We start from the raw sequence: 57,671 nt of genomic DNA on the forward strand, positions 1-57,671 counted from the left end.
CCTAGCCAATTCACTGTCATCAACAATTAGGACCCGAAATATTGACATGCACTAACTCTCCTTTACAATGGCGATCCTTGTCTCCCTATTTTTCCTATCGATTTGCAGCTTCCAAGACATATTATTAGCCCGATCTTTCATCATTTTAAGTCCATAGCGGTTGCCGCCAACTGCTTTTTCTGGATCAAACCCCTTGCCATTATCCGTAATCTGACACATCCATCCTCGCTTTGTTGTCAGCGCTTTTACACATACATTTGTAGCTTCCGCATGTTTATAACTATTGATTAACGACTCCCGAACAATCGCTAACAATTCGATTTTATCTTTAGATGAGAGCTGTGAATCTTCTATCTCCCATTTCGTTTCAATTTGCATATCCGTTTCACGGCTCAATTCGTCAATTAAACTCCCCATCCCCTTCAGCCAAGGATTTTCGTCTGCGTCCGCAGCATGCCGCAAGCTAGCAATGGCTTGTCTTACATAATCGTTAGTACGATACACGCTTTCCATCAATTGTCCAAAAGGAAGTCCCTCCGCTTGCCTCATTTGTTCCATACGTGTTACCTGAGCATTTAAGAAAAATAGGGATTGCGCAATGCCGTCATGCAATTCCCGGGCAATCTTTTCCCGTTCCTCTAACACGACCTGCACCGCCTTCACACGATTCAATTCTTCTTGATAATGCTCAATCATTTTGAACAATTTCGTTAAAAACAACAGCGTTACTGCTAATACGAATACAGGTGAGAGCCAGTTACCCAATTCCATAGAAATATAGGGAAGAAGAAATTCGTGCCTTACATACTCCCATAGGCCAATCGTCAAAGTCGGAATAATTAGAATCAGCCATTTGATTTGTTTATAGCTCATCTCGACTTCCCCTCTCCATATGCTTGCAGTCGCACAAAACGATTTCTATCATGATGCTTCATTGAGCCTTTGTCGCCTTCTTTTATCTTATCGTATTGCGTTTGATCAATCGACCGAAATGATGAAAAAAAGTCCGTACAAAGAGACGTTCTGCCTCATTGTACGGACTGCTTTCATATGGTATATCGAGTTATTGCAAATACTGAACGGTATAGCCTTTTTCTTTCAACAGGTCGACAACCATGCCTTTCGTTACGTAATGAGCCGCGCCCACAACGACGAAGGATGTGTTCTCTCCTTCTTTCTCCAGCAATCCAGCAAGCTTGCTGGCCATATTTTTGTCCCGCTCCCCTATTAAACGTTTACTCGCTTCGTCCTCGAATCCAACTTCCAGCAATTTTGCCAAGCCTTCTGCATCGCCCTCTACCCAATCAAGCTGCATCTTTTTCAAGTTCTCTTCGCTTTCCTTGAAGCCGTTTCCAGTCAGGATGGATTCTAGCATAGCATTCAATTCTTTTTCCTGCTGTGCAGGTGGAACATCCGCAAATACATGAGCTTGCACTTTAACACCTTCTAGCTCATGAATCGGTTTACCTGTCAGCATAGCCTTTGTAATAAAGTAATTGTCAATACCAGTTAGCATCGCCATTTGGTACGCTTCTGGATTTTGGGCATACCCTAAAGTCGACAGACTCGTGGAAATGGCAAAAGGTTTGAATCCGTCAAAAGCATTCCCCGGCAAGTCTAGCTTCGTCAGAACTTTTTGCAGCTTTTCATACGTTTCTTTAGACACATGATCTTTTATAGTAGTTCCATCGCTGTATTGCATCTTCTCATTAAAATAACTCATGTCTCCGTTTACCAAATCCAATTCGACCCATAAATCGTCCGAAGCATCGAATGCTTCACGGATGCTCTTCTGCATCGGATACATATCTGTAGTACCTAGGTGAACGGAGCCTAGTAAATACAACGTATTTTTATCATTTGTTACTTTCCACATTAGACCTTCTGCACCAGCTCCAGCAGCGTCATAAGCAAACTCCACCAAGCGGCTTGCCATCACAGCAGCATGTTCAACGGTACTAGGCTTATCCAACTCTAAGCCAGCTTTCGTGCCCTTAACGATCCCTTTTTTCTGCATATAGTCAGTCGGTGCCATATCTGCCTTCATATCGAATGCTTGTGGCAGCTCATAGTTTGCTAACAGCTTATGTAAGGAAGTAATCACCGTTTCTCTCGTAATCCCTTTATCCGTTGGGAAAGACAAGGAGGTCACTTTTTTCTTGACACCAAGCTTATCTAGTTTCGCCGTTGTTCCTTCCATAAGTGTTTTGAATTTATCCGGTGTAATCGCTTTTTGGAACGATCCATCGTAATACCAATTAATCGGATAAATACCGTACTTCTCACCTTCATGCAGCGTCTTTACTGACCATTGGCTAATTTGTGGAGCTGCAGGATCAGCAGTTTCTGCATGAACGGGGAATACATTTCCTAACAAGATTGAAAAGCTCAGTATCCCCGCTGCAGTCCAACGCGTAAGCTTGGACAAGCGTTTTTGTTCTAGCATCATTCGATCTCCTCTCAAATCTAAGATGTGGTAAATGTTGCATATAATTATACCTTATCTATTGAATTTACATATGTCAAAAATATAATATTTTTATTTAAATTCAATTCATTTCATAGATAATAAACCCATATGTGTCTTGAAGTTGTGAGAAAGGAGCACCTGCTTCGTTTTCGCGAAATATTCCAATTACGTGCATAAACCATGATGATATGGACAAAAGTGCAGCTATTTTAAATAGAAAACGCCATTTTTCAATAAATAAGGACAAATATGCAGTTGTTTTTCTCGATTAGGCTGCTTAAAAGGGAAAAGCAACTAAAATAAATGTATTTTTGTCGATAATGCCTCATAAATTCACATTTTCACATAAAATAACTGCATAATTGTCTTTAATCTAAATCAGGGCTTCCCATTCATGCAGATCTGTCTGCTTTCACCTATAAAGCACGCCCTTTTATAAGCCGTTCTATGTTGAACTGTATTCATAGCAGAAAAAAGACACGCTATATTCAGCGTGCCTTTACGTACTATCTTAGTTAGCCCTTCTTTCAACTCATCTATTAATTTTATATTCTTATATTCCTACAATAGGCAACACGACTATCACTTCACTTTTTTCATATAGAAGTAGATCGTTAGCGGTACAAATAAGACAAGCAGCAACAAGCATACACCAACACCAGCTGCAATATCGCTTGTCGATGCCGTTCCATGCATCAATCCTCTTGCTGTCGTCGCAGCAATACTAATCGGATTGAGCCCTACTATAACACCCATCCAATCTGGCATCGTATCGGGATCTACTAAAATATTGCTAGCAAACAGCAGCGGATACATCAGCATCATGCTCGTACCAGATACCGTTTCAGGCTTCTTAACCAGCACACCCATCATAGAAAAGATCCAGCTTACACTAAATGCAAAGCAAACGATAAATAGCAAAGCCATTATCGCGCCTAAGGCGCCTCCCTCGGGTCTGAACCCCAACAACATGCCTACACAAAAGGAAACAAGTGCAGCACTCGTATATCTTAATCCGTCCATGAGGACAGAACCTATCATCGTCGCTGGCTGCCAGAAAGGCATCGTTCGGAATCGATTATATACCCCTTTTACAATGTCCTGACATAGTGTCGTTCCGCTATACACGGTCATGGGAAGAATCGTTAGCAGAAGGAAGCCAGGTAAAAAGTATTGCAAATAGGCTGTCGTAGAACCTGCAATCGCTCCACCAAACAAATAAGTAAAGATGAGCAGCGTGAGAATAGGAGATAGTGCAACGTCCATGCCATAGACAAACAAATTGTTGCTCGTGTGCTTCCACGTTCTCCACACAAATATACGAATGGCTGTAAATGCCTTAGGACTTACTGGCTTCGAGTTCCCCGAAAATAAGGAGCTGTCTTGAGCGATTCGCGGCATCGCTTTATTGGTCGTATTCATGATACTGCCTCCTTGTTCGGAGGATGAAGCAGAGCTAGAAACACCTCATCCATGCTTGGATCACTAAGTGTAAAATGAGCAATCGGCATATCATTGTCTAATAGAAGTTGAATAATTTGATTCGCACGTCTAGCTTCTGTTACTGGTATTTTTAACAACAAAGGATCTGTATCTTGCAGCAAAGTAAGATGGTGGCTAACAAGTAATCGTTCGATATCGATAGCATTCACCTGATACAGCAGCTGAATAGACAACGTCTTCCCCCCGGTCGAGGCCTTCAACTGAATCGGTGTACCTTCGGCTACTACCGTTCCTTTGTCGATAATAACGATCCGATCTGCCAACTGATCCGCTTCTTCTAAATACTGCGTTGTTAACAACACGGTCGTTCCCCGCTTCAGCAGCGTTCGCACTACCTCCCACACTTGCATACGACTTTGCAGATCAAGCCCCGTTGTAGGTTCATCTAGAAAAATAACTTCCGGTTGATTGATAACACTCGCTAAAATATCCAACCGTCTCCGCATACCACCTGAGTAAGTTTGTACGATTCTATCTTTCGCATCCGACAGTCCGAATGATTCTATCAGTTCATCTGCCAATATACGTGCTTCCTTCGCAGAATAGCCATACAATCGCGCGATCATAACAATGTTCTGATGCCCTGTCAGCCCTTCATCAAGTGCCGCAAATTGCCCCGTCAAGCTGATATTCTGTCGTACGTCATTCGCTTGCATCGCTGCATCGTATCCTGCTACGACGGCTACGCCTCCATCGGGCTTGATGAGCGTGCTAAGCATATTTACGATCGTCGTTTTCCCTGCTCCATTTGGACCAAGCAAAGCCAATAACTCGCCTTTTTTCACTTGCAAATCTACGCCTTTAACGACTTCGATACCGTTATACGACTTTCTTAATCCGCTCGCTTCTATCGCATATGGCATATCCCACCGTCTCCCCCTCTGTATTAGAACCATTAAGTCTTCACTATCTATAAAACTACCGACTACCTTAAAAGTCCGGGTGCTTTTCCAGCACGATCTCGACTGCCCCGCCAACTCCATCACCAGACTTTTAAAAGCCCGATCATTTCGTATCGGCTGCGCTATCGAGATTCTTCTACTCACCACTCACTGTTGTCATCAAAATTCAGATTCCAGCCTTATTTTTCTTATATAAAACGATCTTTATGTTCAGATGCCCACTCTGCAAACGTCTTAGCGCGTCTTCCTACTACAAGCTCTACGGTAGGCAATACCGTGTATCCGACTTCAGGTGGATTTTTGCCCATCTCGACAAAGAAATCGATATCAGTCTCTTCATAGCCTTGTTCGCTCCAACGTTCACGAGCTTGCTCTTCTGTTAGCTCAATAAATTGAATCTCCTTGCCAATTGCATCACTAATGACCTGCACAGCTTCGATACGAGTAAGCACTTCTGGGCCCGTAATAAAATAGCTTTGCTTATGATGCCCGCCATCTACTAATGCCGCTACCGCCACACTTGCAATGTCTGCTTCATGCACTCTTGAGCTCGGCACACTGCCAAAAGGCTCACGCACAACGCCTTCTGTACGAATAGAGTCTGTCCAATCGATTAACGTATTCGCCATCACTTCCACTGGCTTAAAGAATGTCCACTCCATGCCGCTGCGTTGCACTGCTGCTTCCACCTCACCTTCATAGCCTACCAATACCGTCACGCGGCGAACACCAGCTTTTTCCGCCATTTCGATAAGAGTAGGATTCGTTTGCAAATAGCCATCTGCACTTAAGCTCGAAGTAATCACGTGTAGTCCAGTTACGCCTTCCAATGCAGCTTGCAGCGTCTCAGGTGCGTTCAGATCACCCGCTACCACTTCTACACTGGCAGGTAAATTTGCTTTTTCCGGGTTGCGCGATAAGGCGCGCACACGCTCTCCTTTTTCCACTAACTGATTCACGATATGTCTTCCCACTGTACCTGTTGCGCCTGTCACTAAAATTGTCATTATAAATTCCTCCTAATTAGATATGATGGGTATTACTAGTAAAAAACGATTTCATGTTTCCAAGCGAACCGATTGTGATCTACTTTACATAGCGCTCTTGAACTCGCTTGATTTCTTCCATCAGCTCATCTTTTAAATCTTCAGGTGATAGGATTTCAACTTTGGAGCCGTAGCTTAAAATAACGGAGATCGCATATTCTCTTAAATAGAATTCCTTATGGACATCGATGTGCGTACCGAGGTGAATGCATTCATCTCGAAACTGTTCCGTTACTCGGGGCTGAGCAGACAAATCAAATCGCAAATGAGCCACTGTCCCGCGAACTTCTTCTACGTCAGGTGAATCAACCAATTCCCTAGGCTGGAACGTCACTTCCGTGACTTCGACTTGCCCCATCCGCGACACGCGGAACAATCGCTTGGCCTTTTTGCCTAAGCAGTAGCCATCCAAATACCAGAACCCGCGCTCCCAATACAGATGAATCGGTTCCAATTGTCTATTGGTACTATCACCTGTTGCATTGGTATATGAAAAATGAATGATTCTACGGTCATTGACCGCTTGGTGTAACGTTTGGATAATCGCTTTCTCACTTTCAGAGGCGTTCAGTGCAAAGATTAGCTTTTCATGGTCACCATGACTGAGCAGTGCAGGCTGCAAACTGCCAAGCTTATTCACTAAAGAAGTGATTTGCTCTCCGAATGCGCCCTCCATGCCCTTTAACAAGTTGTAAATGACCGTAAAGTCCTGCATTGAAAAATGCTGCTTCGTTAAAAAGAAACCTTCCATCAATTCGAAGCCGCCATCTGTACCCGCAAATGAAACAACAGGTATGCCTGATTGGTTGATAAGCTCAATATCCCGATATATCGTTCGAATCGATACCTCAAACCGTGAAGAAAGCTCGGTTGCTGTCACTCTTTTCTTGGACATCAATTCCATCGTAATGCCAAGCAGTCTATCTAATCGCATGTACCTCTCTCCTCATCACCGCCATCCTCACATATGATAATGGCATCATAATATACGAACCCTGACATCTTATATGTCAGGATTAAATCATGACTTTTAAAAATGGACAATAAAAATTTCAAAATGGGTTATACACACACATTCACGGCTCGGCTCATTGTATCGATACAAATCGTTTTTCCATGTATTGTTTGATTTAACAGTTAGATCTATGATGGTAAGTAGAAGCGATAACAACACGAATTCGTCAGCAGACCTAATTTATGGGAGGAACGATGGATGAGTACCCTTAGTGCGTTATTTCTAAAACGAATTGGCTACACCACCAGTGAGCAAGATCCGCATGAAAAGATCACATTTGACCAGTTGCCCCAGATCCTCGAATTAGCATCGACTACAATCCCTTTCGAGAATTTGCGCGTATTGACTCATCGTACAAGAGATATTACAAGAGAGCATTTGGTCGAAGATATCCTCATTCATAACGAAGGCGGCATATGTTATGAGCTGAATGCGCTTTTTTATTTATTTTTGGTCGATAACGGCTTTGATGCCGCATTTACAAGAGCCATTATTTACGATAATGAAGCAAAAGAATATATTGCATGGGGTCGAACGCATGTGACGATTCTGCTCAAGCATGAGGAACAAACGTATCTGGTTGATGCAGGTGTTGGCGGAAATTTGCCATTGAAGCCTGTCCCACTAACTGGTGAAACAGTTACGTCTAGTAATGGTGAGTTTCGGGTGACAACAGTCGATCATGAACTCGGCAACTATGTATATGAGATCAAGTTAAAACATAAAGATACCGATTGGCACATCAATTATATTTTTGATTCCAATATGCTGTTATCTGACTTAGCAGAATGTACGGAAGTGCAGCAAATTGTCGTCGAGCATCCAGATTCGCATTTTAACAAAGGTCCACTCATTACGAAGTTAACGAGTACAGGTAACGTAACCTTAACAGGCAGCTCCTTTACGAAATGGGAAGATGGAGTTGTTACGAAGGAAAAGATCGATGATGAGACATTCTCGAAATTACTACAAGATCATTTTGGATTGAAACAATGAATAATAGTGGAACCAACATACCAAGCTATACACGCGCTAGATTCAGGTTCTAGCGTCCTTCTATTGACTCTGTCTGCTACACGCTACAACTCCTCACGGAATCATACACGGTCACCTTGGATATGCCAGTTGGACGCATTTAAAGGGTTGGAAAATTATCAACATACGATCACCATTCATGCGAATGAATACGCAAAAAACGCTTGGAAATCTCCAAGCGTTTTTTATCTATTTTCCATCTATTATGCTGCGAAAAAGGTGGAGAAATTTTCGCTTCGCTACCTATATCCCGTTAACGGTTGCCATTGAGGCTATCCAGCTTATATTTGCTTATTTTGAAATGTAAAGGGTGTCACAGCGCTTATTTACTAGATCGAACCTTAAACTGAACTATTTTTGCCCAAATAAGCTCTCTGGCGACCATTAAAATCTTAAAGGAGCCACTTTCGCGAAAATAACGTCTATGACGCCCGTTAGAGAAAGCACTCCACGTAAGATAGTACTAGCATCGTAAAACATCGTAAATGGTACCATAAGTACGCTTCTTTCGGCTACGAGATACGTGTCAACTTATCAGGATTTCGAACAATATAAATGTTCTGCAATTTTCCTTTCCTCATATCCAAGAAGAACACTGATTGTACAACACCATTGCTCCGAATGACAATTCCCGTTTGACCGCTAATTGGTACCAACTCCACTGCAAAGTCGCCTGCTTCGTTCTGAGGCCAATTTCGACGAATGCCCAACAAGAAGCGAGCGACGCGCTTACTCGTCACAATTGGTTTAACCGCAGCGGTTACTTTACCGCCTCCATCAGACAAGAGCACCGCATCCTCAGCAAGCATGGAAAGTACTTTGTCGACTTTGCCAAGTGATAACGCTGCAAGAAACTGCTGAACCCATTCTTCTCCGATGCAGCCTTTGCCGATTAGCTCCTCTTCGGACACACCCATTTTCCCTCTTGCTCGGCTCATAAGCTTACGGCAGTTTAATTCACTCTTGTCAATTAACTCAGCAATGGTGGGATAATCAAAGCCCATCGCTTCCCTAAGGACAAATACAGCACGTTCGGCTGGAGTCAATCGTTCAAGAAGCGCAAGAATCGCATAGGATAGCAGGTCATTGCGGACGACTGCCTCGAAGCTATCATCATTCATCGTTGGGATCGGCTCTGGCAGCCATGGGCCGACGTACTGCTCGCGGCGCTTTCTCGCTGAGCGGAGCAGGTCTAGACAACGATTCGTAATCATTTTGCACAAATAGGCTTTCGGTTCCTTTAATCGTTCTGGATTGACGCTTTGTACTTTTACGAACACATCTTGAACAGCATCTTCCGCATCAGCGGCAGAACCGGTTAATTGGTAGGCAAGACGGAACAGTAGGCCACGATATTTTTCGTAAAGTTCAATCATAGACTGCCTCCTTAATGAGAACTACACCTCGATGTGTCATGTGCTGTTCTCACACCATACTGACATGATCCCATAATATTTTCTTCGTTTTATACGCCAATTTACCTGTGAGGATTATATCAAGTCCCCATTTATGCGTCCATAATAAGCCTCGGTCTGGTCCAAGTCCAATCGAGAAAGATTCAAGAACTCCTTTGTGCTGCGGAGCTTGGCGTCCCGTCAAGTCTGCAAAGATGATTTTCCCTAGCCGCTGGGCTTGCGGAATGGCCTCTTTGCACGTCATTTGATCCGCCTTGCCGCTCTCCATATCAACCACATGCGCACAATCACCAACCGCATAAATGCCTTGTGCTGACGCTACGCGATAGCATTCATCTACGATAATTTTGCCATCGTCGGTAAGAGGCAGCGTCATCTGACGCAAAGCTGGATTTGCTATAAGACCAAGCGCCCAAATCGTTAAGCCAACAGGCAGCTTAGCACCACTGGACAACATAAGATGGCCATCTTCTTCGCGTAACACCTTCGTACCATGATGAACAATGACGCCTCCTTCAGCCAATGTGCTTTCCAGTTTGCGCGAAGCCTTAGCAGGCCCTTCCGTAAATAATCGCTCCTGAGCATTCAATAGATGTACCTTCACCTTGGCAGGATCGATCCCCATATGAACAGCTTCCGCCCGCATCGCGTATGCCAGTTCAGCCGCCGTCTCGATCCCAGTTATACCCGCTCCCGCAACTGCTACCGTTAATAATTGCTCCCTTTCCTGTTCTCCTTTCACAGCGGCAAGCTTCATATTGTTATACCACTGCTCGCGCATACGTGCTGCTGTATGAATATCGCTTAACGAAATGCCCCCTTGGCTCGGCTCCGGCTGACGCGCGACACTGCCAATCGCTACTACAAGTAGATCATAATCGATACGATGGTCCTGCCCTTCTGTGTCTTTGTACAGCAGCCACTTCTTATCGCTCTCCACATGCTGCAGCGCACCTTGAACGAACTTCGCATCCTCCTGTAGGATGCGCTCCCAAGGAATCGTAATTGGTTCATTGGATACTGCCGGGCGGAATAACAGCACTTTCCGCACATGGTAAGGATGTTTATCCAATAAAATGAGACGAAGCTTCCGATTCACTTCTTTTTCTTGAAAGGCTTTGCGTATCGCCTTTATAGCGTGAATCCCAGCGAAACCTCCACCAACTACAACACAAGTCAATTCTTTCATTCCAATCCTCTCCTTTTTCGTGTTTCACAATAGAACGAGGAAGGGTTCGTTTTTGTGACATATCGTAATCCAATGAAATAAAAACACCTTACAGCGATGATTAGATTGAATGATTAAATAAGTAAAAAAATGAAAAACCACCTGCCCTGGATTTTTATCCATCGAAGGTGGTTTCGTCAATGTTAGGCTTTAACATCTCACATTCCGCACGCTTGGCATCTGGTGGCAAGTGGATTTTTTAGGTGCAAACAAGCGGTTAAACGGATGTAGCGATGGTTCAAGGAGCAAAAACCATCGCCGCTTGCCCCGGTCTGGCAGTGGTGCGCAATGTGAGATTTTAGAGAGAAAATAACAGAAGGGGCTGCTAAAAGTAGTCCCTTCTGTTATTTTCCGCTTCAAAAATCAACTTCTAATAGTTATGCACCAACTCTCATTCAGAGGGGCTTCAAAATCTGAGAGAACAAGAGTGGAGCGTGAAAAATGTTTTCTACTAATGACTTCATCTTCATAATCATAGCCGTTCCAGAGATGCCAGATTTCCAAGTTTATTTCTTCATCAAGAGTCATAACATAATTATATAAATAATTTGCTCGATTCATATCAGAAACACTGACTGTATAAATATGATTGAAATCAGAATAATTGCTCATGATTGTTAATGCATATGAAGCATCTTGTATTAGAAAAGGATTAGAGGCTGCTGGATCAACATAAAGAACTTTTTAATCTTCATCCATTTCTTTCCAAGGCACTGGGCCATCCGGAACATTCATACGAATCATATCACCTACAGTTAAAATCTCTTGTCCTCTAGGTTTAATCTCGGGAATCGGACGATCTGCTGCTATATAGAATTCGAAACTCATCTTAAACTTCACCCTACCTTCATACGTTCTTTCAATAATAAATGCAGTGCTAGTTACTCCGCATCAATCTCGATTCGCATCATCGTAGACTCGTACCCACCACCATCCGGGTATACCCATCTGCCCGAATTGACATTCCCATCGGCACTGAACTCACCTTTGAAGTAAGCAGGAGATCCCTTTTCACCGCCCCAAATTATCAGCGTATCGCCATCTATTTTATTTCGTACACATAGTCCAACGTATTGCCCATGCTGTCATAGTAACGCGACTTAATATCCTTGCTCGGCGCCTCGCCAAAGGGCTGCACATGACCGATAATCTCGATCCCTTTCACATCTTGACCATATTGCTTCAACTGGATGTCTTGGAGAAGAAAGAATCCGCCTTCCATCCATCTGTAAGTGACGATCCCTTCCACACCTCCGCTTACCTTCCAACTTCCAACTAGACGATTCAAAGCTTGCATATCAGGATTTGGTGTTGGTGCTGTATAAGCGCCTGTTTCCATAAGATTATCTGTCATAAGATGATTCCTCCTTATATTTACATGTACGAGTATCATTTCGGTGTATCTGTTCCCGTCCCGTATCTATGTCTGAACCGTCATGTGATTGTGAATCTTATTGATGCAGCTGCAAATGCTCTTCTAATCGTTCCAACGTATCTGTATAGCCTTCAACCATACCCATTACCTCAGCTTCTTCAAGCTGCTTCACACTTGCAAAATGGGTTATAATCGAAACTTTCGTGCCCTGTTCCGTATCTCCAAACGTAACCGTCGTCAACATGGTACTGTCTTCAACATCAATCCAGTTCTCATCCGTCATCTCGTCCACATAGACAAGCTTGGAAAGCTCATCGACCTCACGATAAACAGCTTGGCATAAAACCATACCCGTTCATCGCATACCTCCACATGGATCTGGTTTCCGTTCTGTCACTGCTCCTCCTTCCTGTAAATGTCGAGCATATAGTCCTCGAACTGATCAAGCCGTTCTTCCCATAGTAAGCTAAAGGAATCGAACCAAGCATCCAGCTCCTGAAACGGTTTCGCTTCCAGACTATATATCCGCTGCTGACCCTTATTCTGGACAACTACCAGTCCAGCCTCGCTCAATATGCGCAAATGACGCGACACTTGCGGTTGACCGATATGTAGCTCCTCTACAATTTCCCCAACCGAACGCGGCCTGTTCTTTAACAACTCTACGATGTTAAAGCGGTTGGGCTCTGCGATTGCAAACAACATCATCTGCATTGGTAAAGTTTTCATAATTAATATATATACCAAGATGTATATACACGTCAACGTATATTTAGATCCTTTTATTCGTTTTCTTTCACCGTCTGCGGTTAGGAACTTTTTTGCAAATTATTCCCGATGACTATTGACATAAAATACGCCAAGGATATAATTAACAATTAAGCACGAGACATATTTTATGTCATGGAGGAGGAATAGAGTTGGAGCCAGCACATTCGATAACCGCATTGCAGTATGTAGCCCTCATTCACGAAATATCGTACACAAAGGTATGCAAAGAAATCGGAATAACCCCACAGCAGTTTTCCGACTGGGTCAGAAAGAGACGCCCTATTCCACGGGAGCGGCTTCAATCCATCACTAAGTATTTTGACATTGAGCCTACTCTGCTCATTGATGAACATCATTATCTTCAAGACCTAACTGCTGATTTGAAAATTGAACTGCAAATTATGTTTCTTAACAAGCTTCTACAACAAGCCGAAGAAGGCAGCGATATGGACGCTTATGAAGAGAAACTGCTCCGGCTACGGCGCGAAAAAGAACAACAACACCTCATTAATCGATTTACGGCTGTCATCCAACAAAACGATGCACAAACGACCCATCTATGTGTAGCTTTTTTAGACCATATTCAAAGTGGCAATCTACCTACGCTACAGCAGGCAATTAACCCAAGCGAAGAATGATACTGTCACTTGTGCACAGTCCTTCAATTGAATCATAACGGCGCAGACCTTCAGATGCTTCACACTGCCAAAGTCCGAGAGCAATTGCTCCCCTGCTGCTACAATCATCCTCAACTAAATGTAAAAAAGAGCAGCTCGCTCATCTAAAATGAGTAACTGCTCTTATCACTTATATCTATTAATAACATGCAACACTTAACTCCGTAGATAACTATTTGCTCACATACAACCACTTCAACGCCTCAGGTAAATATTGAACACCTTTCTCGAAGCTGTGCGAATCGCTTTCGTAAACGATCTGCTTCGCCGTTTGTTCCGTGAAACCTTTGCTTAGCAATATTTCATGAATTGCCAAGTTATTAGGCACCATCCACTGCTGCCCATTCGTTCGCCCTGCGCCTTCGCCATGTCCGACATTCATAAAGATCCGTTGTTCATGATTGCGAGCAGGCTGCTGATCAACCCAATCTACAATGCCTGGAAACCAGAACGAACCAGAGAAGCTGCCTATTTTTCCAAATACATCAGGATAGAGCAATGCCGTATACACGGAAATAAGTCCACCAAACGAAAAGCCCATAATACCCGTATGCTCACTATCTGGCAGTGTCCGATAACAGCTGTCGATGTATGGCTTTAGCTCATTAGCCAAATAAGCAGCGTATTGGGCTGCCTGACCGCCAAACTTTTTTTCACCAGACTCAAATACATTCGTAGAAACAAACGGAGTATATTCATCATTCCGATCGAATGGCTTAATGCCGACAAACAGGAATGCAGGCAGTTCTCCCTTAGCAGTAAGGGTACGGATGATCGATAGAGAGTCACTACCCTCAGGATCAATCAAATCCGCATTGTCCTGCATATAAATAACCGGATACCTGTCTGTACTTTCCTCATAACCTTCTGGTAAATAAATCGTTAAGTGACGCTCACCGAAGTTCTCTTGTATAGTCATCGTCATCGTATTACCACCAACTCTCTTTATTCGTTTACTTGCTCATAAAATGAAGTACTTGCTCGGTCGCATGCTGAATCGCAAGCGGCCCGCCCGTATCAATTGAGACATCTAGCGGAAATACATTCTCGCCTTGAACAGCCTTCAACGATTTCCATACGTTGCTCTTCTGTAACTCTGCCAGCTGCGTATCGATATCATCCAAATAATCCACGATAAAAATAACATCTGGATTGAGCGTCACAATCCCTTCCAAGGACACAATCTCCTCTTCCAGCCTGTATTCACCTGGCGCCGTTAACCCAAGACCATTTTGTGCATCATACATATACGAAACAGAGTTATCATCCAGCACATAGAAGGTGTTCCCATTTCCAGTCGGCCTCAAGAAGGTTGCCGTTTTGTCCTTATGTACTTGCAGCTTGTCTCTTGCTTCTTTCATTAATCCATCCAGCTTCGTAATGTAAGTTTCAGCTACCTCTTCTTTTCCTAATAAAAATGCGTATTCACGCAGCGTTTTCTTCCAATCCCATTCGGTGTTATCCATCATTACTACCGTTGAAATTTTATTTATATCCTCAAATACATCATTATGCGTACCAGCAAAAGCTACAATGAGATCCGGATCAAGCTCAATCATCAACTCCAAATTCGGTGTTCTTACTTGACCGATATCCGCTACCTTGGCCTGTCCGACATATGGCTTTAATGTTGCGAACTTTGCAAGGATGCTCTCTGATAAAGGGGATGCTATCGGCGGCGTACCCAACGCAAAGAAATATTCCATCATGGCAAAATGCCCTGTAACCACACGCTCAGGCTGCTTCTCAATAACAACCTCTTTCCCCGTCCCATCTTTATAGGTTCTTGGCCACTTAGCGGATTGCTCAGTCGTACCTGATTCCCCATTAGTTGGCTTGTTCACAGCCTCCGACGTGCCTGCTGGCTGAGACCCATTCGTTCCACTGCTCGCTCCTGAACAGGCTCCAAGTATGAAAGTCAACCCCAGCATCACCATTGCCAATTTACTTTTCGCAGCCAACCTCAACATTTCTTCATTCTCTCCTTCAATTCTATCTAAATGATAATCATTTTCATTGTTATTTAGATTGTAGTTGCTCCTGTCTCTCTCAACAATGGGAGATGCTATCGGATTTTTGTGACGATCTAATCTTTTATCTATGTTTTTAACATACGCTTTGAATTGACCAGGCGTTAGTCCAGTATGTTTCTTAAACGACTTTGTAAAATAAGAAATGTCCGTATACCCTACTGCTGCTGCAACTTCTTGCAGTGTCGCGTCTGACTTGGTCAACCATTCCTGCGCCTTATCAATTCTTACACCAATTAAATATTCAATCGGACTTCGCCCGACACGCTGCTTAAATTGCTTCGACAAGTGTGGAACACTGTAATTTAATGCCTCCGCTATTTCCTCCAATGTAATCGATCTTGCAAAATGTTGATGAATATATACCTTTGCCCCTTCAACGATGTCGGGTTTCGCAAGACGTTCCTGCCAATCCTGAAGCTGCCGCAGTACCTCGACTGTCCACGCATAGTACTGTGCTCGGACGCTCAGAAGGTGAGCCGCTTCCTCTCCTTTCGTTTGCCATACACGCAAGAACTGCTCCATCCTATCGAGAAGTACTAGTGGATTACGCGGTTCAAAAGCAAACGCCAAATCAGCCCCATTCCCTTCAAGACTTGCTTTTACACTTGGCTTATAGTAGATCAAATAGCATTCAATTTCTTGCTGGACGTTATCTATCTGAAGAACATGGCCTTTATTCCCATGCATAAGAAGAAATCCGTTCAATGTCGAATGTGTCCCGTTCAAATGCAAGTGTGCAGAACCTCGTATGTTAAGGAAAAACATCATAGAAGGCAGCTTATATGATCGTATACACTCCCCAGGAGCCAATTTAAGATGACGTACATCCACTACGTTTGGTGTGCAACGACTCCATAGTGCTGCATACTCGTTTACCATCATCACTCATGCCTCCTGATTTATAAAATGGAAGTTCTCTACAGTGAAAAAACTAGGCTGTCTTCATCACGTGCTCAACACGCGGGTAAGACAGCCACTTGTAGCTACCGTGCAGACTTACTACTGCATAGGTTCGTGCTATACCTTAGAACGTGTCATTAAATAGAGAAAATAAGGCGCTCCGATCACAGCTGTTATAATACCCGTTGGAATTTCCACAGGCTGCAGCAGCGATCTCCCCAGCGTATCTGCCACGACAATAAGCAGCCCGCCAGTCAGTGCCGAGACAGGCAGCAGAAATTGATGTCTAGGACCAACTAAACGACGTGCAAGATGCGGCCCAATAAGTCCTACAAAGCCTATTCCACCGCTAACTGCTACACAGGAAGCAGCTAATGCAACAGCTGCCGCAAGCAGCTTAAGCTGCTCTCGTGACATATCAATGCCTAACCCCAATGAAGGTTCATATCCCAAGTTCAAAATATTCATCGTTTGTGCCTTCAAGAAAACATAAGGAAGCAGTATGAGAAGCCAAGGAAGCAAGGCCCATACATGTTTCCAATCGGTCCCCCAAATACTACCTGCCATCCACGTCGCTAGAAATTGAAATTTATCTGGATCAAGCCGTACCGTCAACACGATCATCGCTGCGCTTATTCCCGCTGCAACAGCGATACCTGTCAGCAGCAGACGAGTAGGCGATATTCCATTATAACGCTTATAGGCTAACACATAGATAAGAGCAGCCGTTAATCCCGCACCGATAAAGGCAAGCAAAGGCAGCATAAAGACGGGAGCCGCAGCGGTTGTTGGAAAAAACGTAAGAAATAGCATAATGGCTAACCCTGCACCAGCGTTGATACCCAAAATACCAGGATCGGCTAACGCATTACGAGAAACTCCTTGCATGATACAGCCGGAAACAGCGAGGCCTGCACCTATCCATACCGAGATAACAATTCGCGGCAAACGAAATTCAAATAAAATAAGCTCCTGCTTGTCCGATCCGTAGCCAAACAAAGTGGATAGAACCTCAAGCGGCGATAAACGCGAGTAACCGGTATTCATGCTAGCTATTAACACAATAAAAATGAGCATCGCTAACATGCTCATAATCATCCTACTGCGCTTCACCCTCTGTCGTTCTAAACTTTCCATCGTCACTTTCACATGTTCCATCTACAGCTCCCTCCATTCTTTACGAGCTAAATAGAGGAAGAACGGCACACCGATGAACGCGATAATCGACCCTACTGGCGTCTCGGCCGGAGGATTGACCATTCTCGCAGCGAGATCAGCAATTACAACAAGCAGACTCCCCAGCACAGCAGAACAAGGAATAATCCAGCGGTAGTCAACCCCGACCAGCTTGCGGGTCAAGTGTGGAATAATAAGCCCTACAAAGCCAACTGCGCCAACAATGGAGACAGCCGCACCCGCAAGGATAAGCACAACGATCACACACATCCCTTTTACAAATCCAATCCTCAGTCCTAGCCCCCGTGCAACTTCATCTCCCATACTGAGCATAGTAATCGAGCGAGACAACGCTATGGACATAACTAGCGCTACTGCTACCCACGGAAACATCACTTCCAGCTGAGCCCATGTTGTTCCAGCAAGTGCGCCGGCATACCAAAAGGCCAACTCTTGTCCGATATCAAAATACAAGGCAATCCCTTCACTCCATGCACCCAATAAGGCAGTTAGCGCAGCTCCAGCAAGCACCAATCGAAGTGGAGTAAGTCCTCCTCTTGCCATGGCACCAATTCCGTACACGAGCCCCGCCCCTAATCCAGCACCAAGAAAGGAATATAGAATGAAATACATGAACGGCAGCTGAGGAAAAAAGGCAAAACAGAGCGCCAAGGCAAACCCCGCTCCAGCATTAATGCCCAACAAGCCGGAATCTGCTAACGGATTGCGTGTCATTCCCTGCATAATAGCTCCAGCCACAGCAAAAGAGGCACCTACCATCGCACCGCCCAGCACACGCGGCAATCTAAGCTCCTGAATGATATGATGATTCGCCACATTCGGATCAAAGTGAAAGATTGCATCCCATATAACAGAAAAATGGATATCTCTAGCACCAAATGATACTGCCACTACAAGTGCTATTACTAATAATACTGGTCCTCCTACAAGAATAGCAGCAGCGATCCAAGGACGACTCCTATGTATTGACTTGATTGGCAGTTCACGTAATTCACTTTGAACGCTTGTTTGATCGACTGACGCCATGATGCCTCCCTCAATCATATAGAGATTTCATTTATAGATTATTACTCATTTATAGTTGATAATAATTATCATTATCATATATGACTTCCATAAAGTCCAGTTAGATCGAAGTTAATGCTTACTCGAATAGTCGGTATACATCTATCATGTACCACGATAATGAGGATCTCAGCACGAAACAATGGACATATCTATTGTTTTTCTTGTATTTTTCTATGATCGTTAGAAGGATCACGTTATTCCCCACCTTATTCATAGCCAAAACCTATTAGATAAATAGATTCTATATATTTAACGAATAAAAAAACTTAAACTATGATGAGAGCAGAAACTTGGAGGTGGACGTATGAATGACCATGGTCAACATGAAGTGAAGTCCCAATTCGATGAAGCTGCGCATCAGTATGATCAGCAAAGAAGAATGCTTATCCCCTGCTTTGACGACTTTTATAAGGTGTCCGTATCGCTTGCCAATTCTGCTACAAGTTCCCCGAACATATTAGACCTAGGTGCTGGAACTGGCTTGTTCTCGTCGTTTTTACTGCAAAAGTATCCTGAAGCCAACCTGACGCTCATCGACTTATCTGAAAAGATGCTAGAAATCGCAAAGTTAAGATTCAAAGGGTATACGAGCGTCAATTACATCGCAGATGATTATACGAATTATATGTCTGACGTGAAGTTTGACATTATCATTTCTGGACTATCAATACACCATCTTACCGATACCGATAAACAGACGCTGTACAAAAATATCTATATGAATTTGAAGCCCAATGGTGTATTTATAAATGCTGATCAAGTACTTGGCGATACTTCGTTTATTGATTCCCTCTACAAGAACGATTGGAAGCAAAGAGTAGAAATAAGCGGGTTATCCCGACCTGAACTTGACTCTGCGTATGAGAGAATGAAACTAGATAAAATGTCACCGTTGCAAACTCAACTTGATTGGATGAATAAGAGCGGCTTCTCTGAAGTGGACTGCGTGTATAAGTATTTCAACTTTGTTGTGCTATTTGGTAGAAAATAAATACCTCGAAAATTGAGATTATGTTTCACCAAAAGCACTCCATGTAGAGCATAAATAATAAAAAAAGCAGCCTGCAAAATTAGGCTGCTTTAAATGAATGTTATAAGCTGCTCTTCTTTCCAAGCATCTAACGGTAAGGAAACACGGAAAGAGAAATCCTCAGCCACTGAAGATAGAAAATCAGATGTACAAAATGAGATTATGACCGCGTCTATGTCTCTAGCGATAGCTCAGTCCAAAATCTCTCGGGTACTCTTTACTTAATGTAACAGGTAGTTTCCCCTTTGGATTTGTACCAAATATAACTTCAACTGTCGCATTCCATGAAATCGGAACAGGTGTCATCCAATACCAAGTATCTGCTGCATAGGCTGTAATATAGGCCTTTACATCTGGGTAACTTGCGATATCGCTAGGGTTGCCGAGAGCGACAGCCACAACAGGCTTGCCAGTAGCGACTAATTGGTTCACAAGATCGATTTGTCCTTTTGGAATTTTGTGTTCTGATTGTGTGAATACAATAATGCGGTCCGCTTGCTCCGCTTTTGCAAGAGCCCCTTGAATGGCATCTGTTGTTGCATCCAATGGCTCTCCCGCTGCTGGTGCTGCCTGATAAGCAAATACTTCGCCCTTAGCAACTGCCCTAACCATCTTTGCGATTCGTTCCGCGTAAGCCATACTTACGACAAGTGTTTTCTCATTTGACTGAGGATCGAACGGAAGCACGTTGTCATTTTTAAGCAAAGTTACTGAGTCCAAAGCCATCTGATAGGAACGATTCCAATGATCTTCGTTGCCAACTATTTTTACAGCTTGATCAACGTCAACATAACGGTTGTCAAACGTTTTCATTTTTAGTTTATAAGTGATAATCCGTGCCACTGCATCATCAACACGGCTCTTCGCTATTTTCCCAGCTTGAAGTGCATGATATAGAGAATCCAGTGTCTCGATTTGATCCGCTGCAGAGCCATTGGCCATTACAATATCTGCCCCTGCATGAATCGCCATGACAGCGGCTTCGCCCGCTCCCCAGTTATTTGATATGGCTTCCATTACCATTGCATCGGTAATAATGATTCCTTTAAACCCCATATCCTCTCGTAATAGACCGGTTAGCACTTTTTTCGATAACGTTGCTGGTAGTGTAGGATCAATGGCTTCAATAATAATGTGGGAGGTCATAATGGATTCGATACCTTGATCGATGACCGCTTGAAACGGAGGGAGATGTACTTGTCTCAATACATCTTCGCTGTAGGATACTTTTGATAACGTCGAATGTGTGTCAAAACTGGTGTCCCCATGTCCTGGGAAGTGTTTCGCACTGGATAAGACGCCTTCGCTTTGATACCCTTTCAATTGCGCAACAGCCATATCACTAACCATTTGCGTATGCTCTCCAAAAGAACGTACACCAATAATCGGGTTCTCCATGTTGGAGTTTACATCTACGACTGGTGAGTAGCTCCATTGAAAGCCCAGTACTTTGGCTTCTTTGGCGGTTATCCGCGCAGCTTGTTCCGCATACTCGATACTACGTGTCGCTCCAATCGCCATCTGTCTGGGCAAAATGGTAGCGTTGGCAGGAACTCTCTGCGCAGCCCCATATTCCATATCACCAGAAATGAATAACGGGATGCCTAATCGAGTTTCAGATGCTAAACGTTGTAATTGATTGGTGAACTGGGCTGTGTCTACCGTATTGCTCATAGTTGCCGTCACCAAGGCGCTGCCTACGTTATACTCCTTGATCATTCTTTCAGAAAAAGAATCTGCTCGATGCGTCGGCGTATACATCACAAGCTGGCCTATCTTTTCCTTATCATTCATGAGCGTTACAATCTTTTTGGCCTTTTCCTCGATTGGCATATTGCTGCCAACAATAGCTTCTACGGTTACCCTTTTCTCCGTTTCCGATACCTCACCTGCTGGAGAGATAGGGCTAACACGAGTGCTGGCACTGCTCGCATTCCATGCGTACGTAACTACTGTTGTGATTACTAAAATGCAAGTGAAAATAATAGCGACTTTCTTATTCATCGTTATCTTCTCCTTCTCGCTCATTTAGCCCGCTACACATACTGCTGTCTGTAGCCCTATATGTTATTGCTATCTGCGATGTAGATTAACACGAGGATAAGAACCAAACAATATAATACATCAATTATTTGTTATACATATCCATGATTTAGGAGATAAGTCTCTATTAATTTTAACATTTATTTAAAAATAGGAATACTTTGGACAAATAACATTTTACAACACGAAGCACTTTGCCCAGATAGACTACTGTACAAACAGAAATAAGAACCTTTTCATATGTTAGTACATTCCTATCGTTCGGTAGATGAAGAAGGGGGATAAGATGGAGAAGATGCATCGCTTTCGCATACCGAAGAACGTTTTGTGGGAAGCCTTCCGACAATCAGAGAAAACCAAAGTTATCGGCATAGATGGTCAAACCATTGAACAATTCACACAAAATCGAATCAAATTGCTGCATGAATTGTTGGTCGAGCTTAACTCCGGCAATTATGTGCCTTCACCGGTTCGAAGAATTGTAATCCCCAAGAAAAGCGGCGGATGGAGACCTATGGGCATCCCAACGGTGAAAGATTTTATCGTACAGACATTGTTAAAAAATGAACTCGCACCAACATTTGAACGTTTATTTCATCCAGATTCATTTGGCTATAAACAAAAAAGGCCCGCGCGGGACGCTGCCATACGAATAGCAGGCGAACGATGTTTACAGTATGACTGGGCAATCGTCATGGATATTAAAAAATTTGGCGAGAACATTAACCATAGATTACTTATGGATATGTTGAAAAAACATATTCGGAGCAAATGGTCACTACTATACAACCATCGTATGATGATCGCACCTGCGCAAATGAAAGATGGCTCTTTAGTCAAATCAAGAAAGGGACTCGCACAAGGCAGCAAACTCAATATTTTACTAGGCAATGTGTATTTGCATCATATTTTTGATGAATGGATGCAGAACAAGCATCCCGATATTCCATTCGAACGCTACACGGATGATATCATCTGTCATTGTAAAAATGAAACGAGTGCGAAAAAACTGCTAGCCCAGTTACAGCAAAGATTCACTCTATACAAACTTACCCCACATCCGGAAAAAACGAGAATCGTTTACTGCAAAGACGATACCCGTAAAGGAAACTATGCGCATGTTTCTTTCGAGTTTCTAGGAACAACGTTCTGCTCACAGAAGATCAAATCCAAATCTGGCAGCTACACGGCTCGTTTTGGTCCAAAAGAAAACGACTACGCCGCACCTGCAACCAGGACAACGTAGCCGTCATTTCCACTTCTAAAATAAACTATTTTTCCTCACGCTGTGTTTCATCGATTCTTGCCACGCATAACGCTCCTTCCGCATATGCTGCCGTTCCTTCCACTTCAACGGATGTAATCGCTCCGCGCGGAGCCGCTCCTGGCACGCGGAAATCAGCCACATCAATCGGCAAAATAGTAACCTCCTCTGGACGTTCAAGCTGCGGCACCCATCCATATGGCACACGATATGCCCGATAGACCATGTTGGCATTCCGTTGATTTTTATAAGGAGAAATATATTCCCACACGAGTTCATGCTCACTAGTCACCTCGAAAATTCTACCGTCTGCTCCTTCTGTAATTAACGTATTGCCATTAGGGAGGCGCTGCGCCGAGCTAATGTAAGGGCTATAGAATCGATAAGAATCAAGCGGTGCCTGAAATCCCGCTTCGGTCGGCGTATACTGCCACTCGATCTGTAACGTCACTGGATTTATTTCTAAAATACGAGAATGATCCCGTCGAGCTACTCTCAACCCGTCCGCTGACTCCGGATTCGGCGCACCGTAACCGGCCCAGCCGCCGTTATCAAATACAAGAAGATTCCCTTCACCCGGCAACCCTCGCGGAATGAGATGTGCGTGATGTTGTCCGATAATCCAGCCGATATGCTTCGTTTCCTCGGTATCGTAATTCGGCCCTAGCTTCCACACGATTTTGCCAGATTGCTTATCTATAATGGCGATAATATTAGACTCGCGGGCATCCCAAATAATATTGTCTGGATGGAAACGCTCGTCTCCAGCATCATAGAACTTATTTGGACCTAACACAGAAGCAGAATTAATATGCATCCAATCCCCTGCATTGGCACCAAAGAAGCGCGTGTTCGGATCACGATGTAGTACTTCCTTTGCCTGCTTATCAAAACCCAATTCATCGAAATGATCACTGCATGCCCACTCCCAGAGGATATTTCCCTCCCAATCCACCTCAATAAGGACATCATCCAGCAGCAGCTTATCCGAAATGTTCGGACGAGTTACATTTTTATGGACAAGCAGCAGCGTGCGACCCGCGTCCACCTTTGGCTCCTGACCAGGTACATAATAACCGACAGGATTGCCTTCACGCTGGTAATCATGATGCTGGCGCGCCATCCATTGCGGCGGATTGTCTGGATCTTCAATCCACTCATATCGGTCAAACTTCCACACGATATTGCCATCCCAATCGACTTGAACTAAATTCTTCTCATCTTGAAATCCATACTTAGTATCTCGCTGTGCCGTACTGCCAAGTACATAACCGCCAGGCAGCAGCTTGTTCGGAAACCCGCGTAGCCCTTTCCACAGATGAACCTCTCGACCATTCATATCGATAAGCAGCGCCCCCGTATCTGCAGCTTGATACAGCGTATAGCCGCTCCATGCCTGCTCAGGTTTATAAACCGTTGTTCCCGTTGGATAAATCGTAGGATGTCCCATCGTTCATACTCCTCTCACTCGCTAGGAAATAATAAAAGACTCATGCCTCTCCAGCAGCTTGAAAGCTGTCAGAGATACATGAGCCTTTGGTGATCCAATCGGCTGTAGCCTATGTAAATGTATTGGGAATATATTATCCGCATTATTCCTAGTAGTCAAGTATGGATTCATTTACTGTCTGGTTCCGTAGCTGCTATTTTCTGCAGGCTCACTACTTACATTACTAGGTAGATTGTGCATCCCCCATTTGCACATAGCCTCCAGAATCGGCATCAAGGTTCTGCCCCTTGGAGTTAAAGAATATTCCACCTTAGGAGGTGTTTGTCGGTATTCTTTCCGGTTGATAATATTGCTTTCTTCTAGCTCCTTCAACTGGGAGCTCAGGACCTTGTGAGTAATGTCTGGAATGCACCGCTTGAGCTCACCGTAGCGTATAACCTCTTGGCTGATTAATTGATACATGATTTTCATTTTCCATTTGCCGCCAATCATGGTTAACGTATAGTCAAACGGAGTCAGGCTATTCTTTTTTTCCGTAGCTTCGGTCTGTTTCATTATCATGTTCCCTTCCCTTAAAGTAAGTACTCACTTTAAAGTGCATACTATTTTTTTTGAGAATATGTGCTAGTATGAGTTCCAAGTGCGAGCAGTTAACTTCTCTCTGGTTAACAGTTTAAACCGAAACTGCCCCCGGAGAAAGTAATGAAAGGATAATCATTATGCCAAGTTATGATGCAATCGAGTTTCATACGAGCGATTTAAGTGAGCATGAAATGTATAAATTGATGATCGGTTCAGTTGTACCGAGACCCATTGCGTGGGTTTCGTCCAAAAGCAAGGAAGGCATATTAAATTTGGCTCCCTTTAGTTTTTTTACTGTTGCTTCCCGTAACCCACCAACACTGCTGATTTCTATCGGCCCAGGTGTAGGCGAACGAGACGGCACAGTCAAGGATACGCTGACCAATATTCGTGAACTCGGAGAGTATGTTATTAATATGGTTTCCGAGCCTCTAGGCGAAGCGATGCAGCGTTCGTCCGCTAATGTCGGGCCGTTTAAGAATGAGTTTGAACTTGCAGGAGTCACGCCCAAGCCCTGTAAGTGCATCAATGTACCAGCAGTACTTGAAGCTCCGATCGCTTTCGAGCTAAAACTCGATCGAATTATACCCGTCGGCGGAGATCATCTGGTTCTTGGAATCATAGAGCACGTGCAAATAGACTCCGCTTCTTATGCGGGAAATTATAAAACAGCAGTGGGTAAATGGAAGCCATTGGCAAGCTTAGCCGGTGATTATGCCGGACTGACATCTACATTTCACTTATAAATGTAAACGATAAGAATATTTAGCGGTGCAAATGTCAGCTTCACTATGACAAATCTTTTTCCATTTCAAATTGTTGAAAACTGATACTTACAAGTCAAGGCGGCCGTTATTTAACGACCGTCTTTTTTATTTCTTTTATAATGTTGAAGCTTTGTGTTAATCCCAAAACGTCTTATTAAACAATGCTGTACGGTAAAAAGAAGAACCGATCCTAGTATCTAAATCTGCACCGCACGTTCTATTACCGAGCTTGGATCGATATCCAGCTGTTTCGAGTATCGAACTTCACCGATCTTGCAGTTCGGGCCAATTTGAATATCCTCCCCAATGATCAGATCTGCTTCCACATGATCAATTTCAACCCTTCGACCCTCAAGACTAGAGCAAACCACCTTCTTTTTCCCAAAAGAAAGTAAATTCAAAAATAGGCGTCGCTCCATGCGAATATCAATCGTTTCCTTTGTAATAAGGTGTTTAATGGAGGAAGTCCCCCCTTGGAAACGGATATGTACATCTCTCGATGTCAGCGTATTTCCAATCATAACGATGCCCTTTGCGTGAAACGACTGGGTAGTCACGGATTGATCAGCTCGAAATGAGCCTGAACAATCAATGCGATCAGCAGTTATAGAGTGAAAATGTCCGTGGCCATTACTAGACATCTGCTTGGTGCTGCAATGGCCTTTTACATAACAAGAACCCGAGCTTTTGAAACTTTCTGTGCTGATGCTGCCCTCAAACCGGCCATGACCCGCTGTATGTACGCTTTTGGCCTGAATATCATGACGATAAGTTCCAGCTCCGTTAATCCGTATATGTTCTGCTGTTTCCACTGTTCTCGTCTCCATAAATGCCCCCGCTTTTATTTTATCAGATATATATTTTAATAGTTAAAATATATAATAGTTAATATAATTCCGAAGTCACATGTTGTCAATAACAACCAAGAAATATGAACAAAAAAAGCCGCCACGCCTTTGCGTAACAGCTTATCTTCAATCGATAATTTGGGACATCAGTTCATTCACTTGTTTAAAAACATGAGAAATCGTACGCAGCTTTTGAGCCGGAATTCTGGTGAAAATCTCATGCACCTTCTCTTCTCCTTCTCGTGTTAGAGCAACCATAACCACTCTACGGTCTTCCTTTGAGCGAATTCTGCATACTAGCTGCTGCTCTTCTAGCTTGTCACACATCGAAGTTGCTGCTCCAGCTGTAATAATAAAACGTTCCGCAATTTCGGTAATGCGCATACTTCCGTTTAACTTCAAATCCATTAGCAGTGTAATATGATTTTGCGACAATACATCATTGCTCGTCAGTATATCGATGAAAGCTTTAGATTTCTGCTGTACGAGACGCATATCCAGCATGATAGCCTGTATATCTACAAACTCTTCTTTATTCTCTGTCACTAGACATCCTCCAGTATTTTAAAAGATATATATTTTACTTATTAAAATATAGGAAACGAATAGCTACAGTCAAGTTAAACAGCCCATTCTTTTGGTAGCGTCAAAAATTATGTGTAAAGATGTAGGATTTTGAAGACATTCAAAGCTCCTATTTAGTTTAATCTCACCCTCTTATATGCCTATATAAATATACTTTCATATAAATGCATTTTTTTAATTACCAAGATTTCATTTGATTGGCTACCCACACTCCGCAACTGCAAGCAAAAACATCGATAAAAGTTTCTTCAAAGTCAAAACGCTTGTAATAAGATTTTTTATAAACACAACCACACCGAGTGTAATAATTAGCTTTATTAGTTGAATCTACGTCCTTAATCTCTTCTCCTACCAGCTTAAGCACTAGACGTTTATTTTCTTCTGTGAATGAGTCATTACGTAAATACTTCAATCTTAACTCCATTGTGAAGGCACTCCCTTTGATACTTTAGCAATAACTTGTCCAAGTCCTGACTCATTTCAACCATCCTACCATCGGTCAATTCCAAGCCTTTTTTATAGGCTTCATTTAATCGGAATCGTAAGAATTCGATATCTTCAAGCATCTTCATCAGTCCTTGCAGAATAAACTACATGGTGGACGAACCCCCTAATTCATCCACCATGTGTGACAAGGTCTCCCCTGAACAGAATATATCTTTTGTTTCCAGCGGTTTTCTCCCAATGGAAAGTATGGAAACAAAAAACAAAAAAGCAGACACTGAATTCAGTGTCTACTTCTGTCTACGTACCATCAAACAAAATATTTATACTTTATTTTGGTAGTACCCATGGAGCAGTAAGCATAACAATGTCTATAACAACCCCCAATGATAAAGTAGTTACAAAAAGAATCGGCAATCTAGTCATTATTTTTTTCATATAAACCAATCCTCTCCAAAAAAAAACAACTTGATCACTAGGTCTTAATCCAAGGAGTACCACCGCCAAATAACGTAATGACATCGTCAGAATTAATTACTCCAACAGACAGCAAGGTCAATACTAAAAGAATCGGTAGTTTAGACATTATCTTTTTCATGCCAACCAATCCTTTCTATGTTTTTTTAATAATGATTTGCTTGTATACTTCATTGATTCTTCTTATAATTTCAATACTTAAATGTGAATGATCCTCAAGAATGGTTTCATTAATTAGCATTAGACTACCCAAAGCGCGGTCGAATAATCCTATTTTCATGTACTCTAAGGCACTTTTTAGATAATAATCAAATGCCTTTTCTACATCTTGGCTTATTAAAGCATTTCCAGCCATCTGATAGAAGTAAGCCATTCTAGCCTTTTTATCTGGAGTAGTATATTCGAGATTTAAGGAGTTTTTCATTTCTGCTTCGTATGTAAGCAAACTTCTTGCGGAGATAAGATCTGATTTTATTAAATATAAATCCATTAGCATTGTAACGACATATACAAAATTAAATGGAGAGGTTACTTTAAAATATTGTTCTAATTGCTCTATACCTAAATCAGTTTTTCCAGATCTCCCATTTATACAACCCGTCATAAATTGAACGTTGTCTTTAACAAACGAAAACGAGTATTTTTTATATTTATCAAGAAAAATTTTACTTTTCGCAAAGTCATTCAAATAGTAATGACAGTTACAAATATTAAATGTAGCATGTGCGCTGAACTCACTCTTATAAATATCTATTTCAATTACAATCATACTAAAATCAATAGACTCATTGAACCTCAGAAGAGCATAAGCGTGATTTTCTAAAGAATAATACAGCTTTATTTGTTCTTCCAAACTCAAAAAATCAACGTAGGCTAATACGCTTTTACCCGATTGATAGCTAGCCTCTAACTTGCTAAAATCATTTCTTTCGAGCAAATAAACCTGATACATGCCTTTTGCAATATATAGCATTACACCGTGACTACGCGAGTAAGTGACTACTGTCTTAAATAATGAAAGTTTTATTGAAATATCATTAACATCGTTTGCTGTGGTAAATATCTTTTCAATAGAGTCATAGCTTTCTAAGTGAGGAAGTTCTAAATACTTTGTAGCAATATCTGTGATGAGGAAAATAGAATTAGAAGTTGAAATGGCTTCTTGGAGTATATCTAGCATGATATCTGAATTACGTTCCAAAGAGATGTAAATCCCTATGTAATCATCATAAGGGATTTCTAATGCCTCAGCAAGCGATTTTATTGTCTTATACTCAGGCTTTTTGACTTCTCCGTTTTCAATTTTGGAGATAGTGCTTTTGCGTATATTCGCCTTCTCTGCTAGCTTGTCCATTGTCAATTCTAAATTTGACCTACGGTGTCTGATCATGTCTGCAAAAGTAACAATCATCTCACTTTCACATCCTTTATCATTATAAACCAAATCCTATAGTATGAATTATGAGTGTCTAAGAAGGGATAATACATTATAGATCTATGGCACATCGTTTCGGCGGATTTATATTTTAGAGTATTGAGGAAACCTTCACTAAAAATTCAGTATAGCATAATTTTACCAGCAGTCAATACATATCAAGTATAGATTATACACCCTGTATAAATACTGAACATATAGGATTACGACCATAAGTGTCATCAGGAAATAATGGTTTAGACTGACCCTGAAAATTGAAACAGCGATAGCCACGGACCAAAATAAAGTCCTAGACTATCGCTGTTTCATTGAACTAACCTTCTCCGTTAGCCCAACGAACTTACAGAAGAATGAAATCCACTGACCACTAACACGGCGGTTCTTTCGGCAACTTTCCCGGTGGCCCATTGTAGTGCACTTTCACAAAGTTCATGTTCAAAATAATCGGCAAATCAGTTGATCAAGCTATCATTCCAATTTTTGAGTTGTTGGACACGCCACCAGAGCCTAATAGCCTATGTCCAACGAAAAGAAGTAAGTCTGATGAAGAACACTTTTGACAAAGAAAATGCTCAAGAGCTTTACAAGAATACAGTTCTATTATTGGAAGAGGGTTAAGAAGAAATGAGTAATGGTGATCATTAGGCTCTACTAGAGCCTCGCGAACGTGATGTAATCGATTTGGACAGGTTCTGCCGATTCGATCCGAAGTGCTCGGTTAATCTGTCCTCGGTGATATTGCCCATGTAAGAGGACCTGCAATAGGATGTCCCGGACGGACGTTCGGAACGGATCCCCGCTCTGGCTAGCATAGTCGATCATCTCGTCCAGCTCGGATTCCTCGATCTCTTCGATATAGACGCGATATTGCTCTGCGTTTTCTTCAAACATCATCCGGATCGCCGTCAGGTCTTCCGCTTCCTCCCACAACGAATATTGCGCGCTGCCTTTGCCCTGCAATCGGGACAGCCAGACTCGTTCCGCGACCGCGACGTGCCGAACCAGCTTCAGAAGATCCTTGTTCTTCGTTTCACTCTCCTCGAGCGCGTCCAAGATGCGCCCATCCGCCCAGTACAGGTGGTCCATCATGCACTTGATCGTCTTCATTTCGGTTTCCCCCTCTTCATCTCATCGATTACTCGAACTTACTGTTATCGGTTAGTTTAATCATTGGAATGAACGAAAACAACCTTTTTGTGGTAAATTCCTAGTTTCTATTTATCTATTCACACAAAATATTTACGCCCGCATTCTTTTGTTCTTGTACACATATTGACAATCTGTAGCAATCTATATACGCTGAATGTGGTCTTTATCCATTTACAAATTACACCATTCACTCAAAGGGGTTGCTAACATGAATACTGTAATCATTCGTTATTTGAAAGGCGCCTTTGTCCTGTTCTTTGCGGTCTTTGTTTCCCTCATCGCACTCGGAAATATAACCGACTACAACACAAACTTCCAGTTTGTGAAACATGTATTGAGCATGGATACTACATTTGAAGGAAACACACTGATGTACCGTGCGATTACGAGCCCGCTCTTCCATCACATCGGATACATCTTGATTATTATCGCTGAAGTTGCAGTTGCTGTAACCGCTTGGATTGGAGGAATAAAGTTACTTAGGCATGCAAAGGCTGGTGGAGCAAACTATCATCAATCCAAGAGCTGGGCTTACATTTCGCTCGGTCTTGCTGTCTCCATTTGGTTTTTCGGATTTACGACAGTCGGTGGGGAATGGTTTGCAATGTGGATGTCCTCGGAATGGAACGGTTTAGCGCCTGCTGATCGTATCGTAAGCTATATTTTTGGTGTGCTGATCTTCTTATCACTTAAAAATGATGAATAGTAAGTATTCGTTTTTCTACGGTTCATAGAATTTAACTAGCATCGATAATCAGACACCTTATTCAAGCCCAATCTTATCAGGGCTGCTGGATAAGGTGTTTTTCTTATTCAAAAAAGTTCCCTTGCTGATTCACTGTTGAACGTTACATCTCATCTTGAAAAGTGATGATCTCCCTCTAACCATTGAACAAATAAGAACATACGTTCTACAATAATGTGACAGTCCTCTTCGCATCTTTCATCATAGAGGACAATGAAAGGATGAATCATTTGGGATTACTCCACCATATTGAGATAAACGTATCACACCTCAAACGTTCGGTTGATTTCTGGGGCTGGTTCTTGTCAGAGCTTGGTTATACGTCATATCAGGAATGGGAACATGGACGTAGTTGGAAGTTAGGAGATACGTACCTCGTGTTTGTTCAAGCAAGTGAAAAACACTTGGACGTTCCATACAATCGCTGTCGAGTAGGACTGAATCATTTGGCATTTCATGCGACTTCACGAGAACAAGTAGATGAATTAACTACAACGATACGTGCCAAGGGAATGAGCATGCTTTACGAAGACAGACATCCGTATGCAGGAGGGAAAGACTACTATGCCCTATTTTTCGAAGACCCAGACAGAATAAAGGTTGAAGTAGTCGCACCTTAAAAAGCCACAATGGTTCCTCCCAAGCTTCCATTATTCAAAAATTTTTACGAAGACAGCCTAACGAAAAGAACACGCTCCATTGGACCGTGTTCTTTTTCTATATTTATAAGCTCATGAATTCGGCTTAATCGCATACACGCATTTGTGGCCGCATTTCGCTTTGCCTTCCAACTGCTCTACATCAACATAAAGCACACTTCTGAATAAAGACAGCTCGCTGCAGCAAGCTTTATTGTAGCAAATAGACACTACGAGCGCAGCAACCCTATCATGAAAACTCAAACATATATGGTAAGGTTTTATTTATATATTTCCCAACAGAATTACGTCAGTTATTGAGAACCTTATCATTTGCATCAATGTTATAAGATCTAAAGGTAATTACGTTCTCAAACGAAAGGATGAGGTTTAATGGAAGACACGAACTTGTTAAGAACCATTTTGGATGAGAAAGGCGAGGCGCGTATTCAAAGCATTGCCCGCTATGTGGAAAAGCATATTGTAGACAACTGGGATTCCATTCTTACGATTCATAAGGATAAATTGAATAAAGCGTACAGCGAAGCAGGCGATGCCGCCTATGGAACGTATTCAAATCTCGTGTTCCTGCCTATCCACCGTCAATTTAAAGAAGTCGGTATTCAGCCAGAGCCTCGATTCCCTGGAGAATTTGAGATTTCACGAGAATGGGGCAACGAACAGGAAACTCATCAGCAGCGCTGGATGTGGAGTACGGTTTATGGCCCGCAGCAAGAGCCAATTGGTACGATTGTCACGATCATCTATCATGACCACACCCAGTTCCGAGTACCGCAGCAGCCAGATATTTTAGCATTAACAGAAGTGGGTAAAGAAGCTGTAGTTGAAGCATTATCAGCTCGATCTCCTGAATTTGCCCAAGCGCTTGAGTTTACGGTTGAGTATGAGAGGTATTTGAAGAGTCTTGAATAAGCTCAAGCGGAATGCCAAGTCGGAATGTTTGGGTGGCTTGTCACCTAACGAGTATCGCCGAGCTGCATAATGAAAAACCTCAGCTCTATTAAATCGAGCTAAGGAAAATAAACCAGCCCGTTATTTGAGAAGAAGTAAAACGGTGTTAGTCGATTAAGACAATGATAGCAGCCCGGGGGTTAATACGCCTCACTCAATAACAGTTACTGTGAATGAGCGGCCTTTAATTGAAAGGTCGAACCCAATGTAGTGACCATTATGCACATCTAAAACTACGGTCCTCGAACCTCTTTCAAGTTTTACCTTTTTTGAAGTTTTTTCTGTTATCCCTATAATTATAGGAATCTTCTCTCCAGATTCCGTTGTAAATTCAGCCCCGACATAAGAAGGTATACCTAAGTATAACGTTACCCTCTCCCACAAGTATCCTTTGTCTTTTTTATTAATTCTGGCTAAGGCGACTTCACCTCCTACTTTGGCGATTAATGCATAATGTATACCTTGATACTCTTGCGTTAGTAGTAAACTCGCCTCTTCAGTTTGTAACCCGTGCTCAATCGCTTCATTTAACGATGATAGCCACACTTCATTAGTATCAGGAGTAACAGGTTTATTACAAGATGAAAACACGAACATTAAAGTTAGGGCGAAGACAATCGAAAATATTTTTTTCATAAATCCACCAACTTTCACATATTTGGGATTTACATATCAATATAATTACTATATCATCGATTTCAAATATCGGACAAATCACAACGATGTGGACGAATGAATATAGTAGGCAATCACCCACTATGGAAAGGCGGGATATTGCCCATGTCCACCGACAACATGACGGCCGCACTTAGTTCCCCTTCTTTGAACTTATCCTTTGACTTACGATCAGCACCCTTTTATCAAAAGAACGATCAAAACTTTATTCTTCAGCAATTTCAAAAGCAATTACCAGTCATGCAAAATTTAGGGTTGCTCGACATTTACCTGAGCAGAGGAAACAGTGTTGAAGCTCATTGGCATCCTAACGCAGCTGAGCTTGTATACGTCATACAAGGAGAAGCTGTTGTCTCCATACTTAATCCGTTTACACTGCAAGTACTTACCTACCGTGTCAAGCCTCCTCAAACCGTCTATATCCCAATGGGATGGTGGCACTGGGAAATCGCGCTTACGGATCGTACCCACTTGTTAGCTATTTTCGATAATAGCGCTGCGCAAACGGTGTTCGGCTCCGACGTTCTTCGTAAAACTCCACCTGAAGTATTCCAAATCATCTATGGTGTAAATGCCGCCCAGCTTGCAGAAGTACTCAAGCCTATCACTCAGACGGTTATTATAGGTCCACCAGATGCTGCTCAAGCCCAATTGCAGCAAGGGGTGCCTATCCAGTATTAAATTCGCTCTCCAAAATATAGGGCTGAATCCGATCTGCTTTTAGTATCTGGACATTCACCTTAAAAAAAATGCCACCCGCTCCAGGGTGGCATTTGCAATATAGGGAATCGAGGGTTTTAAGTTAGCGTATTTTATATCTCCATTAGATATTTTCGTTCTTCAATGTTTCAACAATATTTTGTCCACTTTGTTTTCTAGTCGCATAGAGGATGGTCAATCCTACAATAAAGAACACACCCACTACTGCTAGGGTAATATCCAGCCAAGGCAGCGTAAAATCAAATGAGAAATTACGGCTTAGAATCTTATAGATTAAATAGATTACACCTAAGCTAATAGGCAATCCGTAAAGCAGCGACTTCATGGCATAAAATAGTCCTTCACAGCGTATCATCCGCTTCATGCTCTTTGGAGTCATCCCAACCGAAGTTAACATGGCAAACTCTCTTTTTCTTAAAGCCATGCCTGTTGAAATCGTATTAATTATCGTTGCCGTACATATAAGCCCTATGAGAATGACAAAGCCATATAAGAACACGGATATGACCGTAGCCCGATCCAACTCAGATTGCCGTTGCTCGATCAGATTGTTTGTAAAGGCATTTACACTAGGATAGCCATTTGTAATAGGCACTATTTCATTTTCCAAAGCAGCAGACTGTTCTGTTGTAAATTGAACCTCGCTGTTCATATAGTTAGGTAGATGTACATTACCCATTTGTTGAAGCATGCTGTCAAATCCATGCTCTGAAACAACAAGCGTTACAAGAGAAGGATCTTCCTGGTAGTGATGCATAAATGGTGGACGTTTATCCGTAATAGATGTGATCTGGATGTTCCATTTCGCCTCAGATCCATTTTCATTGATACTGAAAGACAGTTCCGTTCCTTCGTTAACGGTCAATTGGGTGATATCTGTAAAAATCCGTTTTTCTTTCAAGGTGAACTGATTTACAAGTACTGCCGGAATGTTAGCACCCTCGAATTTATTATTATCTATACCAATCGTTTGTAGATAGAGTGTAAAAGATGTGTCATCGAGCGAAACAATGTTTGCATTCAAAGTGTAAGCACCCTCGTATGGTGCTAATCGCTTAGCAATGTCCATCGCTACTTGATTTTCTTTAAGGTTTAATGCTGCAGTAAATTTTTGAGTCTTTACTTTACTTGTAGCATGTTTGACAGTCATCAGTTCGTTTGTTAATGACTTCACTTCTGCCAAATCATCACCGCTCACGTAGACGGCTACATCGTATGGGACCGGTGCTTGTGCCATGTTATAAGATTTGTCTAAATACAACGAAAAGGAAGAGGCTGCTAAAAATAAAATGACGCTGATAGCAAGAGAAAAGACAGTTGTACGATAGTGATGTTTGTTTCTCTTTATATTTTTTAATCCAAGCTCCGCTTCAAATCCAAACCACCTACGAGTTACTTTTGATGTGCGAACATCATTACTTTTCATTTCAATATCTTTGTTCTGTCTGATAGCGCTTATCGTAGTAATTCTAGATGCTCTTACGGCTGGCAACCATGCCGAAATGAAAAGCGTTAAAATAGAAACTAGGATAACAGCAATGACGCTAAACGGTTCTATTACGATACGAATGGGTTCACTAACTGAAAACATTCTTTGGATAAACGGACTGAGTAGTTCGAAGGTTACACCAATACCTAATGACCCAAATAGTAATCCTACCGGTATAGCGAATAAACCAATTACCGTGGCTTCAAAAAATACAGAAGCTCTCTTTTGCTGTTTGGTTGCCCCTACACTGGACAGCATCCCTAGAGCACGACTGCGCTCTGACAGCGAGATGGCGAACGCGTTATAAATAAGTGATATCGATCCGATCATAATAATCGTACCAATCGTAATAATAGCCAAATACATAGTAGTAACAAACCTATCGTCATTCGAAATTCCGGAATAAAGCAGAAGGTTTCGATGATACTCGATTTTTACTCCGTTTGATTTCACTTGGTCATTTACTCGATGTACGTTACTGGCGATATTGTCACTAACCTGATAGACATCGGTCCCCCATTTTTTATAATCCTTATATTCAACACTGACGGTGTAAGGGGAATCTGTCTTCAAATGGTTCTCAGAAAGACCGCTGAATGCACGGTAAGCTGCTGCTGCATCATACTCTCGCGCAGGTGCTTGAACAATGCCGGTAATCGTATAGGTTTTGCTGTTTTTAGACGTAAAAACTTCCTTTGAGTAGTAAGGATCTTGGCGGACTAATGGCATTTTAACGCCTTCTACAATCTCGCTGCGCTCACCAAATTCCAAAGTAATGACATCACCGACCTTCCATGGAACACCGGAGGTTTGCATAAATGGCTTGGAAATGACCAGTTCATCTTCTGTTTTAGGCAAGCGGCCTTCGATGGTGCTAACCGCTAGTAAATCGTAATTACTATGTTCCGTAACATACAAGTAGGGTTTTTTGCTATTTTTAGAGTTTGCAAGCCGGGCAAAACCTAGCTCGTTTTCTATATCATACCCTTTAATTTCTGCCTTATTTGTAATACGGTCTACATCTTCCCCTGCAACATCAAGAAATGCAGCATGCCATTTACCACTGTAGGCAATAGCCTCTCTTTGCATCATATCCATGAAAGAAGCCTTAATCGTAAACACGGCTGTAAGCATGGCGACCGAAATAACTGCCCCAATGATAGTAACAATCGTGCGGCTTTTATTATGTTTCATATAACGCAAGGTGAGCTGATTGATGATATTCATCGTCGGATCACCTCGTCTTTGGAAATCATGCCATCCTGGATGGAAATAATCCGATCTGCTTGCAAAGCTATGTTTTCATCATGGGTGATAATAATAAGTGTTTGATTTCGCTCTTTGTGTAACTTTTTCAAAAGGCTTATAACATCAGCACTATTTTTGCTATCCAGATTACCGGTTGGCTCATCTGCCAATACGATAGCTGGACTGTTAATTAAGGCACGTCCTATGGAAACACGCTGCTGCTGACCACCAGACAACTGGTTGGGCAAATGCTTTAATCGCTGTTGAAGACCTAAGATATCAACAATGTTAGCTAGGTTATCTTGATTTACTTCTCTACCGTCCAATAGCAAAGGCAAAGTAATATTTTCCTCCACATTAAGAACAGGAATCAGGTTGAAAAATTGATAGATAAGACCGATTTGCCTACGTCTAAAAATGGCTAAAGCCGTTTCATCCATGGCGTATATATCCGTGTTATCAACAATTACTTTCCCAGATGTTGGCGTATCTACGCCGCCAAGTATATGCAAAAGTGTAGACTTTCCTGAACCAGATGGACCAATAATCGCTACAAATTCCCCTTTTTGTACGGAAAAAGAAATATGGTTTAGTGCAGTAACAGCTGTTTCGCCGTCACCGTATGTTTTCGACAAGTTTTCTACTCGTAAAATCTCCATCTTTAACCTCCTAGATTGCTTGTTATTACCTTTAATTTACTTGGCTAAGATGTCTTGTCGGTGACATTCTATCTTACAATTTAGTCACTAAACCATTGGTTTGAAAAATTTGATCGTAAACGTTGTACCCACACCAAGCTCGCTTTCCATAAATATATCGGCACTTTGACTTTGCAAAATCGATTTAGACATCGCTAAGCCTATTCCAATACTGTCAGGACCAGCGTTTTTCCCTTTATAAAATCGTTCAAAAATGTACGGGGCATCTTCTGGAGCAATACCCTTACCGCTGTCGGTAATAATCATTTGCGTATACAAAGGTGTCTCTTCACAAGCAATCGTAATACTGCCTCCGGCTGGCGTATGCTCGATCCCATTTTTAATGACGTTCAAGATCGCTTCGACAGTCCAGTTTTCATCTACAGTCACCTTGAGATTGTGATCACAGGAAATCGTAAGCTGTTGATCTTTTAATTCCATAGGGATAAGAAGCGGCTCCAATGCTCTGTCTACTAATTTCTTGACAGATACAAGTTCCTTTTTGAACGTAACACTTTGCACATCAATTTTGGACAGCTTAAGCAATGAAGTCACAAGCCATTCAATACGCTTCAATTGATTGAGTATATTACCTACAAATTGTTCCCGTTTCTCTCGGGGCAGACTAGGATCGTTCAACAAATCTGCCATGACAAACATGGAGGTGAGAGGTGTTTTTAATTGATGCGAAATATTAGACAGCGTTTCGGCCAAATATAATTTATCCTTTTTCAAATGAACAGACAGTTCAGATAAAGTTAACGTGACTTTGTAAATATCATTTTTCAATATGCTTAATTCGCCTTCTGTGTTGTCCCGTATATCCATAGTCGGTTGACCAGAATAAACAGAAGCCAAATAGTCAGATAACTTTTTGATGTCTCGATAACGTTTAAGGGTGAACAGAAAGAAACATAAAAAGAGCAGGGATAGCGTAGCAAAGGCTACAACTCCTGCTTTCCAGTCCATCATCCAGATAACCGAAGTGCCAATGATAGATATAACTGCGCAATAAGTGAATAATGCCCATATGCTCTTATTTTTAATCATGATTTCCACCCATACGATAGCCTAGTCCGCGCACGGTTTCGATGACTTTGAAATTTTGGTTACTATCCTCTAGCTTATCTCGCAATCGCTTAATGTAAACAGAAAGCGTATTGTCATTTATAAAGCTGCCATCCAAATCCCAAATACCTTCTAAAAGCTGATTTCTGGTTAAAACTTGTCCTTTATTATTTAGAAATGTCAACAGCAAGCGATATTCTAAAGCGGTTAACACTACTTCCTCTATCCCTTTGTATACTTTAGCCTGTTTTGTATTTACAACAATATTTCCAACCTTGACCACATCATTCGAAGCGTATGACTTTGTATAATGCTTAAGTGCTGATTTCATTCTGCTAATCAATTCACGAATACGAAATGGTTTGGTAATATAATCATCCGCTCCCATATCTAATCCGCGAACTACGTTGATCTCATCATCACATGCCGTTAGAAAAATAACAGGAGCTTGCTGATTATCTTTAATATATTCGCACACCTCATAGCCACTGCCATCCGGCAAGGTTAAATCAAGTAAATAAATATCAAAACGCTGTTGTCTGATTGTTGCCAATGCCATTTGCTTATTTTCACAAATAAACACTTCATAACCTTCGCTAGTAAGCGAATAATGCAATCCATCGGCAATCGTTTTGTCATCTTCAACTACTAGTACTTTCATTTTGCGCCTCCAAACGGATAACTATCTTCAATCACCTACAACTGCGCGAAAATTTTTATTCTAATCCATTCTATCATTCGTTAATAAAGGAGCTAATTGTTACAAATTATTATACTCAAGAAATCTAATTGATAAAAGTTAACTTAAATAAGATAGGTGTTGCAAACCGTATAAAAAAGCCGCTCAAATGAGCGGCTTGCATGCTGCACAGTGACTTAAAACGTCATCGCCTGACCATGCCTTGCCAGATACTGTTCCTTCTCCTTGTAGTCAGGCATGATGCTACCGATGCGCCGCCAAAAGGAGCGGTCATGATTCATATGATGCAGATGACACAGTTCGTGAATAACGACATAGTCGATCACTTCAATAGGAGCCATAGCTAGCCGATAGTTAAAGGTTAACTTCTTATCTGAGCTGCAGGTTCCCCACTTCGTTCTAGACTCTATGATCTCGAAAGATTTCGGCTTAACTTTCAAATCATTTTGATAGATTTTTATCCGTTCTCCGATAATCTTTTTGCAGCTGGCGAAATAGAACTTCTTGAGCTTTAGCTTAAGCTCCTCTTCCGTTAACCCATCCGTCTCGATTAATTCATGAAGCAAATATTCTTTACCTAGATGAAGAAATTTGCCTGCATCGTCATACTCTCTCGACTTGGTCGTCTCTTTAGCAGCATCAATTTTGCGCAAATTTTCGATGATCCATTTACTATATTGTTCAATCGCTATCCGTACGGTTTCTTCCGTCGTATCCTTCGGCACTTTGATCGAAACACGCCCGAAAGCATCCATATGAATCGTAGTTTTTGTTCTACGCCCATATTGCACATGGACATTTATCATTTGGTTATCTATTTCAACTTGCATATTCACCATCATCTCTATTTACTTTTGTTAGGCTAGAAGGCCACTGCCTCCGCTATTCTTGCGCCAAGCAGAAGCTGACTAACTGACTTCCTATTTCATTTTATCATAACCGTACATACATTGGTTTCTAGGATACTAGAGTGTTCTGCTAGAACAACAAGTTATACACAAGAACCTCATTTTAACAAAACAACATATTTTTATTTCTATACAATCTAAATATATTGTAAAACGATAAACAACGTATTATAATAACATTGATTTCATGCAGATGAGGTGTTGATTATGAAACATGCAACCACATTATTTTTAAAGATAGTGGTATTTCTAATGGCTTTACCCGTGCTTGTAATATGTGTATTTTCAGTACTTTCCTTATTAGGAGCAACGAATCAATTCCCAGGCAAACTATATGTAGTAGATATCGGCTTTTTTTCAGCCATAGTCCCTTATTACATCGCACTGTATCAGACATTCAAATTGCTCGGCTATATTGATAAAAATATCGCTTTCTCAGAGCTATCAGTCCGCGCATTAAAGAAAATCAAATACTGTGGCTTCAGTATAGGCATTATTTTCGTGGTAATGGAACCCGTTTTGTTCGTTATGGCACAACAAGACGATGCGCCGGGCCTTGTTGTAATTAGTTTGGCGATACCTTTCGGAGCGTTTGTCGTCGGCGTATTCGGAGCTGTACTTGAACGATTATTGCAAAGTGCTATTCATCTACAATCAGAAAATGAACTTACGGTGTAAAGGGAGTGTATCGAAACGTTCAGAACGGGTCGAAGCACGATCACGAAACGAAAAATACAAAATAAAAGGCAGCCCGCAGGCTGCCTTTTCCTTTTTTCTTGCACATCCAAACTCTCTCTAGGACGTGCTTCTTTCTATAATTGCGGACCCGCTGCTCGAATCGCCTCAGATGCATCGGTAAACTTCTCGAAGTTCTGATGAAAACGCTGCGCAAGCTGCTTGGCTTGACGATCATAGTCCTCTTTATCCGCCCATATCTGTCTTGGATCAAGCAATTCACTTGGAACGTGCGAAACCGTATCAGGAATATGTGTACCGAATATCGGATGTGGCGTAAATTGAGCATCCTCAATCGTTCCATCGATAATCGCCGTAATCATAGCCCTTGTATACGCTAGCTCCATACGTTTACCAATGCCGTACGGACCACCGCTCCAGCCTGTATTGACGAGATAAACACGTGCGTTGTGCTTCGTTATTTTATCTCCAAGCATTTCTGCATACACGCTTGGTCTCAATGGTAGAAATGGTCCGCCGAAGCACGCGGAGAACGTCGCTTCTGGCTCCGTAACACCACGCTCCGTACCAGCCAACTTGGACGTATAGCCAGATAGGAAGTGATACATCGCCTGCTCCTTCGTCAACTTGGATACAGGAGGCAGTACCCCGTACGCGTCAGCTGTTAAGAAAATAATGACGTTCGGGTGGCCAGCCACTCCAGGAATAACGGAGTCGTCGATGTAATCGATCGGATAGGCTGCACGTGTATTCTCAGTCAGTTCGTTGCTATTGTAATCAGCTATCCCAGACGAAGCATCGATTGACACATTTTCAAGAACAGAGCCAAAGCGAATCGCATTCCAAATTTGCGGCTCTTTCTTCTGGGTCAGCCCAATGCACTTCGCATAGCAGCCTCCCTCGAAATTAAACACCCCGACATCCGACCAGCCATGCTCATCATCACCGATTAATCTGCGCTCTGGATCTGCCGATAGCGTCGTCTTTCCTGTTCCCGATAACCCGAAGAACAAGGCTGTATCCCCAGCTTCACCGACATTAGCCGAACAATGCATCGGCATAACACCTTGAAACGGAAGTAAATAATTCAGAACACTGAAGATCGATTTCTTCATCTCACCCGCATAATGGGTACCGCCGATGAGAACAGCTTTTCTCGAAAAAGATATCGCGATAAACGTTTCCGAGTTGGTTCCATCCGTAATTGGATCCGCTTTCAAACCTGGCAGTGTAATAACTGTAAATTCTGCTGTGTGTGTCAGTAATTCTTCTTCTGTAGGTCGAATAAATAATTGATGTACGAATAGATTTTGCCATGCATATTCGTTGATTACTCGGATCGGCAAGCGATATTCTTTGTCTGCGCCTGCATAACCATCGAAAATATAGAGCTTCCGATATGCCATATAATCGATCGCTTTCTCATACAGCAGATCAAATTGTTCAGGAGTCAGTGACTGATTCACGCCCCCCCATGCAATATGATTAATCGTTTGCTCTTCTTTTACGATGAATTTGTCCTTTGGAGAGCGGCCTGTAAATTTTCCTGTCTCAACTTGCAGCGCGCCTGCTGACGTAAGATTCCCTTCGCCATGAAGAAGCGCGGATTCTACTAGCTTCACGACAGGCAAATTTCTTTGCATCGTATCTACATCTAAATCAGCAAATTGCATGTTTATTCTGCTATTCGCGGTCACGGTTATTCCTCCTATATTTGCCTCAGCTTCTTATTATTCAGCGTACATATTCACAGGTACATCAAGACTTCTGTGCAATTGGCGGCACTCCGGTTGATCGCATACACCATAATAAACAACCATTCTGTTCGTATTCAGCGTTTCTACTTGAGAGTTACAATGCTTGCAAATGATGACACCCATATTTACGTTCTTTTTGTTCATGGAATCGTTCATGCTTCATTCATCCTCCCTATACGTTAGGTTCGTTCGTTTCATGAGCCTGCTTACCTATCCAAATGCTCACCTTGCACACGTCTTTTACGAATTGTCAAAGTAATGATGATGAAGAATCAACGTACATGTACAATAGATCCTCATCGTATAATATATTTTATATGCAGACTGTTGTGGAAATAATGTACATCATTTTTTAATGATGTGCAATATATATAGGATTTTTGGTCATAAAGTTTTTCTATAGTGCCTTTTTGTTTTTTTAATGGCATATTGTTCATATTGTTTATGCTACAACCGACATAGATGAAATCGATTATTCTACCATATAAAAAAGCCCCACTTATTTGTATAAGTGAGGCCTACCTAATTCTTCGCTCGATAATATTAAGACATTTTCACCAAGCTGTAGTTTTTCTTTCCTTTACGGATAATGATAAAGCGTCCCCCGATAGCGTGCTCTTCTGTTACCTCCAAGCCCACATCGCTAACACGCTCACCGTTCATCGAGATTGCACCATTTGTAATGTCCTCGCGCGCTTGACGCTTAGACTTCACGATGCCAAGATCAACAAGCCAGTCCACGATATTTTTCGCTTCCTTCGTCGCTTCGAACGTAGGCATTTCCTTGAAACCTTGCTCGATCTCGTCAGCTGTCAACGACTTAATGTCGCCACTGAACAATGCAGCCGTAATACGCTGCGCCTGTGCCAACAATTCTTCACTGTGTACAAAGCGAGTCATTTCTTCTGCAAGCGTAATTTGAGCTTCACGCTTATGAGGCTCTGTCTCAACCTTTTGAGCCAACTCATCAATGCGCTCTTTAGAAAGGAACGTAAAGTATTTCAAGTATTTCACAACATCACGGTCGTCTGTATTTGCCCAGAACTGATAGAACTCGAATGGAGTCGTTTTATTCGGATCAAGCCAAATTGCTCCGCCAGCTGTTTTACCGAACTTCGTACCGTCTGCTTTCAGCATCAATGGAATCGTAAGGCCGAATGCTTTTGCCTCAGAACCTTCTTTTTTACGAATAAGATCAAGTCCGCTCGTAATGTTGCCCCATTGGTCAGAGCCACCGATTTGCAATTGAACATCTTCATGCTGGTACAAATGCAGGTAATCCAAGGACTGCAAGATTTGGTACGAGAATTCTGTAAAGGAAATACCGCTATCAAGACGGCTGGATACAACATCTTTAGCTAGCATCGTATTAATGCTGAAATTTTTACCGTAGTCGCGCAAGAACTCGATCACATTGATTTTGTGAGTCCAGTCGTAGTTATTTACCATGCGCATTTGATTGTCGCCCTCTGTTAGGAACAACTTCTTCAATTGTGCTGTAAGTGCATCTACGTTTGCTTGAATTTCTTCCAGTGTTTGCAAAGAACGCTCAGATTGACGACCACTTGGATCACCGATTGTACCTGTAGCTCCGCCAATCAAGATTACGGGACGGTGTCCAGCTAGTTGGAAACGTTTCAGTACCATAAAAGGAATCAAGTGACCAATATGCATGCTGTCGCCAGTCGGGTCTACACCGCAGTAGAGCGATACAGACTTCTCATTCGTAAGTTCTTTAAGACCTTCAGCGTCTGTTTGTTGGTTAATAGCGTCGCGCCATGCCAGTTCGTCAATAATATTCACAGCTATCCCACTCCTTCAAATTATAAGCTTTTCTATCCATTTGCATGATGCGGCACAAAAAAATCGCCCCTTGTCTATAAAAGACATAGGGACGATTGACCAACCGTGTTACCACCCAGATTGCACCCATGACCGATGCGCTGCCGCATGTATGGATACCACTCTCGGCGAGTTATCGTTCGCCATTCCGCTCAGCATTACCCGAGATACTCCAGAGTGTACTTCGCCTACTTAATGTGTACCGGGTTCCATCACCCCCCGGCTTTCTGAGACAGGGATTAAGCAGCTACTGCGCTCTTTCAACGTATATCGCATATAAGATTACAGACAGTATAGAGAATTAAAATAGGGATGTCAACCGAGCGAGGACAAATTGTTACGATCATCTACTGAATGCACGAAAAAGCTTGTTTTACATGCATGAATACAGGCCCGTCATCATCTGATGGAGCTCATCCAGCATTTGCATTAACTGCGCATTGTAAATTCCCACCATTCCAAGATTCTCGCTTCATCAAGCCACATAACACTTGGCGTGAAGTTCACACACTGCCTGCGCGAGCTGAGCTGCCTGCATGAAGCTACATAGTTGATGCTACCTAGGTGGAGCTGTATTAAGATACCTGGGTGATGCTACCTAGGTGGAGCTGCATTAAGCTACCTAGGTGATGTTACGTTATGCTACCGTATTCGGGATAACCATTTTATTAATCTGCAAGCCAGTATGGTGCTTCGCCTAACGGTCGCCATTGACGTTATTTCCATGAAATCGTCCAGATTATAACTCTAGCGGTTGTATTATTGCTTATATAAGCGCTAATAGCGAATTACATCACTCAATCTGACAAATAAGCTCTCTGGCATCCGTTACATTTCGAACTCAATAAATGTATGCTTAATAGCCCCTGTGACAACCATTAACGCAATAACGTAGCTGCATACTTGTAGCGCCTTAGCTTAATATGATACATTCTAAATACAATTTCATTTGTCTTAGTCGGTATGAAGCACATACCGCTTTGATCGCATCGCTACCGCTCTATGGAGCTAGCCCATGCGTCAAAGCGGTTTTTTTGTACCCTTTGATAGATTTATAAACCCATTAGCGATACGAAAGAGTAGTGCATTCACGATACGCTTTAATCGTGCATTTACGATACTCACTAGTATCATGCATTAGCAATACGTTCTAGTATCGTTCTGTGCTTTAGCAATACGAACTAACATCGCATTAACAACACGAATTAGTACCCCCATTAACAATGAAAGGGTGATTGCATTTGTTTGAAGAAATATATGAAAGATGGCTCACTGAACAAATAGAGACTGAAAACAACCCAAGAAGACGAGAACTGCTGCAACATGGCTTGGGTCATGGAACGGTGGAGTTTTTACGATTAATCTGGTTCCCTGCGATTGGCAACCTAGATTATCTATATCCTGAATATGAAGTTCGCGATTATAACAATGGATATCGTTATTTGGATTTAGCATACCTCCCAAATGGTGCAAAGGGTTGTATTGAAATTCAAGGCTATCGCTCACATGCTAGAGATATTGAAGTAAGAAGATTTAAAGATTTGTGTATGAAGCAAGCTTTGCTCGCACTTGATGGCTGGCTGTTCCTTCCTATTGCTTATTTGTCGATCAAAGACGACCCCGGAATGTGTAAACAATTAATTCTCTCTTTTGCAGGAAAATTTTTAGCTACAACAGTTCCTTCTGATTTGACATGGTCAGAGGCGGAAACGTTGCGATTTGCTCGCAGAACCTTGACTCCGTTTACCCCCAGAGAGCTAGCAATCCACCTACAACTGTCAGAAAACCGTACTAGAGTTGTACTTCGTTCACTGCTGCATAAGAACATGCTTACTGTCGCAAGCGGAAGTCAACGCTATCGTACCTATCGTTTGATAGTAAAGGAATGATCTGCTCAAAAACATAATTGATCAAGATTTTCACAAGTGTTGCAAGAGATCTGTAACAGCCACAGGAGTGGCGCTGCAAAGATACTGCGAAAGCATTGGAGTGACGCTGCAATACATATGTAGAAGCCGTGCTGCTCCATTGCAACTGCCTTGCAAAAACGATGCATCATAAATGCGAAAGTTTTGCCAAAAGCACTCTAGTTCAGTTCTTCAGCACTGCAAGGGCTAACGGTTGCAACTGGCGTTATTTTCGTGATATCCCCCCGTTTGAAATCTAACGGATGTAACAGAGCTTATTTTAACAAAAACAGTGAATTAGTCTGCATATATTGAACAATAAGCTCATCAGCATCCGTTACATTCATTATCGATAAAAATGAGCAAAATAACGGCGTTCACGACCGTTAGAAATGTTCGGAATGGTACCCCTGCATAAAATACTTGCCCACTTACAGCGGTTGGCCTATTATTAACCAAAAAAGAGCGATAGGTTCTATAGATCAATAAAACGAACTGGAGGCTGACATGCCGTGGAACTACCCTCATTAGAAATTCTCCTGCTTTTAATTGCAATAGGCTTCATTGCTGCCTTTGTGGATTCCGTTGTTGGAGGCGGGGGGCTTATTACCGTACCCGCATTACTTGCGATGGGTCTGCCACCGCAGCTCGTATTAGGAACAAATAAACTAGCAAGCACGATGTCCTCATTCACGAGTACAACATCCTTTTTACTATCTGGGAAAATTGAATTTAAGCTTGTTGCGAAATTATTTCCGTTATCCTTTATCGGGGCTATACTAGGCACGCTCTGTGTCAATGCAATTCCCTCTGAGTTTCTGAAGCCGCTCGTCGTCGTCATGTTGATTGCGGTAACTATTTATACATTAATGAAGAAAAATTGGGGTGCAGCTTCTACATACAAAGGTTTAACGAAGAAGAAAGTCATTCTCTTAATCATTGCTGCAACGGGGATTGGGTTTTACGATGGATTTTTCGGGCCTGGAACAGGCTCCTTCCTTATATTCGTCTTCTTGCTGATGGGCTTCGATTTTGTAGGTGCTTCTGGCAATGCGAAAGTACTTAATTTTGGCTCGAACCTAGCATCGTTTATTGCCTTTGCCATGCTCGGGTCCATTTCCTACGGATACGGCATACCGATGGGACTTTCGATGATTGTTGGAGCGCTTGTAGGTTCTAGGGTTGCTATTAAACGCGGAGCGGCTTATGTAAAGCCACTGTTTATCGGAATAACGATTCTACTCATAGGTAAGCAAGTATGGGATCTCTTCTTGGGATAAGAGACCAAGTACGGGTACTTCAATCCCTTTGCTTGTTTCCATGCTAATCGAAATCATAGCTGGCGAATTGGCTACTTTATATCACAAATAAATGACCATCATAAGTTGAATTGTAGAGCGATCATAATGAGCGCCCTAGGAAGTGATATTTTAAAGGAAGGCTTGTCTACATGGATGCAACGTCCATATTAGACAAGCCTTTTTACGTATAAAAAAGTGAAGAAATCAAAAAATAGAAGATCTCTATCCACAACTTATCTCATTGTTACGATTTGGAGATGTTATGAGTTACTGGTACGTAGTAGGGTTTCATACCCACAAAAACAACCTCAATATTCCTTGACAAGAATATTCCCTTTGGGATATATTCAAGACACAAGTTAATCAAACAAAAAACGGAAGAAAGTGAGGTGACTCCACCAACGTATGGACATTGGAATATTTAGCGCTCTGGCTGAACCGAATCGTTTGCGAATTGTCGAGCTGCTTGCCCATGGTCCATTGACAGTTGGAGAAATCGCCGAGCGTCTCAATCTTCGGCAGCCTCAAGCTTCCAAGCATTTACGCGTCCTGCTGGAAGCACGATTGGTGACCGTACATGCCGATGCGAATCGCCGCAACTATGCGCTGCAAATGGAACCATTGCAAGAAATGGATGCATGGCTGGACAATTACCGCCGCATCTGGAATGAACGATTCGACAACTTAGACCGATACCTGCAAGAGCTACAGAGCAAGTCGGATAAATAAATCTCAACTTAATCTTAGGAGGAATAAAGAATATGGTGAACAAAATGTTATTTAAAGCTGAGGGCAACGTATTGAAAATGGAAAGAACGTTCAACGCACCAGTTGAACTTGCATTCAAAGTGTTCTCGGATTCAGAGCATCTTAAACAATGGTTTGGACCTCGCGGCTGGACTATCTCGGTAAGCAATTTGGATTTCCGTCCCGGTGGTGCTTGGCACTATTGTATGAAATGTGAAGATAAAAATCAGGGTGACTTCTACGGGATGGAGTCTTGGGGGAAATCCGCATACAAAGAAATCGTTGTAAACGAAAAACTCGTATACGTCGATTACTTCTCAGATGCGGAGGGCAATATCTCGGAAAATATGCCTGCTGTTGAAGTGACGATGACTTTCGAGGAAGTTGATGGAAAAACAAAGATCACAAGCATCGGCAGCTATGCAACAGCAGAAGCATTAAAGACGGTCATCGACATGGGTATGGAGCAAGGGATCACCGAAACATGGGATCGTTTGGAAGAGCATTTGGAAAACCTTCAATAATTTGTGTCCAGAGGGGGCTTATCGCCCCCTTTTTTGATGTCTATAGCATATCGAAACGCTAACTTGGTTGCTGGGTGCTTAACATAAGTTCTCTTCATCCAGCTTAAGTACTAAGACCTTGCAATGCGGATTCCTAGATCCTCAATGCGAAACGTTGGATGACTTCGGCGGCGGCATGTTGAACCGCAACCTCTAGCCTCTTCCGCCCAGCTACCACCACGGAAAATTCGATAAGTGCCGTATACATCAGCATCGTAAATATCCCAACACCATTCCCATACATTCCCCAACATATCGTAGAGCCCCCACGCATTCGGCAGCTTTTGGCCTACCAGATGTGACATGCCATTAGCATTGTCCTGGTACCAAGCTATCTCATCCAGCTCACCATAACGGTAACCGCTCGTTCCTGCTTTGCATGCGTACTGCCACTCCGCTTCAGTAGGGAGACGATAGCCATCTGCCTCCCAGTTACAACTGACACTAACACCATCATCGCTAATGGAATAGCATTGCTGCAGCCCCTCATGCTGGGAAAGCATATTACAAAAGCGGATTGCATCATGCCAAGATACATTTACAATCGGAACATGAGATGTTTCAAGTTCTTCAGCTGCTCCCGCTTCTATACGCATAATCGCGCCATATAGCTCCCTTGTCACGGGTACTTGGGCAAGCAAAAATGCATTCACCTTGACGGTCCATGTCCGCTTGATGCGATCATCCCTTAATTCAACTTCACCAGCAGGAATGTTAACCACCGGATACTTTACATCACTAAGCGATTCAAGCGATATGTTCGGCACATCTCATCCTCCTGCGGCATTATTTCATTGAACGCACTCGACTGTTACTTACTGTTACTTCCACAGCTATTACTTCAACTTGCCCAATCTTTCAACCGCCTGCTGTTCAGTCGGCAAGAAGAAAATATCCTTTCCGTTATTGCACTCATAAATGAAATCCTTCAAGCTTTTGCTTGTATAGACAGTGAAATCTCCAACGATTGCTACCTTCACGTAATAATTAATAAACTTCTGAAGAATATCGCCTGCAAGACGTGTTTTCAAGTCAAAAAAGCTTTCGCTTAGTATAGATTTGTGAAGAACGATACGATCACAATCTGTTTCATATCTGACTGTTGCCATCAAATCCAAGGCAGACTGAACATCATCGATAAGTACTTCGTTCTCGTCACCGCTCACAACAGCAACATATTTTCCATCAACTTCAAACTTCGTTATATTCATAATTATCCTCCTCTAAACCTACTCACATAATCCTCGCAAATGTAGCGATTATCTTCGCCATTTACGGGTGGAATATTGGTGACTCTAAAGAAACTAAGACCAACTACCATTGCTAACAGCCCATAGGCTGCGCTTGGGGAATCTTTCACTGACATGTGGCCTGTCATGTTACCGTAATCAAAAATTTTAGCAATGCCATGAAGATCAGCCGTATAGCTCTTCGCGACGACTTCCTGCAATTTAGGATCTAATGCAGCTTTGGAGAAAAACTGTACAAAGAGCTTTCCTTGATCCTCATACGGAATGTACATCTTTTCGATTCCTTCCAACTGCGATACATTAATACTCTGATCCGCGTCATCTTGATATGGCGGTAGGATATATTTAAGTGTAACGCCCATCATTTCCGCGGGAGTCATCGTTGGATCAATTTTTGCTTGTATCTTTTGACCATAATAGGCCATGAATGCCTTGAAGGCTTCGACTGTCAAATTATCCTTGTTCTTAAAATAATAAGTGACGACTCCTTTAGAGCAGTCTGCGTGCTCAGCCACTTTATCCAGCGTCATGCCATCAATTCCATACATACTAATACAAGTTAATGTCGCATTGATAACATCTGCACGACGTATCGGTTCCATTCCTAATTTGGGCATGATTTCACCTTACTTTTATTTATACTGTACAGTCGGAATAAAAAAATAATAACCTATGATTTGCCAAATCGTCAATACTCGGTTTTCAACTCCACAAACATAAAAAACACGACCCTTCGGATCGTGTTTTACTGAACACCTATTTACTTATACGCTTATACGTAAATGAAACCGACTTCTACATCTATTTGAAAGCCTACAAATCATTCGCTACGATTTTATAAAATAACTCGCATTTTCCTCCACCCATTGCTTAAAGGTGTACGCAGGTTGTCCGAGAACTTCTTCTATTGTAGGTACTATTGTGTATGCAATTGGCGGTGGATTGAGATGCCAGCTTATCACGTAGTTAATGACATCCTCTCGAACCCCCATTTTTCTCATCTGCTCACGTTCTTCTTCTTCCGTCGTCTCAACCAAAGTCAGCTTCTGTCCTGTTACCTCTCCGATAATCCGAACTTGATCATCAACAGATAACACTTCAGGTCCAGTCAAGATATACTCTTTGCCGGCATGGCCATTCTCAGTCAATGCAACCGCCGCTACTCTGGCAATATCAGCTTCATGAACGGATGCATTCAGTGAGCCACTGAACAAATCCCTGATGATCCCTTCATTACGGATGGAATCTGACCATTTGCGTACGTTAGACATAAACTCGACAGGATGAAGATGTGTCCACTCCAGATCACTAGCCTCAACGGCTTGCTCAACAACACCTTTTTGACCCGTCCACAATACGGTAACTTTACGAACTCCAGCCTTTTTAGCTAGCTCGACAATTTCTGGACCTGTTTGCAATGGGACATATTCTGCGCCAGTCGTCATCAAATGTATAGCTGTTATTCCTTCGAATGCCTCGGCCAACGTACTTGGCTCACTTAAATCGCCAAATGCAATCTCGACTCCTTCAGGAAGTTTGGCTTGTGGATTGCGTGTTAATGCCCTTACTTTTTGCCCTCTGCGAAGCAGTTGATCGACAACATGCTGTCCAACCGTACCTGTCGCTCCCGTTACTAAAATCGTCATTGCTATTCCTCCTTCTGCTCTAACATGTAATTGATCTTTTCAACCAAAGATGATTTTGCATCGTTTAGCGAGTTTAGTTGGCTATTAATTTCACTTAACTTCGCTTCATATAGATGCAGCAATTCTTCGCAATAAACGCCTTTATCTGCGTGCTCTTGTTGTTCGGGAAATTTACAAAATAAAATGTCTTTAATCTGCTCCGTATTCAGTCCTAGACCTAAATAAAGCTGGATCGTTTGAATAGACTCAATTACCTTTTCATCAAATTCACGATAATTATTATTTTGGCGGGCAGGCTTGATTAAGCCTTTGTCCTCATAATGTCGAATCGAACGGGCACTTGCTCCGGTCATTTTAATGACTTTTCCGATCTTCATCCCGATCTCCTCCATTTCTATCCAGCGCTCTACATTTATTATAAACCTTCACATTAATGTGAGGGTCAAGAGCTAATTTGCGATACTGGCAAACAAAAAAAGCAGCCACGATGGGCTGCTTTCTTAATTAGATATGTCGGCTTGATGATTCAATGCAATGTCACGTAGCTTCACTTTATTTCGATTACAACGTGATAGCCGTCTCCAATCCCATGCGGATCATGTCATGGAGTGCCGTCTCACGAACTTCCGAAGTAATCGTTTGATTCGTCAACATATGGTCGGTAACCGTTAAAATGGATAACGCCCGAGCATTATATTTGGCAGCAACCATATACATAGCCGCTGACTCATTGTCGCACGCTAATACTTGGTATTGAGCCATCTTTTTATACATAGGCTCATTACCGTCATAGAAATGGTCTTCTGTCATAATCAATCCAGCTCTCACTGGCAAGCCTAGCTTCTCTCCCATATCATACGCTGTTCTTACCAACTTAAAGTCAGCAGCCGGCGCGTAGGAGAAGTTCTCGAATTCATGTCTGAACATGGCAGAGCTTGTACATACAGCCGTACCTACTATCAAGTCCATATGCTGAACATCAGTATGGTAGGATCCACTTGAGCCAATGCGAATCAAGTTCTTTACTCCATAATCATTGACCAACTCCGTCGCATAAATCGACATCGAAGGCATGCCCATTCCCGTACCCTGCACCGAGATACGCTTTCCTTTATAAGTGCCTGTGTATCCTAGAATGCCACGAATACGATTGTAGCATACGGCATCCTGTAGATAATTCTCAGCGATAAACTTCGCGCGCATCGGATCACCAGGCAGCAATATCGTTTCAGCAATATCGCCTACTTTTGCTTCAATATGAAAACTCATGATGTATTCCTCCTATCCCTTAGAACCCCGTACCTGTTGCACCTTCACGATTTCGGTTCGCTTGATGAGCTTGCTTCCATTCGATTAAACCATCGATGCATAGGAACAAGTTTATAACAGCCAGCAAAATCATCACATACAATCCTGTAGAGAAGTACACCACGATAGAAATGACATTCATCAAAATCCACAAATGCCAGTTTTCCAAAATCTTTTTACTCAATAAGTACTGTGCAGCCAAACCAATTACCGCGATAAACGCATCCAAATAAGGATTGCTTGCGTCCGTAAACTTCACTTGAATATAAGACCAAATACCCCAAGATACCAAAATAATGCTTATCCAAATCATGTAGCCCTTGGATGACAAACGAATAGTCGGTACAACATCTTCTTCGCCTTTGTTCTTAACCCAGTAATACCAGCCATAGATGTTAAAGATAATCTGAAGTGCTGCCAGAACAACCATTGCATAAAGGCCTGTATTGAAGTAAATGTACATAAAGCATGCTACCGCTATTGCACCAAACAAGAAATTGAGAACCTTTTGTCTCGCCAATAGCCATACGTTGATGACACCCATGACAGAAGCAAAGATTTCAATGTACGAAGATCCTAGCTTAAAACCTGCCGCAATACTTATGGCACAAGCAATAATGACAAACAAAGGGTGTTTAATCATGTTTTACATCCTCCCATAGTAGACTAACCTGATGCTTACGCTTTCATTTCAACTTGTGAAAACCATTTTCACGCTTCATGATAAGGCTTTCATTTTACCGAATACCTACTTCAGCATATAAATCCTGTGCACTGTGCAATTTCAATTGTTAATCTCGGCTCTTTCGTTCTTCCAGCTCTAACTGCAATTGCATCGCATCCAACACAATAAGTTCCTGCTTGCGCAAATCGATGATGCCCTGCTTCTTCAAGTCTGACAAAATACGATTGATGCTTCGAGGAGTGACAGCAAATTGATGACTAAGCTGCTGCTTATCAACCTTAATTACAATTCCTTCTGCCCTCTTTTGTCCATGCGGCAGACAACGGAGCAAATAACTACACACTCGATCATGCAGGGTGTACAGATTGTTGTCTCCCTCCTTTTTCAGAATGTCATACTGAAGCTTCAAAATGCTGCGGATAAAATACTCGTTAAAATTGCGGTCCAACTGGAGCCAGTTCAAAAAATGCTCGCGCTTCAGACCCATAAGCACCACATCCGTAACCGCTTCCACGTTGCTGATAAAAGGAAGGCGGTCCACGATCTCAAGCTCTCCAATCATGTCCCCTTTGTGATAAGTTGACTGCACATATTTCTTGCCGTTCTCGCCAATAACGCTAATATCAGCGACGCCCTCCACCATAATGTAGAAGCTATCCTGAATATCGCCTTGAGAAAACAAAATGGTGCCGGCCTTGAACTCGGTCAGCTTCCATTCACGCAAGATTTCGTAGGGGCATTGCTTCATCATTGCGTAAATCTTTTCGTTTTGTTCCATATATTTAATCATTTGCTGCATCCCCATGTTGATTCACCTCAAGTATATATTTTTGGCACGAATCTAGGATAGGACGCCAGTCCGTCATCTATATAAAATAACGGCACTTTAGCGAGCAATCCACAATTATTCGGGACAAATGTCCTTTGTTAATAATATGGGCCAAGCCACTGTATATGGAAAGCTATGTTCGTCACGTTGGATCTATCGAATAATGGCTGGTCGAAAACTCTAACGGTTGCCACGGACACTACTATGCAAAAATATAGCTTTCTGTAAGGATAACGGTTGTGGGAAACGTTATTCAATTAAAAATCTCTAGAAAACGAGGTACATCGCTCACTTAAGCGCTGATACAACCGTTACTTTGGCACATTTTAAGAAATTGTTCAAATAACGCTTATCGCGACCGTTAAAATAGGAGCAGGCAACGAAAATTTGTTAATATGGCTTTCAAGTATAAAGAGCCATAGTATTCGACCATCCTTAATAAGTAAGGAGGTGAACACTATGGCTAAAGACGTATTGTGTGAAGTAAACAGCTGCAAGTTCTGGGCAGCAGGCAACAAATGTGCCGCATCGTCCATCTATGTCGTAAATAATCGCGGCAATCAAGCGAGCAACAGCGGAGAGACAGACTGCAAAACGTTCGAACCGAAAATTTAGATTTTCATTACGCAAGTTTATGCAGCACATCGGTCCATATAAAAATTAGCTACACTGCACGCAGAGCATCCCTAGCGGGGGGTGCTCTTTTTAGTTGTTCTCGACCAAACATTTCAGCAGCGTTTCTGTCTCTTTAGTACAAGTATAACCTCTAATTGAGAATTATTTTCACATGTAAGCAAAAGTTAGTACCATGCTTGTTTTGTCACTCACTACGGATTGATGCCAATGATAATTAAAATGAGCGCAACCGCATAAAGCAAACCACCAGGATGACGTCCGCGAGATGCCCAGAGGGCAACAATAGCCGCAAACAGGTAGGAGGTGCCGACGAGCAGACCAATTGCGAGCCTAACGTCCGGCCCGAACCAAATAGAGGCGATTAAGGCTAGACCCCCGAGGAACCAGTTGAACGTACTGAACTGTAAGAGCGGCGGCACGAGCATTTTGACCAGTTTCTGCAGCTCCGTGAGCGAAGACTCGAGCAAAGGCCTGACCATTAATCGTTGAGTCAAAATACCATGAATCACCGCCACGATACTTCCGATCATTCCAGCTGCCAGCAAAGCTGCATCTTGCCAATTCATATCTGTATACCTCCTTATGAAACATAGATAAATAAAAGATTTACTGAGATTGTTCCTGGCGACCTATTAAGCAGCACTAGTTCTCCAATCCAACTGTTCATTCGAATTTAATACGATATCGTAGTATATCCTCGATCTCAATTTAATACCATTTCGTAGTAATGTCAATAAGGAAAAAATCCGACCCTTGTATGAACTGCACCCCAAATGTTAGACACCATCTAACATTGGAGGTGCAGTTTTTTTATGGCTAAGTTTAGTTCATACGAAAAATTACAAGCTGTTCTACGTTATCAATATGGATCGGAAGGCACGAAATCGATTGCGAAATCTATAGGAGTCCATCACTCCGTCTTAACAAACTGGATTAAACAATATGAATACCATGGTGAAGAGGTTTTTACAAAGAACTATACACCGTATTCCGTACAGGATAAACTAGACGTACTTAACTATATGAATCAACATGGGACGTCTGTTAGGGAAACGGCTGCGGTATTTAATATTGCGAGTCATAGTACCATTTTAAGCTGGCAAAAAAGCTTAGAATTACATGGGATAGACGCCCTACAAACAAAGAAAAAGGGGCGTCCCTCCATGAAAAAAAGTTTGAATGAACAAAAAAATTCAACATTCGTAGAAGGGTCAGTAGAAGCTTTACAAGCAGAGGTAGAACGTTTACGGATGGAGAATGCGTATTTAAAAAAGTTGAATGCCTTAGTTCAAAACAAGGAAAAATCACCAAACAAGACAAAGCGCAAGTAGTTTATGAACTAAGGAACGAATTCTCAGTGAAAGCACTCTTGCAGCTAGCAGATATTCCTCGTAGCACATACTATTACGTGGTAAATACGTTCAATATGCCAGACAAAGATGCTGAGCTAAAATACGTTATTCAGACCATCTACAAGGAACACCAGGGTCGCTACGGATATCGCCGTATTCGAGACGAGTTAGTAAATCGCGGACACCGTGTTAATCATAAGAAGGTACATCGTTTGATGAAGATATTGGGATTAAAGAGCTTGGTACGCATGAAGAAATACCGTTCATATAAAGGCGATGTTGGTAAGATTGCACCAAACATTTTAGAACGCAATTTTCACGCTGAAAAGCCGAATGAGAAGTGGGTTACGGATATAACAGAGTTCAAAATGTTTGGTGAAAAACTATATTTATCTCCTGTACTAGATCTGTATAATGGTGAAATAATTACGTACACGATCGGTTCAAGACCAGTCTATTCTCTGGTTTCCACCATGTTGGATCAAGCATTCAAGCGAGTTACGGATGAAGATAAGCTCCTGATTCACTCTGACCAAGGCTGGCACTATCAGATGAAACAGTATCGGCATGCCCTCGAAGAAC

The 57,671-nt window shown here is 42.2% G+C and carries 60 protein-coding genes and 1 other annotated feature (2 of these 61 cut by a window edge); of the genes, 16 read left to right on the forward strand and 44 right to left on the reverse strand.

Features of this window, described 5'->3' with window-relative positions; translation table 11 throughout:
- The 7 genes from NQ117_RS07505 to NQ117_RS07535 all read right to left on the reverse strand — a co-directional run.
- Window positions 1-48 carry the beginning of a response regulator gene (locus NQ117_RS07505; RefSeq protein WP_258277350.1) on the reverse strand. 600 nt of this gene lie to the left of the window's left edge, so the window shows 48 of its 648 coding nt (coding positions 1-48); its start codon is at window positions 46-48; its stop codon lies beyond the left edge, outside the window.
- A gap of 3 nt (window positions 49-51) precedes the next feature.
- On the reverse strand, window positions 52-873 hold the full coding sequence (locus tag NQ117_RS07510) for a sensor histidine kinase (RefSeq protein ID WP_258277351.1): 822 nt from the start codon (window positions 871-873) through the stop codon (window positions 52-54).
- 190 nt (window positions 874-1,063) lie between these two features.
- Entirely contained in the window at window positions 1,064-2,446 is a 1,383-nt protein-coding gene (locus tag NQ117_RS07515) for a TraB/GumN family protein (RefSeq protein ID WP_258278196.1), read from the reverse strand.
- Window positions 2,447-3,052: 606 nt separating this feature from the next.
- Window positions 3,053-3,892 carry an ABC transporter permease gene (locus NQ117_RS07520; RefSeq protein WP_258277352.1) on the reverse strand — a complete coding sequence of 280 codons (840 nt, stop codon included), beginning with the start codon at window positions 3,890-3,892 and terminating at the stop codon, window positions 3,053-3,055.
- Window positions 3,889-4,836 (reverse strand): ATP-binding cassette domain-containing protein, encoded by a 948-nt coding sequence (locus NQ117_RS07525; protein ID WP_258277353.1) that lies wholly within the window; start codon window positions 4,834-4,836, stop codon window positions 3,889-3,891. The genes NQ117_RS07520 and NQ117_RS07525 overlap by 4 nt, the downstream gene beginning before the upstream one ends.
- A 227-nt stretch (window positions 4,837-5,063) precedes the next feature.
- Entirely contained in the window at window positions 5,064-5,882 is an 819-nt protein-coding gene (locus NQ117_RS07530; protein ID WP_258277354.1) for an NAD(P)H-binding protein, read from the reverse strand.
- A gap of 79 nt (window positions 5,883-5,961) precedes the next feature.
- A complete protein-coding gene (locus tag NQ117_RS07535) occupies window positions 5,962-6,855 on the reverse strand; it encodes a helix-turn-helix transcriptional regulator (RefSeq protein WP_258277355.1) in 894 nt (297 codons plus the stop codon).
- A gap of 279 nt (window positions 6,856-7,134) precedes the next feature.
- Here NQ117_RS07535 and NQ117_RS07540 point away from each other — a divergent pair, with 279 nt between their 5' ends.
- A complete protein-coding gene (locus NQ117_RS07540; protein WP_258277356.1) occupies window positions 7,135-7,932 on the forward strand; it encodes an arylamine N-acetyltransferase family protein in 798 nt (265 codons plus the stop codon).
- Window positions 7,933-8,483: 551 nt separating this feature from the next.
- On the opposite strand, the gene NQ117_RS07545 is transcribed toward NQ117_RS07540, so the two are convergent.
- The 6 genes from NQ117_RS07545 to NQ117_RS07570 form a co-directional block, all read right to left on the reverse strand.
- Entirely contained in the window at window positions 8,484-9,347 is an 864-nt protein-coding gene (locus tag NQ117_RS07545) for an RNA polymerase sigma-70 factor (RefSeq protein WP_258277357.1), read from the reverse strand.
- A gap of 49 nt (window positions 9,348-9,396) precedes the next feature.
- A complete protein-coding gene (locus tag NQ117_RS07550; RefSeq protein ID WP_258277358.1) occupies window positions 9,397-10,575 on the reverse strand; it encodes an NAD(P)/FAD-dependent oxidoreductase in 1,179 nt (392 codons plus the stop codon).
- Window positions 10,576-11,298: 723 nt separating this feature from the next.
- On the reverse strand, window positions 11,299-11,442 hold the full coding sequence (locus NQ117_RS07555) for a hypothetical protein (RefSeq protein ID WP_258277359.1): 144 nt from the start codon (window positions 11,440-11,442) through the stop codon (window positions 11,299-11,301).
- A 214-nt stretch (window positions 11,443-11,656) separates the two neighbouring features.
- Window positions 11,657-11,968, reverse strand: coding sequence for a DUF1579 domain-containing protein (locus tag NQ117_RS07560; protein ID WP_258277360.1), 312 nt, complete (start codon window positions 11,966-11,968; stop codon window positions 11,657-11,659).
- A gap of 97 nt (window positions 11,969-12,065) precedes the next feature.
- Window positions 12,066-12,338, reverse strand: coding sequence for an SRPBCC family protein (locus NQ117_RS07565; protein ID WP_258277361.1), 273 nt, complete (start codon window positions 12,336-12,338; stop codon window positions 12,066-12,068).
- Between the two features lie 44 nt (window positions 12,339-12,382).
- Window positions 12,383-12,718 carry an ArsR/SmtB family transcription factor gene (locus NQ117_RS07570; RefSeq protein ID WP_258277362.1) on the reverse strand — a complete coding sequence of 112 codons (336 nt, stop codon included), beginning with the start codon at window positions 12,716-12,718 and terminating at the stop codon, window positions 12,383-12,385.
- 191 nt (window positions 12,719-12,909) lie between these two features.
- Between NQ117_RS07570 and NQ117_RS07575 the strand changes: the two genes are divergently transcribed.
- Window positions 12,910-13,398 carry a helix-turn-helix domain-containing protein gene (locus NQ117_RS07575; protein ID WP_258277363.1) on the forward strand — a complete coding sequence of 163 codons (489 nt, stop codon included), beginning with the start codon at window positions 12,910-12,912 and terminating at the stop codon, window positions 13,396-13,398.
- Between the two features lie 211 nt (window positions 13,399-13,609).
- Here NQ117_RS07575 and NQ117_RS07580 read toward each other — a convergent pair whose 3' ends face one another.
- The 4 genes from NQ117_RS07580 to NQ117_RS07595 form a co-directional block, all read right to left on the reverse strand.
- Window positions 13,610-14,362, reverse strand: coding sequence for an alpha/beta hydrolase (locus NQ117_RS07580; RefSeq protein ID WP_258277364.1), 753 nt, complete (start codon window positions 14,360-14,362; stop codon window positions 13,610-13,612).
- Window positions 14,363-14,390: 28 nt separating this feature from the next.
- Window positions 14,391-16,352 (reverse strand): AraC family transcriptional regulator, encoded by a 1,962-nt coding sequence (locus NQ117_RS07585; protein ID WP_258277365.1) that lies wholly within the window; start codon window positions 16,350-16,352, stop codon window positions 14,391-14,393.
- Between the two features lie 135 nt (window positions 16,353-16,487).
- Entirely contained in the window at window positions 16,488-17,528 is a 1,041-nt protein-coding gene (locus tag NQ117_RS07590) for a FecCD family ABC transporter permease (protein WP_258277366.1), read from the reverse strand.
- On the reverse strand, window positions 17,529-18,593 hold the full coding sequence (locus tag NQ117_RS07595; protein ID WP_258277367.1) for a FecCD family ABC transporter permease: 1,065 nt from the start codon (window positions 18,591-18,593) through the stop codon (window positions 17,529-17,531). It lies immediately after the preceding gene.
- 346 nt (window positions 18,594-18,939) lie between these two features.
- On the opposite strand from NQ117_RS07595, the gene NQ117_RS07600 reads away from it, so the two are divergent.
- Window positions 18,940-19,626 (forward strand): class I SAM-dependent methyltransferase, encoded by a 687-nt coding sequence (locus NQ117_RS07600; protein ID WP_258277368.1) that lies wholly within the window; start codon window positions 18,940-18,942, stop codon window positions 19,624-19,626.
- A 219-nt stretch (window positions 19,627-19,845) separates the two neighbouring features.
- Here the strand turns inward: NQ117_RS07600 and NQ117_RS07605 are convergent, their stop codons facing one another.
- Entirely contained in the window at window positions 19,846-21,669 is a 1,824-nt protein-coding gene (locus tag NQ117_RS07605) for a glycoside hydrolase family 3 protein (protein WP_258277369.1), read from the reverse strand.
- Between the two features lie 325 nt (window positions 21,670-21,994).
- Between NQ117_RS07605 and NQ117_RS07610 the strand changes: the two genes are divergently transcribed.
- The gene (locus NQ117_RS07610) at window positions 21,995-22,954 is read left to right on the forward strand and encodes a reverse transcriptase domain-containing protein (RefSeq protein ID WP_258277370.1); all 960 of its coding nucleotides are present in this window, start codon (window positions 21,995-21,997) and stop codon (window positions 22,952-22,954) included.
- A 25-nt stretch (window positions 22,955-22,979) separates the two neighbouring features.
- Here the strand turns inward: NQ117_RS07610 and NQ117_RS07615 are convergent, their stop codons facing one another.
- Entirely contained in the window at window positions 22,980-24,422 is a 1,443-nt protein-coding gene (locus tag NQ117_RS07615) for an aryl-sulfate sulfotransferase (protein ID WP_258277371.1), read from the reverse strand.
- 171 nt (window positions 24,423-24,593) lie between these two features.
- Window positions 24,594-24,983, reverse strand: a complete 390-nt coding sequence (locus NQ117_RS07620) for a winged helix-turn-helix transcriptional regulator (protein WP_258277372.1) — start codon at window positions 24,981-24,983, stop codon at window positions 24,594-24,596.
- Window positions 24,984-25,141: 158 nt separating this feature from the next.
- Between NQ117_RS07620 and NQ117_RS07625 the strand changes: the two genes are divergently transcribed.
- Entirely contained in the window at window positions 25,142-25,750 is a 609-nt protein-coding gene (locus tag NQ117_RS07625) for a flavin reductase family protein (protein ID WP_258277373.1), read from the forward strand.
- A gap of 218 nt (window positions 25,751-25,968) precedes the next feature.
- Here the strand turns inward: NQ117_RS07625 and NQ117_RS07630 are convergent, their stop codons facing one another.
- The 6 genes from NQ117_RS07630 to NQ117_RS07650 all read right to left on the reverse strand — a co-directional run bounded on the left by NQ117_RS07630 (window position 25,969) and on the right by NQ117_RS07650 (window position 30,667).
- Window positions 25,969-26,598 carry a hypothetical protein gene (locus NQ117_RS07630; protein ID WP_258277374.1) on the reverse strand — a complete coding sequence of 210 codons (630 nt, stop codon included), beginning with the start codon at window positions 26,596-26,598 and terminating at the stop codon, window positions 25,969-25,971.
- A 147-nt stretch (window positions 26,599-26,745) separates the two neighbouring features.
- Complete coding sequence (locus tag NQ117_RS07635; protein WP_258277375.1) at window positions 26,746-27,165, reverse strand: MarR family winged helix-turn-helix transcriptional regulator; 420 nt, start codon at window positions 27,163-27,165, stop codon at window positions 26,746-26,748.
- A 217-nt stretch (window positions 27,166-27,382) separates the two neighbouring features.
- On the reverse strand, window positions 27,383-27,628 hold the full coding sequence (locus NQ117_RS07640) for a hypothetical protein (RefSeq protein WP_258277376.1): 246 nt from the start codon (window positions 27,626-27,628) through the stop codon (window positions 27,383-27,385).
- A complete protein-coding gene (locus NQ117_RS24150) occupies window positions 27,600-27,776 on the reverse strand; it encodes an aspartyl-phosphate phosphatase Spo0E family protein (protein ID WP_375163028.1) in 177 nt (58 codons plus the stop codon). The genes NQ117_RS07640 and NQ117_RS24150 overlap by 29 nt, the downstream gene beginning before the upstream one ends.
- Window positions 27,777-28,261: 485 nt before the next feature.
- Window positions 28,262-29,536, reverse strand: coding sequence for a helix-turn-helix domain-containing protein (locus tag NQ117_RS07645; RefSeq protein ID WP_258277377.1), 1,275 nt, complete (start codon window positions 29,534-29,536; stop codon window positions 28,262-28,264).
- Window positions 29,537-30,211: 675 nt separating this feature from the next.
- Complete coding sequence (locus NQ117_RS07650; RefSeq protein WP_258277378.1) at window positions 30,212-30,667, reverse strand: DinB family protein; 456 nt, start codon at window positions 30,665-30,667, stop codon at window positions 30,212-30,214.
- A gap of 250 nt (window positions 30,668-30,917) precedes the next feature.
- Between NQ117_RS07650 and NQ117_RS07655 the strand changes: the two genes are divergently transcribed.
- The 3 genes from NQ117_RS07655 (at window position 30,918) to NQ117_RS07665 (ending at window position 33,025) form a co-directional block, all read left to right on the forward strand.
- Window positions 30,918-31,415, forward strand: coding sequence for a DUF2165 family protein (locus NQ117_RS07655; RefSeq protein WP_258277379.1), 498 nt, complete (start codon window positions 30,918-30,920; stop codon window positions 31,413-31,415).
- Between the two features lie 260 nt (window positions 31,416-31,675).
- A complete protein-coding gene (locus tag NQ117_RS07660) occupies window positions 31,676-32,074 on the forward strand; it encodes a VOC family protein (RefSeq protein ID WP_258277380.1) in 399 nt (132 codons plus the stop codon).
- Between the two features lie 411 nt (window positions 32,075-32,485).
- A complete protein-coding gene (locus NQ117_RS07665) occupies window positions 32,486-33,025 on the forward strand; it encodes a DUF6022 family protein (protein WP_258277381.1) in 540 nt (179 codons plus the stop codon).
- A 189-nt stretch (window positions 33,026-33,214) separates the two neighbouring features.
- On the opposite strand, the gene NQ117_RS07670 is transcribed toward NQ117_RS07665, so the two are convergent.
- Complete coding sequence (locus NQ117_RS07670; RefSeq protein ID WP_258277382.1) at window positions 33,215-33,700, reverse strand: hypothetical protein; 486 nt, start codon at window positions 33,698-33,700, stop codon at window positions 33,215-33,217.
- 144 nt (window positions 33,701-33,844) lie between these two features.
- Here NQ117_RS07670 and NQ117_RS07675 point away from each other — a divergent pair, with 144 nt between their 5' ends.
- Window positions 33,845-34,420, forward strand: a complete 576-nt coding sequence (locus NQ117_RS07675) for a cupin domain-containing protein (protein ID WP_258277383.1) — start codon at window positions 33,845-33,847, stop codon at window positions 34,418-34,420.
- Between the two features lie 142 nt (window positions 34,421-34,562).
- Here the strand turns inward: NQ117_RS07675 and NQ117_RS07680 are convergent, their stop codons facing one another.
- The 5 genes from NQ117_RS07680 to NQ117_RS07700 all read right to left on the reverse strand — a co-directional run bounded on the left by NQ117_RS07680 (window position 34,563) and on the right by NQ117_RS07700 (window position 40,492).
- Window positions 34,563-37,175: an ABC transporter permease gene (locus tag NQ117_RS07680; protein WP_258277384.1), complete on the reverse strand. Its 2,613-nt coding sequence runs from the start codon at window positions 37,173-37,175 to the stop codon at window positions 34,563-34,565.
- Entirely contained in the window at window positions 37,172-37,855 is a 684-nt protein-coding gene (locus NQ117_RS07685; protein ID WP_258277385.1) for an ABC transporter ATP-binding protein, read from the reverse strand. The genes NQ117_RS07680 and NQ117_RS07685 overlap by 4 nt, the downstream gene beginning before the upstream one ends.
- A gap of 87 nt (window positions 37,856-37,942) precedes the next feature.
- Window positions 37,943-38,944 carry a sensor histidine kinase gene (locus NQ117_RS07690; RefSeq protein ID WP_258277386.1) on the reverse strand — a complete coding sequence of 334 codons (1,002 nt, stop codon included), beginning with the start codon at window positions 38,942-38,944 and terminating at the stop codon, window positions 37,943-37,945.
- Window positions 38,937-39,623 carry a response regulator transcription factor gene (locus tag NQ117_RS07695; protein ID WP_258277387.1) on the reverse strand — a complete coding sequence of 229 codons (687 nt, stop codon included), beginning with the start codon at window positions 39,621-39,623 and terminating at the stop codon, window positions 38,937-38,939. The genes NQ117_RS07690 and NQ117_RS07695 overlap by 8 nt, the downstream gene beginning before the upstream one ends.
- Before the next feature lie 215 nt (window positions 39,624-39,838).
- Window positions 39,839-40,492, reverse strand: coding sequence for a M48 family metallopeptidase (locus NQ117_RS07700; protein WP_258278197.1), 654 nt, complete (start codon window positions 40,490-40,492; stop codon window positions 39,839-39,841).
- A gap of 285 nt (window positions 40,493-40,777) precedes the next feature.
- Here NQ117_RS07700 and NQ117_RS07705 point away from each other — a divergent pair, with 285 nt between their 5' ends.
- Window positions 40,778-41,248, forward strand: a complete 471-nt coding sequence (locus NQ117_RS07705; RefSeq protein ID WP_258277388.1) for a DUF2975 domain-containing protein — start codon at window positions 40,778-40,780, stop codon at window positions 41,246-41,248.
- 134 nt (window positions 41,249-41,382) lie between these two features.
- On the opposite strand, the gene pckA is transcribed toward NQ117_RS07705, so the two are convergent.
- The 3 genes from pckA to tyrS form a co-directional block, all read right to left on the reverse strand.
- Window positions 41,383-42,939, reverse strand: coding sequence for a phosphoenolpyruvate carboxykinase (ATP) (pckA, locus tag NQ117_RS07710; RefSeq protein WP_258278198.1), 1,557 nt, complete (start codon window positions 42,937-42,939; stop codon window positions 41,383-41,385).
- A gap of 57 nt (window positions 42,940-42,996) precedes the next feature.
- Window positions 42,997-43,179, reverse strand: coding sequence for a GapA-binding peptide SR1P (locus tag NQ117_RS07715; RefSeq protein ID WP_258277389.1), 183 nt, complete (start codon window positions 43,177-43,179; stop codon window positions 42,997-42,999).
- 387 nt (window positions 43,180-43,566) lie between these two features.
- Window positions 43,567-44,826, reverse strand: coding sequence for a tyrosine--tRNA ligase (tyrS, locus tag NQ117_RS07720; protein ID WP_258277390.1), 1,260 nt, complete (start codon window positions 44,824-44,826; stop codon window positions 43,567-43,569).
- 84 nt (window positions 44,827-44,910) lie between these two features.
- Window positions 44,911-45,138 (reverse strand) — a binding site (T-box leader).
- Between the two features lie 962 nt (window positions 45,139-46,100).
- On the opposite strand from tyrS, the gene NQ117_RS07725 reads away from it, so the two are divergent.
- The 4 genes from NQ117_RS07725 (at window position 46,101) to NQ117_RS07740 (ending at window position 49,344) form a co-directional block, all read left to right on the forward strand.
- On the forward strand, window positions 46,101-46,754 hold the full coding sequence (locus NQ117_RS07725; protein ID WP_258277391.1) for a transcriptional regulator: 654 nt from the start codon (window positions 46,101-46,103) through the stop codon (window positions 46,752-46,754).
- Window positions 46,755-47,284: 530 nt separating this feature from the next.
- Window positions 47,285-48,052 carry a sulfite exporter TauE/SafE family protein gene (locus tag NQ117_RS07730; RefSeq protein WP_258277392.1) on the forward strand — a complete coding sequence of 256 codons (768 nt, stop codon included), beginning with the start codon at window positions 47,285-47,287 and terminating at the stop codon, window positions 48,050-48,052.
- Between the two features lie 426 nt (window positions 48,053-48,478).
- Window positions 48,479-48,802 (forward strand): ArsR/SmtB family transcription factor, encoded by a 324-nt coding sequence (locus tag NQ117_RS07735; RefSeq protein WP_258277393.1) that lies wholly within the window; start codon window positions 48,479-48,481, stop codon window positions 48,800-48,802.
- 32 nt (window positions 48,803-48,834) lie between these two features.
- Window positions 48,835-49,344, forward strand: a complete 510-nt coding sequence (locus NQ117_RS07740) for an SRPBCC domain-containing protein (protein WP_258277394.1) — start codon at window positions 48,835-48,837, stop codon at window positions 49,342-49,344.
- 110 nt (window positions 49,345-49,454) lie between these two features.
- Here the strand turns inward: NQ117_RS07740 and NQ117_RS07745 are convergent, their stop codons facing one another.
- The 8 genes from NQ117_RS07745 to NQ117_RS07780 form a co-directional block, all read right to left on the reverse strand.
- Entirely contained in the window at window positions 49,455-50,141 is a 687-nt protein-coding gene (locus NQ117_RS07745) for a formylglycine-generating enzyme family protein (protein WP_258278199.1), read from the reverse strand.
- Window positions 50,142-50,219: 78 nt separating this feature from the next.
- Window positions 50,220-50,594: a DUF4180 domain-containing protein gene (locus tag NQ117_RS07750; RefSeq protein WP_258277395.1), complete on the reverse strand. Its 375-nt coding sequence runs from the start codon at window positions 50,592-50,594 to the stop codon at window positions 50,220-50,222.
- Window positions 50,595-50,596: 2 nt separating this feature from the next.
- Window positions 50,597-51,250, reverse strand: coding sequence for a TetR/AcrR family transcriptional regulator (locus tag NQ117_RS07755; RefSeq protein ID WP_258277396.1), 654 nt, complete (start codon window positions 51,248-51,250; stop codon window positions 50,597-50,599).
- Window positions 51,251-51,460: 210 nt separating this feature from the next.
- The gene (locus NQ117_RS07760; protein ID WP_258277397.1) at window positions 51,461-52,279 is read right to left on the reverse strand and encodes an SDR family oxidoreductase; all 819 of its coding nucleotides are present in this window, start codon (window positions 52,277-52,279) and stop codon (window positions 51,461-51,463) included.
- A gap of 2 nt (window positions 52,280-52,281) precedes the next feature.
- Window positions 52,282-52,656, reverse strand: coding sequence for a MerR family transcriptional regulator (locus NQ117_RS07765; RefSeq protein ID WP_258277398.1), 375 nt, complete (start codon window positions 52,654-52,656; stop codon window positions 52,282-52,284).
- A gap of 184 nt (window positions 52,657-52,840) precedes the next feature.
- Window positions 52,841-53,548, reverse strand: coding sequence for a purine-nucleoside phosphorylase (gene deoD / locus NQ117_RS07770; protein ID WP_258277399.1), 708 nt, complete (start codon window positions 53,546-53,548; stop codon window positions 52,841-52,843).
- Between the two features lie 19 nt (window positions 53,549-53,567).
- Window positions 53,568-54,230: a nicotinamide riboside transporter PnuC gene (gene pnuC / locus NQ117_RS07775; protein WP_258277400.1), complete on the reverse strand. Its 663-nt coding sequence runs from the start codon at window positions 54,228-54,230 to the stop codon at window positions 53,568-53,570.
- A gap of 148 nt (window positions 54,231-54,378) precedes the next feature.
- A complete protein-coding gene (locus NQ117_RS07780; protein ID WP_258277401.1) occupies window positions 54,379-55,077 on the reverse strand; it encodes a Crp/Fnr family transcriptional regulator in 699 nt (232 codons plus the stop codon).
- Window positions 55,078-55,560: 483 nt separating this feature from the next.
- Here NQ117_RS07780 and NQ117_RS07785 point away from each other — a divergent pair, with 483 nt between their 5' ends.
- Window positions 55,561-55,716, forward strand: coding sequence for a DUF1540 domain-containing protein (locus NQ117_RS07785; RefSeq protein ID WP_258277402.1), 156 nt, complete (start codon window positions 55,561-55,563; stop codon window positions 55,714-55,716).
- Between the two features lie 212 nt (window positions 55,717-55,928).
- Here the strand turns inward: NQ117_RS07785 and NQ117_RS07790 are convergent, their stop codons facing one another.
- Window positions 55,929-56,303, reverse strand: a complete 375-nt coding sequence (locus NQ117_RS07790) for a hypothetical protein (protein ID WP_258277403.1) — start codon at window positions 56,301-56,303, stop codon at window positions 55,929-55,931.
- Window positions 56,304-56,549: 246 nt separating this feature from the next.
- Here NQ117_RS07790 and NQ117_RS07795 point away from each other — a divergent pair.
- A protein-coding gene (locus NQ117_RS07795) for an IS3 family transposase (RefSeq protein WP_258277404.1) occupies window positions 56,550-57,671 on the forward strand; the annotation gives its coding sequence in 2 pieces (ribosomal slippage) (window positions 56,550-57,003 and window positions 57,003-57,671; 1,359 coding nt in all); it runs 236 nt beyond the window's last position.

It is taken from the genome of Paenibacillus sp. SC116 (assembly GCF_024733555.1).
Taxonomy (GTDB): Bacteria; Bacillota; Bacilli; order Paenibacillales; family Paenibacillaceae; genus Paenibacillus_B.

Excerpts from the sequence above, each read along its gene's own strand:
- NQ117_RS07510 (WP_258277351.1), bottom strand. The coding sequence starts at position 873 with ATGAGCTATAAACAAATCAAATGGCTGATTCTAATTATTCCGACTTTG.
- NQ117_RS07515 (WP_258278196.1), bottom strand. The coding sequence starts at position 2,446 with ATGCTAGAACAAAAACGCTTGTCCAAGCTTACGCGTTGGACTGCAGCG.
- NQ117_RS07520 (WP_258277352.1), bottom strand. The coding sequence starts at position 3,892 with ATGAATACGACCAATAAAGCGATGCCGCGAATCGCTCAAGACAGCTCC.
- NQ117_RS07525 (WP_258277353.1), bottom strand. The coding sequence starts at position 4,836 with ATGCCATATGCGATAGAAGCGAGCGGATTAAGAAAGTCGTATAACGGT.
- NQ117_RS07530 (WP_258277354.1), bottom strand. The coding sequence starts at position 5,882 with ATGACAATTTTAGTGACAGGCGCAACAGGTACAGTGGGAAGACATATC.
- NQ117_RS07535 (WP_258277355.1), bottom strand. The coding sequence starts at position 6,855 with ATGCGATTAGATAGACTGCTTGGCATTACGATGGAATTGATGTCCAAG.
- NQ117_RS07540 (WP_258277356.1), top strand. The coding sequence starts at position 7,135 with ATGAGTACCCTTAGTGCGTTATTTCTAAAACGAATTGGCTACACCACC.
- NQ117_RS07545 (WP_258277357.1), bottom strand. The coding sequence starts at position 9,347 with ATGATTGAACTTTACGAAAAATATCGTGGCCTACTGTTCCGTCTTGCC.
- NQ117_RS07550 (WP_258277358.1), bottom strand. The coding sequence starts at position 10,575 with ATGAAAGAATTGACTTGTGTTGTAGTTGGTGGAGGTTTCGCTGGGATT.
- NQ117_RS07555 (WP_258277359.1), bottom strand. The coding sequence starts at position 11,442 with ATGAGTTTCGAATTCTATATAGCAGCAGATCGTCCGATTCCCGAGATT.
- NQ117_RS07560 (WP_258277360.1), bottom strand. The coding sequence starts at position 11,968 with ATGACAGATAATCTTATGGAAACAGGCGCTTATACAGCACCAACACCA.
- NQ117_RS07565 (WP_258277361.1), bottom strand. The coding sequence starts at position 12,338 with ATGGTTTTATGCCAAGCTGTTTATCGTGAGGTCGATGAGCTTTCCAAG.
- NQ117_RS07570 (WP_258277362.1), bottom strand. The coding sequence starts at position 12,718 with ATGAAAACTTTACCAATGCAGATGATGTTGTTTGCAATCGCAGAGCCC.
- NQ117_RS07580 (WP_258277364.1), bottom strand. The coding sequence starts at position 14,362 with ATGACGATGACTATACAAGAGAACTTCGGTGAGCGTCACTTAACGATT.
- NQ117_RS07585 (WP_258277365.1), bottom strand. The coding sequence starts at position 16,352 with ATGATGGTAAACGAGTATGCAGCACTATGGAGTCGTTGCACACCAAAC.
- NQ117_RS07590 (WP_258277366.1), bottom strand. The coding sequence starts at position 17,528 with ATGGAACATGTGAAAGTGACGATGGAAAGTTTAGAACGACAGAGGGTG.
- NQ117_RS07595 (WP_258277367.1), bottom strand. The coding sequence starts at position 18,593 with ATGGCGTCAGTCGATCAAACAAGCGTTCAAAGTGAATTACGTGAACTG.
- NQ117_RS07600 (WP_258277368.1), top strand. The coding sequence starts at position 18,940 with ATGAATGACCATGGTCAACATGAAGTGAAGTCCCAATTCGATGAAGCT.
- NQ117_RS07605 (WP_258277369.1), bottom strand. The coding sequence starts at position 21,669 with ATGAATAAGAAAGTCGCTATTATTTTCACTTGCATTTTAGTAATCACA.
- NQ117_RS07610 (WP_258277370.1), top strand. The coding sequence starts at position 21,995 with ATGGAGAAGATGCATCGCTTTCGCATACCGAAGAACGTTTTGTGGGAA.
- NQ117_RS07615 (WP_258277371.1), bottom strand. The coding sequence starts at position 24,422 with ATGGGACATCCTACGATTTATCCAACGGGAACAACGGTTTATAAACCT.
- NQ117_RS07620 (WP_258277372.1), bottom strand. The coding sequence starts at position 24,983 with ATGATAATGAAACAGACCGAAGCTACGGAAAAAAAGAATAGCCTGACT.
- NQ117_RS07625 (WP_258277373.1), top strand. The coding sequence starts at position 25,142 with ATGCCAAGTTATGATGCAATCGAGTTTCATACGAGCGATTTAAGTGAG.
- NQ117_RS07630 (WP_258277374.1), bottom strand. The coding sequence starts at position 26,598 with ATGGAGACGAGAACAGTGGAAACAGCAGAACATATACGGATTAACGGA.
- NQ117_RS07640 (WP_258277376.1), bottom strand. The coding sequence starts at position 27,628 with ATGGAGTTAAGATTGAAGTATTTACGTAATGACTCATTCACAGAAGAA.
- NQ117_RS24150 (WP_375163028.1), bottom strand. The coding sequence starts at position 27,776 with ATGAAGATGCTTGAAGATATCGAATTCTTACGATTCCGATTAAATGAA.
- NQ117_RS07645 (WP_258277377.1), bottom strand. The coding sequence starts at position 29,536 with ATGATTGTTACTTTTGCAGACATGATCAGACACCGTAGGTCAAATTTA.
- NQ117_RS07650 (WP_258277378.1), bottom strand. The coding sequence starts at position 30,667 with ATGAAGACGATCAAGTGCATGATGGACCACCTGTACTGGGCGGATGGG.
- NQ117_RS07655 (WP_258277379.1), top strand. The coding sequence starts at position 30,918 with ATGAATACTGTAATCATTCGTTATTTGAAAGGCGCCTTTGTCCTGTTC.
- NQ117_RS07660 (WP_258277380.1), top strand. The coding sequence starts at position 31,676 with ATGAATCATTTGGGATTACTCCACCATATTGAGATAAACGTATCACAC.
- NQ117_RS07665 (WP_258277381.1), top strand. The coding sequence starts at position 32,486 with ATGGAAGACACGAACTTGTTAAGAACCATTTTGGATGAGAAAGGCGAG.
- NQ117_RS07670 (WP_258277382.1), bottom strand. The coding sequence starts at position 33,700 with ATGAAAAAAATATTTTCGATTGTCTTCGCCCTAACTTTAATGTTCGTG.
- NQ117_RS07675 (WP_258277383.1), top strand. The coding sequence starts at position 33,845 with ATGTCCACCGACAACATGACGGCCGCACTTAGTTCCCCTTCTTTGAAC.
- NQ117_RS07680 (WP_258277384.1), bottom strand. The coding sequence starts at position 37,175 with ATGAATATCATCAATCAGCTCACCTTGCGTTATATGAAACATAATAAA.
- NQ117_RS07685 (WP_258277385.1), bottom strand. The coding sequence starts at position 37,855 with ATGGAGATTTTACGAGTAGAAAACTTGTCGAAAACATACGGTGACGGC.
- NQ117_RS07690 (WP_258277386.1), bottom strand. The coding sequence starts at position 38,944 with ATGATTAAAAATAAGAGCATATGGGCATTATTCACTTATTGCGCAGTT.
- NQ117_RS07695 (WP_258277387.1), bottom strand. The coding sequence starts at position 39,623 with ATGAAAGTACTAGTAGTTGAAGATGACAAAACGATTGCCGATGGATTG.
- NQ117_RS07700 (WP_258278197.1), bottom strand. The coding sequence starts at position 40,492 with ATGCAAGTTGAAATAGATAACCAAATGATAAATGTCCATGTGCAATAT.
- NQ117_RS07705 (WP_258277388.1), top strand. The coding sequence starts at position 40,778 with ATGAAACATGCAACCACATTATTTTTAAAGATAGTGGTATTTCTAATG.
- pckA (WP_258278198.1), bottom strand. The coding sequence starts at position 42,939 with ATGCAATTTGCTGATTTAGATGTAGATACGATGCAAAGAAATTTGCCT.
- NQ117_RS07715 (WP_258277389.1), bottom strand. The coding sequence starts at position 43,179 with ATGAACGATTCCATGAACAAAAAGAACGTAAATATGGGTGTCATCATT.
- NQ117_RS07735 (WP_258277393.1), top strand. The coding sequence starts at position 48,479 with ATGGACATTGGAATATTTAGCGCTCTGGCTGAACCGAATCGTTTGCGA.
- NQ117_RS07740 (WP_258277394.1), top strand. The coding sequence starts at position 48,835 with ATGGTGAACAAAATGTTATTTAAAGCTGAGGGCAACGTATTGAAAATG.
- NQ117_RS07750 (WP_258277395.1), bottom strand. The coding sequence starts at position 50,594 with ATGAATATAACGAAGTTTGAAGTTGATGGAAAATATGTTGCTGTTGTG.
- NQ117_RS07755 (WP_258277396.1), bottom strand. The coding sequence starts at position 51,250 with ATGCCCAAATTAGGAATGGAACCGATACGTCGTGCAGATGTTATCAAT.
- NQ117_RS07760 (WP_258277397.1), bottom strand. The coding sequence starts at position 52,279 with ATGACGATTTTAGTAACGGGAGCGACAGGTACGGTTGGACAGCATGTT.
- NQ117_RS07765 (WP_258277398.1), bottom strand. The coding sequence starts at position 52,656 with ATGAAGATCGGAAAAGTCATTAAAATGACCGGAGCAAGTGCCCGTTCG.
- deoD (WP_258277399.1), bottom strand. The coding sequence starts at position 53,548 with ATGAGTTTTCATATTGAAGCAAAAGTAGGCGATATTGCTGAAACGATA.
- pnuC (WP_258277400.1), bottom strand. The coding sequence starts at position 54,230 with ATGATTAAACACCCTTTGTTTGTCATTATTGCTTGTGCCATAAGTATT.
- NQ117_RS07780 (WP_258277401.1), bottom strand. The coding sequence starts at position 55,077 with ATGGGGATGCAGCAAATGATTAAATATATGGAACAAAACGAAAAGATT.
- NQ117_RS07785 (WP_258277402.1), top strand. The coding sequence starts at position 55,561 with ATGGCTAAAGACGTATTGTGTGAAGTAAACAGCTGCAAGTTCTGGGCA.
- NQ117_RS07790 (WP_258277403.1), bottom strand. The coding sequence starts at position 56,303 with ATGAATTGGCAAGATGCAGCTTTGCTGGCAGCTGGAATGATCGGAAGT.